General features: G+C 40.4%; 45 protein-coding genes, 3 pseudogenes and 1 riboswitch (1 of these 49 cut by a window edge). Of the genes and pseudogenes, 22 read left to right on the forward strand and 26 right to left on the reverse strand.

What is annotated here, in order from left to right; all coding sequences use genetic code 11:
- Positions 1 to 95: 95 nt before the first annotated feature.
- From ACFG4S_RS21365 to ACFG4S_RS21375, 3 genes are all read right to left on the reverse strand, one after another.
- Positions 96 to 878, reverse strand: a complete 783-nt coding sequence (locus ACFG4S_RS21365; protein ID WP_392531016.1) for a transposase — start codon at positions 876 to 878, stop codon at positions 96 to 98.
- A 340-nt stretch (positions 879 to 1218) separates the two neighbouring features.
- Positions 1219 to 4494 carry a HEAT repeat domain-containing protein gene (locus ACFG4S_RS21370; protein WP_392531017.1) on the reverse strand — a complete coding sequence of 1092 codons (3276 nt, stop codon included), beginning with the start codon at positions 4492 to 4494 and terminating at the stop codon, positions 1219 to 1221.
- A gap of 36 nt (positions 4495 to 4530) precedes the next feature.
- The gene (locus ACFG4S_RS21375; RefSeq protein ID WP_392531018.1) at positions 4531 to 5007 is read right to left on the reverse strand and encodes a hypothetical protein; all 477 of its coding nucleotides are present in this window, start codon (positions 5005 to 5007) and stop codon (positions 4531 to 4533) included.
- Positions 5008 to 5161: 154 nt separating this feature from the next.
- Here ACFG4S_RS21375 and ACFG4S_RS21380 point away from each other — a divergent pair, with 154 nt between their 5' ends.
- The 6 genes from ACFG4S_RS21380 (at position 5162) to ACFG4S_RS21405 (ending at position 12688) form a co-directional block, all read left to right on the forward strand.
- Entirely contained in the window at positions 5162 to 5422 is a 261-nt protein-coding gene (locus ACFG4S_RS21380; RefSeq protein WP_392531019.1) for a hypothetical protein, read from the forward strand.
- A 681-nt stretch (positions 5423 to 6103) separates the two neighbouring features.
- Positions 6104 to 6496: a hypothetical protein gene (locus ACFG4S_RS21385; protein ID WP_392531020.1), complete on the forward strand. Its 393-nt coding sequence runs from the start codon at positions 6104 to 6106 to the stop codon at positions 6494 to 6496.
- A gap of 257 nt (positions 6497 to 6753) precedes the next feature.
- A complete protein-coding gene (locus ACFG4S_RS21390) occupies positions 6754 to 7080 on the forward strand; it encodes a DUF3040 domain-containing protein (protein WP_392531021.1) in 327 nt (108 codons plus the stop codon).
- Positions 7081 to 7097: 17 nt separating this feature from the next.
- A complete protein-coding gene (locus ACFG4S_RS21395) occupies positions 7098 to 9179 on the forward strand; it encodes a dynamin family protein (protein WP_392531022.1) in 2082 nt (693 codons plus the stop codon).
- A gap of 478 nt (positions 9180 to 9657) precedes the next feature.
- Positions 9658 to 11904: a dynamin family protein gene (locus tag ACFG4S_RS21400; protein ID WP_392531023.1), complete on the forward strand. Its 2247-nt coding sequence runs from the start codon at positions 9658 to 9660 to the stop codon at positions 11902 to 11904.
- Positions 11905 to 11992: 88 nt separating this feature from the next.
- The gene (locus tag ACFG4S_RS21405) at positions 11993 to 12688 is read left to right on the forward strand and encodes a DUF305 domain-containing protein (protein WP_392531024.1); all 696 of its coding nucleotides are present in this window, start codon (positions 11993 to 11995) and stop codon (positions 12686 to 12688) included.
- A gap of 148 nt (positions 12689 to 12836) precedes the next feature.
- On the opposite strand, the gene ACFG4S_RS21410 is transcribed toward ACFG4S_RS21405, so the two are convergent.
- Entirely contained in the window at positions 12837 to 13097 is a 261-nt protein-coding gene (locus ACFG4S_RS21410; protein WP_392531025.1) for a type II toxin-antitoxin system ParD family antitoxin, read from the reverse strand.
- A gap of 168 nt (positions 13098 to 13265) precedes the next feature.
- Positions 13266 to 15053, reverse strand: coding sequence for an aspartate--tRNA ligase (gene aspS, locus ACFG4S_RS21415; protein WP_392531026.1), 1788 nt, complete (start codon positions 15051 to 15053; stop codon positions 13266 to 13268).
- A 191-nt stretch (positions 15054 to 15244) separates the two neighbouring features.
- On the opposite strand from aspS, the pseudogene ACFG4S_RS21420 reads away from it, so the two are divergent.
- Positions 15245 to 15517: pseudogene (locus ACFG4S_RS21420) on the forward strand (type I restriction endonuclease subunit R); the annotation flags it as partial.
- 621 nt (positions 15518 to 16138) lie between these two features.
- Positions 16139 to 18253 carry a pentapeptide repeat-containing protein gene (locus ACFG4S_RS21425; protein ID WP_392531027.1) on the forward strand — a complete coding sequence of 705 codons (2115 nt, stop codon included), beginning with the start codon at positions 16139 to 16141 and terminating at the stop codon, positions 18251 to 18253.
- Positions 18254 to 18481: 228 nt separating this feature from the next.
- Here ACFG4S_RS21425 and ACFG4S_RS21430 read toward each other — a convergent pair whose 3' ends face one another.
- Positions 18482 to 19030 (reverse strand): hypothetical protein, encoded by a 549-nt coding sequence (locus ACFG4S_RS21430; RefSeq protein ID WP_392531028.1) that lies wholly within the window; start codon positions 19028 to 19030, stop codon positions 18482 to 18484.
- Positions 19031 to 19386: 356 nt separating this feature from the next.
- On the opposite strand from ACFG4S_RS21430, the gene ACFG4S_RS21435 reads away from it, so the two are divergent.
- The 3 genes from ACFG4S_RS21435 (at position 19387) to ACFG4S_RS21445 (ending at position 25827) form a co-directional block, all read left to right on the forward strand.
- The gene (locus ACFG4S_RS21435; RefSeq protein WP_392531029.1) at positions 19387 to 20595 is read left to right on the forward strand and encodes a NupC/NupG family nucleoside CNT transporter; all 1209 of its coding nucleotides are present in this window, start codon (positions 19387 to 19389) and stop codon (positions 20593 to 20595) included.
- Between the two features lie 272 nt (positions 20596 to 20867).
- Positions 20868 to 24116: a PAS domain-containing protein gene (locus ACFG4S_RS21440; RefSeq protein WP_392531030.1), complete on the forward strand. Its 3249-nt coding sequence runs from the start codon at positions 20868 to 20870 to the stop codon at positions 24114 to 24116.
- Positions 24117 to 24588: 472 nt separating this feature from the next.
- Positions 24589 to 25827, forward strand: coding sequence for a choice-of-anchor tandem repeat GloVer-containing protein (locus tag ACFG4S_RS21445; protein ID WP_392531031.1), 1239 nt, complete (start codon positions 24589 to 24591; stop codon positions 25825 to 25827).
- A 223-nt stretch (positions 25828 to 26050) separates the two neighbouring features.
- Here ACFG4S_RS21445 and recR read toward each other — a convergent pair whose 3' ends face one another.
- The 5 genes from recR to ACFG4S_RS21470 form a co-directional block, all read right to left on the reverse strand.
- A complete protein-coding gene (recR, locus tag ACFG4S_RS21450; RefSeq protein ID WP_392536047.1) occupies positions 26051 to 26617 on the reverse strand; it encodes a recombination mediator RecR in 567 nt (188 codons plus the stop codon).
- Positions 26618 to 26777: 160 nt separating this feature from the next.
- Positions 26778 to 27860 carry a photosystem II q(b) protein gene (gene psbA / locus ACFG4S_RS21455; protein ID WP_392531032.1) on the reverse strand — a complete coding sequence of 361 codons (1083 nt, stop codon included), beginning with the start codon at positions 27858 to 27860 and terminating at the stop codon, positions 26778 to 26780.
- Positions 27861 to 28203: 343 nt separating this feature from the next.
- Positions 28204 to 28881 (reverse strand): DUF2834 domain-containing protein, encoded by a 678-nt coding sequence (locus ACFG4S_RS21460; protein ID WP_392531033.1) that lies wholly within the window; start codon positions 28879 to 28881, stop codon positions 28204 to 28206.
- Positions 28882 to 28893: 12 nt separating this feature from the next.
- On the reverse strand, positions 28894 to 30054 hold the full coding sequence (locus ACFG4S_RS21465; protein WP_392531034.1) for an HrcA family transcriptional regulator: 1161 nt from the start codon (positions 30052 to 30054) through the stop codon (positions 28894 to 28896).
- Between the two features lie 469 nt (positions 30055 to 30523).
- Entirely contained in the window at positions 30524 to 30856 is a 333-nt protein-coding gene (locus ACFG4S_RS21470) for a rhodanese-like domain-containing protein (RefSeq protein WP_392531035.1), read from the reverse strand.
- Positions 30857 to 31239: 383 nt separating this feature from the next.
- Here ACFG4S_RS21470 and ACFG4S_RS21475 point away from each other — a divergent pair, with 383 nt between their 5' ends.
- The gene (locus ACFG4S_RS21475) at positions 31240 to 32898 is read left to right on the forward strand and encodes a DUF3352 domain-containing protein (protein WP_392531036.1); all 1659 of its coding nucleotides are present in this window, start codon (positions 31240 to 31242) and stop codon (positions 32896 to 32898) included.
- Positions 32899 to 33006: 108 nt separating this feature from the next.
- On the opposite strand, the gene ACFG4S_RS21480 is transcribed toward ACFG4S_RS21475, so the two are convergent.
- Entirely contained in the window at positions 33007 to 33381 is a 375-nt protein-coding gene (locus ACFG4S_RS21480) for a hypothetical protein (RefSeq protein WP_392531037.1), read from the reverse strand.
- A gap of 82 nt (positions 33382 to 33463) precedes the next feature.
- Here ACFG4S_RS21480 and ACFG4S_RS21485 point away from each other — a divergent pair, with 82 nt between their 5' ends.
- On the forward strand, positions 33464 to 33955 hold the full coding sequence (locus ACFG4S_RS21485; protein ID WP_392531038.1) for a hypothetical protein: 492 nt from the start codon (positions 33464 to 33466) through the stop codon (positions 33953 to 33955).
- 183 nt (positions 33956 to 34138) lie between these two features.
- Positions 34139 to 34915 carry a serine O-acetyltransferase gene (cysE, locus tag ACFG4S_RS21490; RefSeq protein ID WP_392531039.1) on the forward strand — a complete coding sequence of 259 codons (777 nt, stop codon included), beginning with the start codon at positions 34139 to 34141 and terminating at the stop codon, positions 34913 to 34915.
- A 111-nt stretch (positions 34916 to 35026) separates the two neighbouring features.
- On the opposite strand, the gene ACFG4S_RS21495 is transcribed toward cysE, so the two are convergent.
- Positions 35027 to 35611, reverse strand: coding sequence for an Npun_F5749 family FMN-dependent PPOX-type flavoprotein (locus tag ACFG4S_RS21495; protein WP_392531040.1), 585 nt, complete (start codon positions 35609 to 35611; stop codon positions 35027 to 35029).
- A gap of 318 nt (positions 35612 to 35929) precedes the next feature.
- On the opposite strand from ACFG4S_RS21495, the gene crtW reads away from it, so the two are divergent.
- Complete coding sequence (crtW, locus tag ACFG4S_RS21500; RefSeq protein ID WP_392531041.1) at positions 35930 to 36694, forward strand: beta-carotene ketolase CrtW; 765 nt, start codon at positions 35930 to 35932, stop codon at positions 36692 to 36694.
- Between the two features lie 313 nt (positions 36695 to 37007).
- Here the strand turns inward: crtW and ACFG4S_RS21505 are convergent, their stop codons facing one another.
- A complete protein-coding gene (locus ACFG4S_RS21505) occupies positions 37008 to 38957 on the reverse strand; it encodes a protein kinase (RefSeq protein ID WP_392531042.1) in 1950 nt (649 codons plus the stop codon).
- Between the two features lie 163 nt (positions 38958 to 39120).
- On the opposite strand from ACFG4S_RS21505, the gene ACFG4S_RS21510 reads away from it, so the two are divergent.
- Positions 39121 to 39609, forward strand: a complete 489-nt coding sequence (locus tag ACFG4S_RS21510; RefSeq protein ID WP_392531043.1) for a hypothetical protein — start codon at positions 39121 to 39123, stop codon at positions 39607 to 39609.
- Positions 39610 to 39841: 232 nt separating this feature from the next.
- Positions 39842 to 40480: a Uma2 family endonuclease gene (locus tag ACFG4S_RS21515; protein ID WP_392531044.1), complete on the forward strand. Its 639-nt coding sequence runs from the start codon at positions 39842 to 39844 to the stop codon at positions 40478 to 40480.
- Between the two features lie 62 nt (positions 40481 to 40542).
- On the opposite strand, the gene ACFG4S_RS21520 is transcribed toward ACFG4S_RS21515, so the two are convergent.
- The 9 genes from ACFG4S_RS21520 to ACFG4S_RS21560 form a co-directional block, all read right to left on the reverse strand.
- Complete coding sequence (locus ACFG4S_RS21520) at positions 40543 to 41142, reverse strand: RloB family protein (RefSeq protein WP_392531045.1); 600 nt, start codon at positions 41140 to 41142, stop codon at positions 40543 to 40545.
- Positions 41135 to 42343, reverse strand: a complete 1209-nt coding sequence (locus ACFG4S_RS21525; protein ID WP_392531046.1) for an ATP/GTP-binding protein — start codon at positions 42341 to 42343, stop codon at positions 41135 to 41137. The genes ACFG4S_RS21520 and ACFG4S_RS21525 overlap by 8 nt, the downstream gene beginning before the upstream one ends.
- Positions 42344 to 42562: 219 nt before the next feature.
- Positions 42563 to 43891, reverse strand: a complete 1329-nt coding sequence (locus ACFG4S_RS21530) for a voltage-gated chloride channel family protein (protein WP_392531047.1) — start codon at positions 43889 to 43891, stop codon at positions 42563 to 42565.
- Between the two features lie 96 nt (positions 43892 to 43987).
- A riboswitch (Fluoride riboswitch) is annotated at positions 43988 to 44074 on the reverse strand.
- 257 nt (positions 44075 to 44331) lie between these two features.
- On the reverse strand, positions 44332 to 44940 hold the full coding sequence (gene leuD / locus ACFG4S_RS21535; protein WP_392531048.1) for a 3-isopropylmalate dehydratase small subunit: 609 nt from the start codon (positions 44938 to 44940) through the stop codon (positions 44332 to 44334).
- 253 nt (positions 44941 to 45193) lie between these two features.
- A complete protein-coding gene (leuC, locus tag ACFG4S_RS21540) occupies positions 45194 to 46597 on the reverse strand; it encodes a 3-isopropylmalate dehydratase large subunit (RefSeq protein WP_392531049.1) in 1404 nt (467 codons plus the stop codon).
- A gap of 474 nt (positions 46598 to 47071) precedes the next feature.
- Complete coding sequence (locus tag ACFG4S_RS21545) at positions 47072 to 47275, reverse strand: DUF262 domain-containing protein (protein ID WP_392531050.1); 204 nt, start codon at positions 47273 to 47275, stop codon at positions 47072 to 47074.
- 101 nt (positions 47276 to 47376) lie between these two features.
- A complete protein-coding gene (locus tag ACFG4S_RS21550) occupies positions 47377 to 51363 on the reverse strand; it encodes a magnesium chelatase subunit H (RefSeq protein WP_392531051.1) in 3987 nt (1328 codons plus the stop codon).
- A gap of 387 nt (positions 51364 to 51750) precedes the next feature.
- Positions 51751 to 53031: a hypothetical protein gene (locus ACFG4S_RS21555; RefSeq protein ID WP_392531052.1), complete on the reverse strand. Its 1281-nt coding sequence runs from the start codon at positions 53029 to 53031 to the stop codon at positions 51751 to 51753.
- Positions 53032 to 53085: 54 nt separating this feature from the next.
- Positions 53086 to 53430 carry a hypothetical protein gene (locus ACFG4S_RS21560; RefSeq protein WP_392531053.1) on the reverse strand — a complete coding sequence of 115 codons (345 nt, stop codon included), beginning with the start codon at positions 53428 to 53430 and terminating at the stop codon, positions 53086 to 53088.
- A 165-nt stretch (positions 53431 to 53595) separates the two neighbouring features.
- On the opposite strand from ACFG4S_RS21560, the gene ACFG4S_RS21565 reads away from it, so the two are divergent.
- Genes ACFG4S_RS21565 through ACFG4S_RS21575 form a run of 3 tightly spaced genes read left to right on the forward strand, consistent with a single transcriptional unit; the run spans position 53596 to position 54566 of the window.
- Positions 53596 to 54060: a helix-turn-helix transcriptional regulator gene (locus ACFG4S_RS21565; protein WP_392531054.1), complete on the forward strand. Its 465-nt coding sequence runs from the start codon at positions 53596 to 53598 to the stop codon at positions 54058 to 54060.
- A 51-nt stretch (positions 54061 to 54111) separates the two neighbouring features.
- Positions 54112 to 54372: a DUF4258 domain-containing protein gene (locus ACFG4S_RS21570; protein ID WP_392531055.1), complete on the forward strand. Its 261-nt coding sequence runs from the start codon at positions 54112 to 54114 to the stop codon at positions 54370 to 54372.
- Positions 54369 to 54566: a DUF2283 domain-containing protein gene (locus tag ACFG4S_RS21575; RefSeq protein ID WP_292724987.1), complete on the forward strand. Its 198-nt coding sequence runs from the start codon at positions 54369 to 54371 to the stop codon at positions 54564 to 54566. The genes ACFG4S_RS21570 and ACFG4S_RS21575 overlap by 4 nt, the downstream gene beginning before the upstream one ends.
- Before the next feature lie 91 nt (positions 54567 to 54657).
- Here ACFG4S_RS21575 and ACFG4S_RS21580 read toward each other — a convergent pair.
- A pseudogene (locus ACFG4S_RS21580) lies at positions 54658 to 54906 on the reverse strand (hypothetical protein); the annotation flags it as partial.
- A pseudogene (locus ACFG4S_RS21585) lies at positions 54905 to 55294 on the reverse strand (Rpn family recombination-promoting nuclease/putative transposase); the annotation flags it as partial. The pseudogenes ACFG4S_RS21580 and ACFG4S_RS21585, both read right to left, overlap by 2 nt.
- A 102-nt stretch (positions 55295 to 55396) precedes the next feature.
- Between ACFG4S_RS21585 and ACFG4S_RS21590 the strand changes: the two are divergent.
- Positions 55397 to 56677, forward strand: a complete 1281-nt coding sequence (locus tag ACFG4S_RS21590) for a lipid-A-disaccharide synthase (protein ID WP_392531056.1) — start codon at positions 55397 to 55399, stop codon at positions 56675 to 56677.
- A 55-nt stretch (positions 56678 to 56732) separates the two neighbouring features.
- On the opposite strand, the gene ACFG4S_RS21595 is transcribed toward ACFG4S_RS21590, so the two are convergent.
- Positions 56733 to 57119: a hypothetical protein gene (locus tag ACFG4S_RS21595; RefSeq protein WP_392531057.1), complete on the reverse strand. Its 387-nt coding sequence runs from the start codon at positions 57117 to 57119 to the stop codon at positions 56733 to 56735.
- A gap of 522 nt (positions 57120 to 57641) precedes the next feature.
- Here ACFG4S_RS21595 and ACFG4S_RS21600 point away from each other — a divergent pair.
- Positions 57642 to 57671 carry the beginning of a M23 family metallopeptidase gene (locus tag ACFG4S_RS21600; protein WP_392531058.1) on the forward strand. Its footprint extends 669 nt past the window's final position, so 30 of the gene's 699 nt are visible here — the first part of the coding sequence; it begins with the start codon at positions 57642 to 57644; its stop codon lies off the right edge, out of view.

Here is a 57671-nt window from a genome sequence, read left to right on the forward strand (position 1 = left end):
TGGGAAAATAAAAATAATTGGAGATGGGATGAATCAAACACGTAAAGAAGAAGACGCGATGAATCGAAAGGAAGAAGACGCGATTCATCGCGTCTCTACAAGGGGCGATGGGGTGGTTGTTCGCGATCGCTTTCCCAATTTATTGGGTTATTGATAATATATTGTCTAATTTGATAGCGGGCGAATTCATTACGAATGATGTTGTCATGAAACCTTTCTTGCCATCCAAAACCTTCATATATTTGATTAATTTCAAATGAACATCGTCCTTTGTACCACCTAACAATTTTAGAAAGAGAATTTTTAGACAACATCGGATTAAATAACCCAGTAACCCCACCCCGTTGAATATCCCCCCTTGTAGAGACGCGATTCATCGCGTCTTCTTCCTGTGTTCGTAGATTCATCGCGTCTTCTTCCTGTGTTTGTAGATTCATCGCGTCTTCTTCCTGTGTTCGTAGATTCATCGCGTCTTCTTCCTGTGTTTGTAGATTCATCGCGTCTTCTTCCTGTGTTCGTAGATTCATCGCGTCTTCTTCCTGTGTTTGTAGATTCATCGCGTCTCCTTCTCGTATTTGATTAATAATCAAAATCCCATGAATATGATTAGGCATGACGCAAAACGAATCTATCTGGCAATTACAAAAATGATTAGGAATCTCATACCACAATTTATGAGCAATTTCTCCAATTGGCGATAAGTGCATTTCACCCTGCACAATCTCACCAAAAAAACATTTTTTACCTTCGGTGCAAATAGTAATGAAATATCCAGCGTTACTAGCATAACTCCATGCCGGCAAACGGGTTGAATCAATTCGATATTTACCTTTGTATTTAGGTTTGTTGTTTTCTGGTTGAGGATCATCACGATTCATGATTACATCTTTGATTGATACAAAAATTTATGCAATTATTGCTTTGCATTGATGTAATTGCCAACACAAAAAACTCGGAATTATTTGCGCTATGTAAATGATTGGAAGGAAGAAGACGCGATGAATCGCGTCTCTACAAGGGGCGATCGCAAAAATGATCGCATTCCCATCCTGTTTACAATATCTGTTTTACTAGGGGCGACGCATTCCCTAAATTGCGGAAAGATCTGACGCGATAGATTTACCAGACGCTTACGAGATGCGATGAATCGAGTCTTTACAAGGGATTGCTGCTTCTACATTTCGCTTATGTTTTGGCTGGAGGAAGTATTTTTCTTTCCTACTCTCCATCTTTCACTTTCTCTTGTTGATGCCAAGCTTGATAAAAAGCGGGGTAGGGCATACTTTGGGCGCACTTCCAGATAACTTTGTAGCAATGAAAAAATCGCTCAAAGTTATTTTCGTAAGTTTCAGGTGATAAGTAATCCTTTAACCCGGTGACAACACTCGGCATCTGTTCCTCTAACAGAATTTTCTCTAAGCTATATGCTGGTTCCCATAAGGTATCTTCGTCTAGTAGTGGATTGGCGATTAACTCTACCAAAGCATCAATCGCTTTTTGATTGCCAGAGCCAATTTTCTTTAAGCTAGATAAAGCTTGCCTTTGGATAGAATCATCTAGTTGTAGTTTGCCAATTAACTCCACCAAAGCAGCGATAACTTCTTGGTTGCCAGGGTCAATTTCCTCTAAGCTAGATGCCACTTGCCATCGGGTATCATCATCCAGTTGTGGTTTGCCAATTAACTCCACTAAAGCATCAATTGCTTTTTGGTTGCCAGAGTCAATTTGCCCTAAGCTTTTTGCCGTTTGTAACCGAATATAATCATTCAGTTGTGGTTTGCCAATTAACTCCACTAAAGCATCAATCGCTTTTTGGTTGCCAGAGCCAATTTGCCCTAAGCTAAATGCTGCTAGCCATCGGTTATGATCATCCAGTTGTGGTTTTACAATTGACTCCACCAAAGTATCAATCGCTTTTTGGTTGCCAGAGCCAATTTGCCCTAAGCTAGATGCTGCTAGCCATCGGTTATGATCATCCAGTTGTGGTTTTACAATTGACTCCACCAAAGTATCAATCGCTTTTTGGTTGCCAGGGTCAATTTGCCCTAAGCTTTCTGCCGCTTGCCTTTGGGTAGAATTATCCAGTTGTGGATTGTCGATTAACTCCACCAAAGCATCAATCGCTTTTTGGTTGCCAGAGTCAATTTGCCCTAAGCTTTCTGCCGCTTGCAATCGGATAGAATTATTCAGTTGTGGTTTGCCGATTAACTCCACCAAAGCATCAATCGCTTTTTGGTTGCCAGAGCCAATTTTTCTTAAGCTAGATGCCGCTAGGGTTCGGTTAAAATTATGCAGTTGTGGTTTGCCGATTAACTCCACTAAAACATCAATCGCTTTTTGGTTGCCAGAGCCAATTTGCTTTAAGCTTTCTGCCACTTTTATTTGGCTAAAATAATTCAGTTGTGATCTGCCAATTAACACCACCAAAGCATCAATCGCTTTTTGGTTGCCAGGGTCAATTTGCACTAAGCTTTTTGCCGATTGCCATCGGGTAAAATCATCCAATTGTGGTTTGTCAATTAACTCGATTAAGGCACGGATCGCTTTTTGGTTGCCAGGGTCAATTTGCTCTAAGCTTTCTGCTGCTTGCCTTCTGGTACGATCATCCAGTTGTGGTTTACCGATTAACTCCACCAAGGCAGCGATCGCTTTTTGGTTGCCAGAGCCAATTTGCCCTAAGCTTTCTGCCGCTTGCCTTCTGGTACGATCATCCAGTTGTGGTTTACCGATTAACTCCACCAAGGCAGCGATCGCTTTTTGGTTGCCAGAGCCAATTTGCCCTAAGCTTTCTGCCGCTTGCCTTCTGGTACGATCATCCAGTTGTAGTTTGCCGATTAACTCCACCAAGGCAGCGATCGCTTTTGTACGATTTGTCTGAGATAGTGCTGTCCTTGCTCCCTGTTCAATTGGTTCGAGAAATTCCACCCAATCGTTTTGTTCAACCTTAAACTCGCCAAAGCCCCATTTAACGATTTCCGTCACAATAGCATCTGCGTTGACAGAATTTTTCCACTCATCAACCCCCGCAGCAGCGATAAAATAAGCGCGAAACTCGTAAAATCCCCTTCTAACTCTATCAATAGCTCTGCATTCTCCGCACCCATCATCAAATTCCACCAACGCCTGAATAAACTCTTCCTTCTTCTCCTTCTCCACATCCTCACGTCCCAACCACAGCAAAATCACCTCTTTCCACTGCGGGGCAAAAATGCGATAAACGCCTAACGCGGGGTTGTCAGGAACATGATTTAGAAATTCGTGCCAATCATCAATCGCCAACGCTGCAAAATATTCCTCAAATGTGGGATGGTAGAAAGCGTAAACTTTCTCTTTCGTTGCTAATTCCGCAGCCAGTCCAACTTCATTTAGCCATCCCAACTTTAACGCTAACCAAAATAAAGAATTTTGCTGTTTTGCATCACCTAATTCCTCACGCACAAACTTATGTCGTAGCCGAAACCATGACGTTTCTTGGTCGATTGCCCGTTTTGCCAAACGTCCCAACGCTGCGTTTAATTCCTTTTGCTGCTGTTCGGTGGTAGGGTTTTCTTTCCACTTGTAAAACTCTTCCACAAACTGCTGATAAAGTTCGGCTTTAGTTTCCGGTAAACCTTTATCGGAAAATTGCCAAGTGCTACACAACAGCGCTAACCGCAGAGGATTTTTAACTAAATCTTGGATGCGCTGACGTTCAGCTTTATCTAATTCCTGCCATAATCTTTTGCCTTTGTCTACGTCCTTGTTGTGAAACCAACGCCCAATAAAGTCTTGCACATCTTGGGGATATTCAAACTTGCGTAACTCATACGTCTCGAAATCTGCTAAAGCGCCACCGTTTGCTTCCCAAACATTCATCCGACAAGTCAGCACAACCCGCGCATCTTCGATCCATTCCTCCAACTGCTGGGAAATCTCAGTTAATGGTTGGAGTAAAGACATTTCATCTGCTGCATCCAACAACAACCACACACGATTATTCTTATTCTTGAATAATTTTTCTAAAGCGTTTTTGTGTTCTTCTTGTACATCCCTCAATTTTAAAGCCTTCTTCAGCCAATCTTGCAGCAGATAATTTTCTACACTCTTTCCTTGCAAGTCTGCCAAAGAAATCCAAATTGGTAAACCCAGATTGTTGTTTAATATCCAAAAAGCTATAGTTTGCAACTGAGTAGTTTTTCCCGCACCGGGTTCTCCAATTAAAGCGATGCGGTGTCCTTGAGTTTTACCAACACCATCACGGATAATTTGCTCTAAAAAATCTTTATGTTTAAGCTTCTTCTCTTTATCTTCATCACTCGGTTCGTAAAGCCGCGAACCTTGTTCTGCGGAAATATTCTCGCTGCACTTCTTCGGTTTAGTACGTTCCAACAATGCTAAAGGGACATGAATTGCCTCTAGCTCAAATTTCATCTCATCATCAGCAAACAGCAACTCATTTGTGGTGAGACACTTGTGCTTTTCCAGCATAGCGCGGCAGATGTCTTGCCAATCCAAGCTATTATCTGTTGTCTTTACCTGGAATGTTTCTTTTCAATTCGTTTTTTGGTGGTACTCCTTCCACTTCTGCTTAACCACCTCCAAATTCTCTTTTATCGTCGCTGTCTGATGTTTTAGCGCCAGGGTAAATTTCCAATAACCTGGATTTTTCTTAACTTGTTTGTCTCCTAGCACTTGCAACTCGTTCAACCAGTCAAGTGCAGTTTGAAGCTCGTCTAACTCATCAACATTAGATTCTGCTTTTTTTGGGGAAGGTTTTAAAGTTTTGTCAGCTTTTTTAATCTGGTTAAGTAAATATTCTTTTTTTGTACCAACTTCAGTTGTTTTGGTTATTTTTCCTCTTGTCTGTTCGCTTTTATATCCGGTAATTCGCAGCTTATCAACATTCCAGACAACGCAAAGTGGAAGTTTTGACTCACAGTCTTGCTCTTCCGACAGTTGCAGTAATGCTTCTACCAGACTGAGTACATTCTGTAAAACTGATTCATCTCCACGATTATTTCTTGACATCAGTCAAATAATTTTAAATTACCCAAACAAATAAGCTTCCCCAAGCCGCAAAAGCTGACGATACAAGCATTATAGACGTTGCGTGGGGGATGTGTCTGGGGAAATACCCAAAAAAATAATTGACCTTGTAAACCTAAAAACAAGGTTAATTCAGATGTCAGCTAAAAAACCTAGTAAAAGTGCAAGTCAAAGAGCGATGTCTACGACGGGCTACGCCTACGCTTTCTTACTAATTCTGCAAATAATATTAATTAGCGTAAATGCCGAAAACCGCATTCACCAAGGAGACTCACTAATTGAGGTTTTAATCTGGACGATTAACCAGTGTATTCCAGTCCTGAAACAAGCCAGCAATTTGCAAGAAAAACAGAAAAAGAGTCTGTTACCCACACATCGCAGTTTTAAGGAGCAATAATATCATAAGCCCCTTTTTGCTTGCAAAGAGGGGCTGTGGCTATATTGGTTCTCATACAGGAATCCGGTTTCATTGCGTGAAAAAATCTAATACCAATTCAATTAATGATTGCAACACATCGTTGGTTTAAGACGCGATGAATCGCGTCTCTACAATATGGTCTATTTGTGACACGTTTCTCGAAAGCGTGCAATTAGGTTAGCATCGGGTTTTTTGATCGAAATTAGACGCAATGAATCGCGTCTCTACAATATGGTCTATTTGTGATACGTTTCTCGATCGCGTGCAATTAGGTTAGCATCGGTTTTTTTGATAAAAATGAACGCTTTGTAGAGACGGCGATTTATCGCGTCTTTCTTATTCGTCCACAACACAAGTTCGTTGGTTCACAACATAAGTTCGTTGGTTCACAACATAAGTTCGTTGGTTCACAACATAAGTTCGTTGGTTCACAACATAAGTTTGTTGGTTCACAACACAAGTTTATTGGTTCACAACACAAGTTCATTCGTTCACAACACAAGTCTGTTCTCAACCATTTATTCTTTATTATCGTATAATTACTGACTATTTAATATATTAAGGTTAAAAAAGTATCTTATTTTTGTAAGTTTTACTGAACCGCTACATTATCCCATTGAGACACTCTAGAAAGATAAGTTTAGTAAAAAGTGTTCATTGATGTACCGCAAAAAAAGAAGTTCTAAGGTGCTAGACAAAGCCGGACAGAGAGTAATCGGATTTAAATCAATTGATGCCAATCTTGATTTTGGTGATTCTATCAGTTTAAAGTATCTAACCGAATTAAATGAGCAACTCCGCAACAAGATTGACCAGTATAATATGATGCTAACGGACATTGACACAACAAAGGGAGAAATAGAAACTCTTGAAAAGACCATTTGCGAAACGTCAGAACGCTTGGTTAATGGTGTGGCGTCGAGGTATGGCAAAAACAGTCGGGAATACGAGATGATAGGCGGAGTACGCAAAAGCGATCGCATTCGTAAAGCCACCATTACCCGGTTAAAATCGACCGCAGACTCAAAAGCGGCTTCTACACAAACCGCATGACGAGCAACAAGTAGGCATCATTCACAGTAAATGATGCCCCAAAACACTTGTAGAGACGGCGATTCATCGCGTCTTGTCTTGTATACCCGGATTTATTACCACATCTCTCAAAGCCTTTGCTTGAGCAGGGGAGCAGGGAATAAAGAGTACAATAGTAATTTTACTGCTGTTATCAAATATTTGTGTAAGTTAATATACAAACTTAGTGGCAAATAAATGCTGACATTATTTGATTGTTTTAGACAAGGTAGACACCGATGACATCTGAAAACGATCGCCATAAAGAACTAGAACAGCGAGAACGCATACTACGAGAACGAGAAGTTGAATTGCGACTTCGGGAAATGGAAGCTAAAATTCATACTACTGATGCGCCTTTTCACCAAACTGTTAAACATCAGCCAGAAAATTCCCAAAAACCTTGGATGAAAAAACTAATTCTTGGTGGGAAACTATTTGCTCTGGGTGTGGTGGCGCTAGTTGCAGTGAAGATAGCCTCAGTATTGGCTGGGTTTATTATTGTTGCAGCGCTGGGGTTGATGTCTTACAAGTTATTTTTTGAATCCAAAAAAACCAATTCTTAATTCAGGTGTAACTAACTATGAACGATCGAGTAGCAACGGACACATTCATCAAAGATTTAGAGCGTGTTGCTCAAGTGCGATCGGAGATTTCTGTGTGTTTGAGCAAACTTGCTGAAACAATTAATAAAGCCGAGTTAGCTGGCGACTCTTCATCAGGAAAACTCAGTTTAGAACGAGATATTCAAGATATTACAGTAGCTAGTAAAAACCTCCGCAAAGGTGTATTTCGCCTTTTAGTATTGGGCGATATGAAACGGGGAAAAAGTACGTTTCTCAATGCCTTAATTGGAGAAAACTTATTACCGAGTGACGTTAACCCTTGTACAGCACTTTTAACAGTTTTACGCTATGGATCAGAAAAGAAAGTTACTATTCATTTTAATGATGGGAAAAGTCCGCAAGAGTTAGATTTTCAAAATTTTAAATATAAATATACCATCGATCCATCGGAAGCAAAAAGGCTAGAGCAGGATAAAAAACAAGCCTTTCCTGATGTTGAATATGCAGTAGTTGAGTATCCCTTAACGTTACTAGAAAAAGGAATTGAAATTATTGATAGTCCAGGATTAAATGATACAGAAGCACGAAACGAATTATCTTTGGGTTATGTGAATAATTGCCATGCAATTTTGTTCGTCATGAGAGCTTCTCAACCTTGTACCTTGGGTGAACGTCGCTACTTAGAAAATTATATTAAAGGTAGAGGATTGACAGTTTTTTTCTTAGTTAATGCTTGGGACCAGGTGCGAGAATCATTGATCGATCCTGATGATATAGAGGAGTTAAAAGCATCAGAAGACAGATTGCGACAAGTATTTAAAGCTAATTTAGCAGAATATTGTTCTGTAGATGGTCAGAATATTTATGACGAACGGGTGTTTGAGCTTTCGTCCATTCAAGCACTCAGACGACGGTTAAAGAATCCTCAAGCCGATCTAGAAGGGACAGGCTTTCCGAAGTTCATGGGTTCCCTAAATACATTTCTTACCAGAGAAAGAGCGATCGCGGAACTGCGTCAAGTCAGAACCTTAGCGAGACAAGCTGTTAATCACATTCTCGAAGCTGTTGCCAGAAGAGTACCATTACTCGACCAAGATGTAAATGAATTAAAAAAACGAATTGATTCAGTAGAACCAGAGTTTAATAAACTCACAGGTATTCGCGATCAATTTCAAAAAGAAATTATCAATACTAGAGACACTCAAGCAAGAACAATTTCTGAATCTTTCCGCAGCTACGTTTTAAACTTAGGTAATACCTTTGAAAACGATTTTTTACGCTATCAACCAGAATTGAATTTGTTTGATTTTCTTAGTAGTGGTAAACGGGAAGCATTTAACGCTGCATTGCAAAAAGCCTTTGAGCAATATATTACTGACAAATCTGCTGCTTGGACGTTAAGTGCTGAAAAAGATATCAATACAGCTTTTAAAGAACTTTCTCGTAGTGCTGCACAATATGGCGCGTCTTACAGTCAAGTAACAGACCAAATTACCGAAAAACTCACCGGACAAAACATCAAAGTAAATACTACTACCACTGGTGAAGATGATAAATCTCCGGGTTGGGCAAAATGGGCAATGGGGTTGTTATCACTTTCCGAGGGAAATCTTGCTGGTGTAGCGCTAGCTGGAAGTGGATTTGATTGGAAAAATATCTTGTTAAACTACTTCACTGTAATTGGTATTGGCGGAATAATTACCGCAGTCACAGGTATTTTTCTTGGGCCGATTGGGTTTGCACTGCTAGGTTTAGGAGTAGGATTTTTGCAAGCAGATCAAGCCCGTAAAGAGTTAGTAAAAACTGCAAAAAAAGAGTTAGTTAAACATCTCCCGCAAGTAGCACATGAACAATCTCAGGTTGTATACAATGCCGTGAAAGAGTGTTTTGACTCTTATGAAAGAGAAGTGAGTAAGCGGATTAACGATGATATTATCTCTCGGAAATCTGAATTAGATAATTTGGTTAAGCAAAAAGAAACCCGCGAGATTAATCGTGAAACTGAGTTAAAAAGGTTAAAAACTCTCCAAGAAGATGTAATAGCTCAGTTGCAAAAAATTGAGGCATCATATAGTAATTTATTAGCTTATTATAGCTAAGATATAATAATCTTAAATTATTTGTGAAAACCTCTATTTCTTTTCTTCGCGTACTTTGCAAATAAAACCACAGATAAACTAATCAGTAGACTTATTGCAGAAGTCGGGAAAAGGGGAAGGTGGGGTCCCCTCTGGGGATAAGGGGCGGGGAGGGGAAAGGGGGAAAGGTTTTGTATTTTCCCCTTCCCCTTTAACCTTTTCCCCAAACCCACCTCTTGCAAAAAGCACTTTTGCAAGAGGTCTAGTGTTTATCTGTGGTTCCTAATATGCTCTAACAATCCTAAATCATTTATGAAAAAATACGGTTCAATTAAGGGCTATCGGCAAAAATTTTTGGTTTTTGAGACGCGATAAATCGCCGTCTCTACAAGTGTTTTGGTTTTATATAAATTCTTTGTTCTTTCTCTGTGTGTGTTCTCTGCACCTCTGCATTTCGATTAAAAAACTATTCCGAAATTAAACCTGGAATCAAAGTATTATGCAACAACAATATAAAAGTTATCAGGATTTAGTAGATTCTCTGAAATCTGCATCTACATTACTGAATTTAGAACGCAAATCGCAATTGCATCAAGATATAATTGCCATCTGCAATCATCTAGTTAATCCTAGCTTTCGCATTGCGGTATTTGGCCCTTTTAATCATGGTAAATCTACTTTATTAAATGCCATATTGGGAAATCGCACATTACCAATTGATTTAATTCCTACCACAGGCGCGGCAATTACTGTCAAGTATGGTTCCGATGTGCGGACTCGCATCATGTTAGTAGATGGGACAGAAATCTATCGCAGTGGCACAGAAATTTTACAGCAATTTGCTATTCTTGATGGTAATAGGCAGATGCGAAAAGATGTAGCATCTGTGGAAGTTTTTTGTCCCAATTCATTTTTAGAAACGGGTGTAGAATTGCTCGACTTACCAGGAACTAACGATCGAGAAGAACAAAATAATTTAGTCAAAGAACAACTTTTAAGTGCAGATTTAGTTGTACAATTATTAGATGCACGGAAATTAATGACTTTAGGTGAGCGGGAAAACTTGCGAGATTGGCTATTAGATCGGGGAATTAAAACAGTTATTTTTGTTGCCAATTTTATTAACTTACTCGAACCTGAAGAACAAAAACAAGTCCAAAATCGCTTGCTTTTTGTCGCCGAAAGTTTTCGAGCTGAATTACCTCCAGGTTTTAGTAATTTATATCGTGTTGATGCTTTACCTGCCTTAAGAGCTAGATTAAAAGGCGATGTCGCAGAAGCCAATAGTAGTGGTTTAGTGGCATTTGAAACAGCTTTGCAAAATATTGTGGGGATTTTACAACAAAATCGTGGTAGTGTGCGTTTGCCGAGAGTAGAAGCGATCGCCTTGCAAATTCAACAAGCATTAAAAGCGAAAATTGACCCGATCGCCATTGAAGTAAAATCATTTGTGGATAAAGAAAATGCCAAACTTGAAATCAAAGAAAAAGCTGCTAATTTAATTAAACAAGGCTTCGATACTAGTCTGGATGAATTGTCTGATTGGCTATCTTTACCCAAACTATTGACAAAATATCAAGCAGATGCAGCAGTTGCACTGGCAGAAAATAACTTTAAATCTTGGCAAACAAACACTCTCAAGAAAGACCTAACACAGTTGCAATTCGCTGTTGTCAAATGGCTGTATCAAGCTTACGAATTTTTCCAAGCAGAAAGACCAGAAGATTTATTAATTCCCTTTCCTAGCGAACCACAAATAACACTACCTCCCAAACCAAATAGTAACAATGATTTGAGTGAACCAGGTTCTATCGCAGTTGGTGGTGGTATTGGTTGGTTGTTAGGTGGGCCTGTAGGTGCTGCTGTAGTTGGAAGTATTTCTTATATGTTAAATAAGAATATTCAACAACAAGAAGAAAAATCTGCCAATGAATCTTATCATCAGCAAGTTGCCAAACTTTGTATAGCTGCAACTGAAGATTATTTGTCTAATTTTAATAGTCAAGCGTTATCAATTTTGGCTGCGTATGAGCAGAAAGCCGAAAAAGTACTTCACTTTGAAGTCCCTAAAGAACCGTTAGAAATCATTAATAAGCGTGAAGATTTACAGCGTTTACAAAATGCTTTTAATCAGTTATTACGAGAATTTGACAATGCAAACTTTACTTTAAAATATCAACCATATCAAGAAATACCAAAATTAAAAAATATAAATAATCAATATTCTCCCAGACAACAGAGAGTTAAAACTTCTTCTGAATCTGTTAAACAACAGCAGGAAAATACTGCTAAGAATACCCAGACAAAAGTAGAATCTCCTCGTCAACAAGTTTTTTCACCACCACCAAAAGCTTCTGCTTCTCCACGTCCAGAAGAAGTGGACGTAAAATTTCGTAATTGGGAACTAGATCAGGAAATAGCGCGAATGAAAGCAGAAATGCGTAGCCCTAACACTTCTCGTCAGACATCGCCTGGTTCTCAAAATACCAAACAGCAAAATACAACTCAAAACAATAAAGCACCCAATCCACCTAAAAATCAAGCACAAAAAGATAAGATTACTCGCGCCTATGATATTTTAGGATTGCAAACAAATGCCTCTTTAACTGAAGTCAAACAGGCTTATCGAACTTTAGTAAAAAAATGGCATCCAGATTTATTTGTTGGTAAGCCACAACTGCAAAAACAAGCAGAAGAGAAAATGCACTTAGTCAATGAAGCTTATACAATTTTGACTGAGAATTAAAAGGGTTTTTGAGATTTCATCCTAATTTCACTTCTAACTGCCAAGCTAAGAAGTAAATATAGAATTAGGAAACTGTTAGGATGAAATTATGCAACTGCTATCTTTGAAGAATAGTTTTTTGGTGTTCACCTTTGCGGCGATCGCCTCAGCTAGCGGATTAATCACAGGCTGTAGCAATGCTGCTTCCCAGAACCAAGTGCAAGCCCCAAACCCAACCACTACCAATGCTAGCGACAAGCAGCAGATGAATCACGGTAGCGGTATGAATCACAGCATGGGAATGGATTTAGGCCCAGCCGATGCTAACTTTGATTTACGGTTTATTGATGCAATGATACCGCACCATCAAGGGGCTGTGGAAATGGCGAATGTTGCCCAGCAAAAATCCAAACGTCCTGAAATCAAAAAACTAGCAGACAATATCATCAAATCGCAAAACCAAGAAATTAGTCAGATGAAGCAGTGGCGACAAGCTTGGTATCCCACTGCGGGAAATAAACCAATGGCTTATGACAGTCAAATGGGTCACATGATGGAGATGTCATCTGACCAAATGAAAGCCATGATGATGAATCAAGATTTAGGTGCAGCTGATGCTAACTTTGATTTGCGCTTTATCAATGCGATGATTCCTCACCATGAAGGGGCTGTCAAAATGGCACAAGATGTTTTAACTAAATCTAAACGCCCTGAAATTAAGAAATTAGCCCAAGAAATTATCAAAGCACAAAATACAGAGATTAAACAAATGCAGCAATGGCGCAAAACTTGGTACAAGCAGTAATTTCTAATTCGTAATACTTAGGCTACGCGGTTCCTGAGCATAGTCGAAGGACAGTACAAGTTCGTAATTCGTAATTCACCTTGAATTAAAGGATAGCAGTAAAATATTCCTATGATTACTGGCTATCCTTTAGGAAAAATCTGACAACTTAAGTCTCACGCGCTTTACGTAATTTCTCTTCTAGTCGCGCCATTACCACTTCACCATCTATTACGTCTCCACGTTCGATAGAAGCAAGCCCAACAGCTATTTTTTTCTGGGTTTCTTCTTCCCATTCCTGATAACCTTTCTCCCATTCTTCTAGGAGTTTTAATGCTTTAGCAATCACATCTTCAGCATTTTCATATCTACCTGTATCAATTTGGGTTTGAATAAATTGCTCGTATTCTGCTTTGAGTTGAATGTTCATAATTTTTACTATCTTCAAACCTTTGTTCTGTTGGAGTTAATAGGTTTTGAAAAGTTTGAAATTCAGTTTAGCAATCTATCAAAGGCAAAGGGAGCATAAATCTAATAAAAGTTAGAGAAAAACTAGTCCATGAAACTCTTAATCTAACTTTCTTTGCTCCCCTTGCTATTAAGATTTGGGCTTATAAGTCGAAGCAACATGCAATTCTTTCAACTGCTTGACATCTACTCCCGAAGGTGCATCTGTTAACAAACAACGGGCTTGTTGCGTTTTCGGAAAAGCTATGACATCCCGAATGGATTCTTCTCCAGCTAGCAACATTACCAAACGATCTAAACCGTAGGCGATGCCACCATGAGGGGGTGTACCATATTCAAATGCTTCTAAAAGAAAACCAAATTTACTTTGTGCTTCTTCAGGAGACAAACCGATCGCTTCAAACACCTGTTGTTGAATTTCTCGCTGATAAATCCGCAGACTTCCACCGCCAACTTCCACGCCGTTGAGTATTAAGTCGTAAGCTTGGGCGCGTGCAGTCTTTAAGTCGCTCAAATCATCAGGATGCGGTGCTGTAAATGGGTGGTGCAGTGCTTCTAGGCGCTTTTCGCCAGCATTCCACTCGAACATCGGAAAATCTGTAATCCAGAGCAAGTTAATTTTTTCTGGATCGATTAAGCCGAATTCTTTAGCGATCGCTTGCCGTAATCTATCTAAAGTTTTATTCACTGTAGCAGCATCACCAGCCCCAAACAACAGCAAATGTCCAGCTTTTGCACCTGTGCGCCGGAGAATTTCTTGTTTTTGTTCTTCGCTGAGGTTATCTTTAATTGCGCCAATGGTGTCAATTTCGCCATCGTCTCTGACGCGGATATAAGCTAAACCTCTAGCACCGGCTTCGCTGGCTTCTTTAAATAAATCACCACCTGGTTTAATACGCACATTTGAAATTACATCGTTCCCGTTGGGAATTGGCAGAATTTTGACGATACCACCATTAATCACAGTGTCTCGAAAAACTTTGAAACTAGAGTCTTTGACAATATCCGAAACGTTGACTAATTCCAAAGCATAGCGGGTATCTGGTTTATCACAACCGTAGCGTTCCATTCCCTCAGCATAAGTGAGACGCGGGAAAGGTCGGTGTAACTCAATACCTTTAACTGTTTTGAAGATATGACAAATTAACTTTTCGTTCAGTTCGATAATTTCTTCTTGGGACATGAAACTCATTTCCATGTCTAACTGAGTGAATTCTGGTTGTCTGTCGGCGCGTAAATCTTCATCGCGGAAGCAACGGGCAATTTGATAATATCTGTCTAAGCCCGATACCATCAACAATTGTTTGAATAGCTGAGGTGATTGGGGTAGAGCAAACCATTCACCAGGATTGACGCGACTGGGGAGAATGTAATCCCTAGCACCTTCGGGAGTAGAACGCGTAAGTATTGGGGTTTCGACTTCGATAAAACCTTCCAAATCTTCCAGGTAACGGCGCATAGATTTGACAATTTGATGACGCAGTTGCAAATTTTGCGCCATACGTTCGCGTCGCAAATCTAAATAGCGATATTTCAGCCGCAAGTCTTCGCGCACTGTTTCGCTGTCAGCTACGGAAACTTGGAAAGGTAACTGTTTACGGACAGCATTGAGTAGTACAATCTTATCAGCGTAGATTTCGATCTCGCCTGTGGGTAGGCGGGGATTTAGCGATTCTTCGGGGCGTTGTGTCACCCTACCAGTGATGGCGACAACATATTCGTTTCGTAGAGTGTTCGCCTGTTCGTAGGAATCGGGGGTGCGTTGCGGATCGCTGACGATTTGGACAATGCCAGAGCGATCGCGTAAATCTAAAAATATCACGCCCCCATGATCGCGGCGACGGTCTATCCATCCGTAAAAGGTAACAGTTTCTCCAATATGTTCTTTTCGGACTTCGCCGCAATAGTGAGTTCGCATAAGTGTTAGTTCTGTTTTCCGGGGCTAGATTGGGAAAAAAATGTCAAAGCTTTCCCATTATCTAGCATCAATAGTAATTGTAGTAGTTCTGGTGAAAGAAAAAATCAAATAATCTCACATTATATATAAAGGTAAAGGAAGCCATAACACCCGAAAGTTGGGTTTTGCATACACAGGAAGGTAGAAAAGCCATGACACAGACAGCAGCGATCGCGGAAGCGATTACCAGCTTAAGCGATGCCCATACTCGCTTCGGTTTAATCCGAATTGAAGACGAGCAATTTTTCCCAGAGTGGTCTGAAGGCTTACCTAAAATTACTGAAGCTGAAAAAATATCCCTAGATGTACTTCGGCGCAGATATCTATATCACCGTGCTGAAGGTGATTTGTTAGAGGGAACAGTGATGTTGTTAGTGCTGTCTCCCTTGCTTGCACTAGCAGGATTTTACGATCCTCCTTTTAAGAGGATGTTTTAACAGTCCTCTTCTCGGTAGCAAAACGTTTTAGATCCCCCTTAAAAAGGGGGACTTTAATTCCAGTTCCCCCCCTTTTTAAGCGGGGCTAGGGGGGATCAACAAGTGCCTAAAATCACAACCAATTACTTTTCAAACATCCTCTAATAATAAATATGGCGACAAAAACTTCAGCATCACTTACAAAAGCTTGAGCGTTGATAACCAATGTTGTAATGTTAATTTACAATGTTGTAATATTCAGGACAAAAATTGTAATGTTGATGACCAACGTTGTAATCTTAAGGAAAAACATTGTAATGTTAATTTACAATGTTGTAACATTAAGGACAAACATTGTAATGTTAATGACCAACATTACAATCTTAAGAAGAAACATTGTAATGTTGATGACCAATGTTGTAATTTTGACAAGCAAACTTAAATTAGACTAGTGAGAACATTAATATTACTAATATTTGCTTGAATATTCAAAGATGAGGGCGCACACTTATGCGTCTTTATCACGTATTGCATTCAAAATTTTTATATATTGTTTATTTTGCCAAAATCTGGAATATTGCACAGCAAAGTTGTATAAAATCTCAGTGAAAACCTCTTGCTGACGCAATTATGCCGCCAGACTACTCCGGTCAAAATCTCCGAGGTCGCTCTTTTAAAAGTCAAAACCTTACAGGAGCAAACTTTAGCAAAGCAGATATTAGAGGTGCAGATTTTACCAATGCTATTCTCAAAGATGCTAATTTCACAAATGCTAAAGCGGGACTACAGCAAGATTCAGTAATTATATTGTTTTTAATTTTACTTCTGTTCTCAGCATTATCAGGATTTGCATCGGAGTATGTGATATACGCATTGTATCGCTTGACTGAAAAAAGCCATAATTATACAGCAATAATAGCTGGTGTGGGAACCTTAGTCGTGCTTTTCTTATTCTCTTTTATTACTATTAAGAAAGGTTTAGACACATCTCTGAGCATATCAATCTTTGTTAGTGCGATCGCAAGTTCTGTTGTCACCGCCTCTATTAGCGACATTGCAATTTCCACCGGTACCAATTTTAGTGGTGTTCCATTTGCTGGTATTGTTGCTGCTATTATTGTTGATGCTGGCATTCTTGATAGCGCCATTATTATTGTTGGTCTTAATCAACTTAATGTTTTTAATTTTGTTGAATTTAGTATTATTGTCGGTTTTGCTGCTTTTTATAGTTCCATTCGCATTAGTGAAAAAAGACATGATATTAATAAATTTGATGATATTAGAGTTGTAACTTGCATAGTTATTATCTTTATGATGTTCGTGAGTATTGACATAGCGCAGAAAGCGCTCAAAGGAGATGAAAGATATAGCTTAATTCGGAAAATAGCGATCGCCTTTGGAGCTACAGGTGGAACCAGCTTTTTTAATGCCGATTTAACAAACGCTGACTTTACTGGTGCAACTCTCAAAAATACAGATTTCAGAAAAGCAAAATTGAGGCAGACTTGTTTTTATGAGGCAAAAAAACTTGACTTTGCTAGGCTTGACAACACTATATTAACTAATCCAGATGTTCTCAGCTTGATCGTTACTGGCAATGGTAGAGATAAATCTTATGCTGGTGCTAACTTAAAAGGCGCAAATCTGAATGGCGCAAATTTAAAAAAGGCAAATTTAAAAAATGCTGATATTACAGAAGCTACTTTCCAAGGCGCTTGTTTAGAGGGGGCAAATCTGACTTTAGCTCAAGCTGTAGGTACTAACTTCAGCAACGCTCAAATGACTGGTGCTTGTGTGGAAGCGTGGAATATTGAAAATACAACTAAGTTAGATAATGTAGATTGTCGCTTTATCTATCTTCTTGAACATCCAAAGCCTAAAACAGATGACCGCGAACGCCGTCCCAGTAGTGGCAACTTTCAACCAGGAGAATTTACTAAGCTGTTTGAAGAGGTTTTAAATACTGTCGATTTAATTTTCCGCAACGGCATCGATTGGAAAGCTTTTGTTAATGCCTTCCAAACAGTGCAAGACCAAAATGCAGACACAGAATTAGCTCTACAGAGTATTGAAAATAAAGGTGATGGCGTAGTAGTCGTTAAGGTTGGTGTACCTGTTGATGCTGATAAAGAAAAGATTCATAGCGACTTTACGCAGAATTATCAACTGGCACTGCAAGCTGTAGAAGAAAAATATAAAGCACTATTACAAGCTAAAGATGAGCAAATAGTTATCTATCGCCAACAAAGTGGAGAAATGGCAGAGATTGTAAAATTATTAGCCAATAAGCCGATTAATGTTCAAGTTGACAATAAAGTTGAGAATAAAAATATGACTAACAGCAATGATTCGAGCCGTAATATTAATGTTGGCAGAGATTTTAATGCTAGCGGACAAGCTTTTAGTTTGGGTGACATCAGCGGTGCGGTAACAAATACTATCAACGAGTTACCAAAATCTCCAGAACCTGAGAAACCGGGAATTAAGGAATTGTTGACCCAATTACAAGCAGCTATTGAAGCTGATACAAATTTAAATAAAGAAGATAAAGCTGACGCATTAGAACAGGTGAAAGCCTTAGCAGAAGCCGGGAAAAATCCTCAAGAAGGGGCAATGCAAAAGGGGGCGAAAACGGCCATTAAGATTTTAAAAGGGACGATCGCTAGTTTACCCAGTGCCGCAAAGTTAGTTGAACAGTGCAGCAATCTATTGCCGTTGATTTCAAATCTTTTGGGTTTAGGGTAATCCGCCTGTGATTCAAATCGCGGTAGAAGGCGTACATCTATACTGCGATTGCAAAGGGTGATTGTAGAGACAGCGATTTATCGCGTCTCAACTCAACCTGGGGGGAATGATATAGCGATCGTTACATGAAACATGATTTTTTACTAAATCATGTTTCACGTCAATAAAAAAACGGATAAAGAGCTTTTTTACCCTAGCTGGGAGGGCATAGAGAAAAATCAAATTAGTTTAAAGAGGAAGAAAAACGCTTTCTCCTACACCCTTAAGTGGCAACACAAGATAAGTGAGTTCCGCTCCCGCTCGGTTGATGACACGCCCTAAGCCCCTGGTTTTAATCGCCACGGTATCAAAGTTTTGTTTTTGACCATTTTGAAGGTTTACAGGTGGTAGAACCAACGTTAGCTCCAATTGACCTTGATCGAAGTTTGGCTCTAAGGTCACAGTAATCAGTAAACCTAAAGCGCTTTTTTGTTTTTTGATTTCCTTACCTCGAAAAGTAAATTGACCTTCTGGACCTTGATAAGTCAATTGTGAAGCTCCTGGTGGATCGTCTACTCGAATTGGACCTGGCGCTTGCGGAAAAAAGACAATCTGCGTAGTCCTGATTGGGTCAGAGAAAGTATACTGGTTGGCTTGATTAAGTTGAGTGGTATCTGCTAATTTTTGAGCTGGTTTCAAATCAACTGCGATCGCCTCAACAGAGTTTACTGCTCCAATTATTGCGAACAAGAGAGTTGATGTAGTAATTGCAACGATCCGAGAAATTTTAGTTTTCATCGTGGTGTAATTGATTATGTGGTAAACGCAGACATCTTTTGCACTACCCTTGTCAATGCTGAGAGTTGACAACATCGAAATAGGTGTTTAAGTGTACTTTACAGTACTAAGGTTAAGAAACAATACTTTACGTATATAGAAAAATCCATCAGAAATAGTTGACTTTGTTTTCAGAATCGTGAAAGAGCATTTTGATCGAAACTAGTTCGGTGGTAGAGTTCATAGGGAAACATCCGGTTTTGACAAAAATACTTAAATAGCAAGCAAACCATTGATATCAGCACAACCAAGAGAAGGTATTTGGTTGAGACTTTCTTAGGGATACGTTCATTTTTGGGAATAGACTAGGAGCATACATGGAACGCGCTATTTCTGCGTTGGGGATTTTAGTTTTTATCGGCATATCCTACGCTTTATCTGTCAACCGTCAGGCGGTTCGTTGGCGAATAGTCGCATGGGGTTTAGGATTAGAGTTTATATTTGCCCTAGTGATTCTTAAAACTCCTTGGGGCTTGAATGTATTTAAATCTTTAGGAGATATTGTCACCCAATTTTTAGGATTTTCTGATATTGGTGCCAAATTTGTCTTTGGAGAAAATTTTAAGGATCATTTCTTTGCTTTCCAAGTGCTACCAACAATTATCTTTTTCTCTGCTTTCATCAGCATCTTGTATTACTACGGAATTTTACAGCGAGTGGTAAACCTGATGGCATGGATGATGGTGAAGACCATGAAAACATCTGGTTCTGAATCTTTATCCTGTGCAGGTAACATCTTTTTGGGACCAACAGAGTCGGCGCTGATGGTTAAACCTTATATTGCAAATATGACGCAATCAGAACTCCATGCAGTGATGACGGGTGGCTTTGCCACAATTGCAGGTGGAGTACTAGGTGCATATCTTTCCTTTGGCATACCAGCAGAACATCTGATTGCTGCTTTTTTTATGACTGCTCCGACATCGTTGGTGGTATCCAAATTAATGTATCCAGAAACAGAAGTATCAGAAACAGTTGGTAAGGTAAAAGTAAATGTAGAAAGCAATTATATAAATGTAATTGATGCCGCCACTACCGGAGCAATTGACGGCGTAAAGTTAGCAGTTAATGTCGGCGTGGTGATTATCGCGTTTTTAGGATTATTAGCTGCTCTAAATGCGCTACTGGGATGGTTAGGGGGATTTGTCGGTTTACAGCAACTTTCATTACAGGGGATTTTATCTTATTTTATGGCTCCTGTAGCATTCTTGATGGGTATACCTTGGGCTGATTGTCGGCAAGTAGGAGCTTTATTAGGTACAAAAACAGTTTTGAATGAGTTTATTGCTTTTTTGGATTTGAAGGCACTAATTGAAAGTGGTAGAATTTCCCAGCGTGCAGTAATTATTGCCACTTATGCATTATGTAACTTTGCTAATATCGGTTCCATTGGCATTACGATTGGCGGTATTAGTGGAATAGCACCTAATCGCCAGCATGATTTAGCTCGTATGGGGGTCAGAACAATGATTGGCGGATTGTTAGCAAGTTTTATCACTGCTTGTATTGCTGGAATGCTTATTTGAACAAGAATTCAGGATTATGAAAGTGAGAATATTTCTAATCTGGACTTGATGCTTTCATCACAAAGCTCAAAGGAATGAAAATAGCTGTTTAATTTTGAGAATTGGGTGGAGAAAGCCCACCCTAAACTAAAATTAAAATTTATGTAGGACTGAACTGCCAACTACATACTATGGGGGCAATCGATCAATTGCTTCTACCTAAAAATCTGGGTTTCGGTTATTGTTTGCATAAGTCCTGATTTATTCACTTTAAATTTATTGAATTTCATAAAATGCCAGACACGGAAAAGTCCGAAAATCAGCTGGCGAATGAGAAATTGCTCTGCCAGCAAGTTACTAAACAATCTAACTATTCGCTGGTAGCCAGTGGAGAAGAAGGAATGATCCTTCAGTTAGCTGATGGCAAGATTCAAGCTTGTAATGCTGCTGGTGAGAAAATTCTCGGGCTGACAACAGAGGAACTTGTCGGGCAAAATTTGCTCGATCGCAAATGGCAATTTATTGATGAAGATGGCTTGCTTTTACTTAGTGAGACTCATCCTGCAAACATTGCCCTGAAGACAGGTAAGCCTTGTTTAAATGTAGTGTGTGGCTTCTACAAGCCAAATGACGAGCTAGTTTGGCTGTTATTATCTTCACAACCATTATTTCAGTCTACAGGAACTACTCCCTACGCGATCGCCACAACTTTTTCTGATATCACTAAATCTAAGCAGCCTCCGGTTGAGCAAAATTGTAGCTGTCCTGAAGATACTCAAGAAATTGAGCTAGATGACTTTCAGCCCCGATGGGATAGTCAACGTCTGTTTCAACAAATTGCTAGCACTCTTCCGGGTATTCTGTACATCTATAACGTAATTGAGCAGCGAAATTCTTACGTTAATTACGAAATTACTGAAGTTTGGGGCTACACACCAGAACAAATCCAAGCTATGGGAACAGAATTATCTACCCAACTTCTACATCCTGACGATCTGGCTCGACTCCCTAGCTATTTGGAAAAATTTAATTCTGCTTCTAAGGGCGAAGTTCTCAGCTTTGAATACCAAATTAGACACGCCAATGGAGAGTGGCGCTGGTTTTGTAGCTATGACACACTGTACAGTAGAACTGCTGATGGATTGGCACAACATATTTTGGGAATCGCTTTCGATGTTACCGAGCGACGACGTACAGAAATTGCCCTACGGGAAAGTAACGAAAGGTTTGAGCTAGCAGCTGCGGCCGTTAATTGTCTAATTTATGACTGGGATATTTATAAAAATACTGTAGAAAGAACTCAGGGTCTAACCCAACTTTTTGGCTACATGCAAGAAGAAGCTGAACCTACTTTTAAGTGGTGGCAAGAACTCATCCATCCCGATGACCAACAAATGGTTAACGATCGGTTCATCGCTAGTATGGCCAATGGTAATCGTTACAGTATTGAGTATCGGGTACTACATAAAAATGGGTTTTATGTTTGGGTGCAAGATCAGGGGTTTGCAGTGCGGGATGGGAATGATTTGATAGTTAGGGTAGTTGGTGCTTGTACTGATATTAGCGAACGGCAAGCTGCACTGTGCGAACGCGAGCAAGCTGAAACAAAACTGCGGGAAAGTGAAGAGCGAATTCGGTTGGCAACTACCGCTGCTGAAGTTGGAATGTGGTTTTGGAATCTCACCACCAACGAGTTAATTTGGACAGAGAAATGTAAGCAGCTGTTTGGACTGTCTCCAGAAGCCGAAATTAGCTATGAGGTTTTCTTCAACTGTATACATCCAGAAGACCGCCAAGCAATTGAGAAAGCGATCGCCCGTTCTCTAGAACAAAAAGTTGATTGTGACGTTGAATACCGCAGCATTTGGCCTGATGGTAGCATTCATTGGATTGATGCCAAAGGTCGTGTCTTTTTTGATGCTGATGATAAACCAGTACGGTTGATGGGTACTGCTCAGGATATTACCCAGCGCAAAGAGGCAGAAAATGCTTTGCGCCAGCGAGAAACTCAATTAAGGCGGTTAGTTGATTCCAATATTATTGGGATTATGTTTGCTAGTCCTGAATACATCACCGAAGGGAACGAAGCTTTTCTCGAAATGGTGGGTTATACGCGGGAGGAATTATTGACAGGTAAGGTAAGCCGAAAACACATCACTCCACCGGAATATCACGCTCTCGATCGGCAGGGGCTAGAGCAACTTTTTCAGGTTGGGGTATGTACTCCCTATGAAAAAGAATATATTCGCAAGGATGGTTCCCGCATTCCCATACTAATCGGTGGTGCTTTAGTGGAGCGAGATCCGATGTCTTGGATCTGTTTTATTCTTGACCTCACTCCGAGGAAGCAATTAGAAAAAGCACTTAGGCAACAAGCAGAGGAACTCAAACAAGCAAACCAAAATAAAGATGAGTTTCTAGCTATTCTCTCCCACGAATTGCGATCGCCCCTCAACCCGATTTTAGGTTGGTCATCTTTACTCAGAAGTCGCAAATTCGATCAACCTACTACAAATCGTGCCTTGGAAACCATCGAAAGAAATACTCAATTACAGATTCAATTAATTGATGAGTTGCTGGATGTGTCCCGAATCATTCGCGGTAAGTTGAACTTGACTTTTGCCCCTGTTAACCTAGCAGCCGTAATTAATGCTGCATTAGAAACAGTCCGCTTAATTGCAGAAACTAAATCTATCGAAACAAAAATTCAGATCGATCCGAATGTGGGTAAAGTGTCAGGTGATTTTTATCGCTTACAGCAAGTTGTAGGGAATTTACTCTCAAACGCCGTCAAGTTCACTCCCCCCAAGGGAACAGTAGAAGTCACCTTATCATTGAGTCACGATTTGATTTCCCACTCAGCACTGATTAAAGTCAAAGATACAGGTCAAGGTATCTCCCCCGAATTCCTACCCCACGTATTTGAATATTTTCGTCAAGCCGATAGCAGCACAACCAGGAAATTTGGTGGATTGGGACTAGGATTAGCCATAGTTCGCCATTTGGTAGAGTTGCATGGTGGTAGTGCGATCGCTGATAGTCCAGGAATTGGACAAGGAGCAACTTTTACCGTCAGACTGCCCCTAATGAAGGAGAGTGGAGGGGCAGGGGGAGCAGGGGAGGCAGGGGGAACAGAGGAGAGATTTAATTCTTCACTGTTCAACGGATTACGGGTATTGATTGTTGATGATGATTCTGATACCAGGGAGTTTGTGCGCTTCTTGCTGCAAGAGAATGGGGCGCTGATTGCTACAGCTGCATCAGCAACCGAGGCCTTAGCGGCGATCGCACAGATTATACCTGATTTATTAATTAGTGATTTAGGAATGCCTGAGATGGATGGCTATAGCTTGATAAGGCTGATCAGAGCCATGCCAAAGGAGGAAGGTGGAGAAATTCCAGCGATCGCTCTTACGGCTTATGTTGGAGAAAGCCATCGCGATCGAGTTTTGGCAGCTGGCTTTGGAAAACACCTTGCCAAACCAGTACAACCAACTGAACTACTAACCTCGATTGCAGATTTGCTTGAGGAAAGAGTGTAATATTATCCGAACTTTGCATTGACAGGAATTCGACTATGTGTATTCAAACCTACCTGTTATTTAATTAAAGTTTTTTGTGTTGCTCACGACATCTAAAAAATAACAAGTCTTTTATGCTACTAAACGAGTTCAGAAATGCTCTCGTTTTCAGCAATTAATTAAAGTGTGAACGCAACCATTGTAGTGTAGGCAGCCAGAAGATTTATGAATTCTTTCTGACTAAGGCCATACCATAATTTCTGGCGAATTCTCACTAAAAGCTAGTTTAAATAACGAATTTATAGTATCTCATCTCACAAATTAATTGTGAAAATAAGTTACGACAAAATTCGTTTCTTCTAGCTATTAGAACTATTTTCAATTGTATGGAATACATATCTGTTGAGGAGTGCAAAGTCTTGCATCCCGGAAGCTTATTGCATCCATACAAGAATATCTATACCTAGTCTCAGTACATTTTTGTAGGAGTGAAATGAACAAGATGAATCTGTGCAAACAACGTCAGACCAAAAAGAGGGCATTGATTTTAACTTCCCTAACTGTTTTGGCTTTGCCATTAGTATTACCCTTGCAAAAAGCTGCTGCCTTCTCATTTTCTCCGGTCATAAATTTTAACGGCACTAACGGAGCCGAGCCAAAAGCCGGAGTACTTAAAGGCAGCGATAACAATCTTTATGGAACTACTTCTCAAGGAGGCTCTTCTTCCAACAATGGGACTGCATTCAAGTTAAGTGGTCCGACACTGACGACACTCACAACACTGATCAATTTTAACGGAACAGCCTCGCCCAACAAAGGGACTAATCCAGTAGCGAGATTATTTCAGGCAGCCGATGGCACTTTATATGGAGTAACCGCTACAGGTGGTACAAGTAACCTCGGTACTTTATTTAAGCTAGCATCACCTTCTTTTACAACCCTGACAACTCTTGTAGATTTCAGTGGCATCCTTGGGACTAAGGTAGGAGGTAATCCAGCTGGTAGGCTTATTTCGGGTAGCGATGGCAATTTTTGGGGGACAACCTCTACAGGAGGAGTCAATAATTTAGGAACTATATTCAAGATTTCGCCTAGTGGTACGCTCACGACTGTCGCCATCTTTAACGGTACTAATGGAGCAATTCCATTGGCGAGATTGCAACAAGCAACTGATGGAAAATACTACGGCACGGCCTCTGAAGGTGGAGCTACTGATAGGGGAGTTGTGTTCGAGTATGATTCTGCGACTGCAACACTGACTGTCTCTAGCTTTAATGGGGCGAATGGGGAAGCTCCGCAGTCTGGATTAATTGAATCTGGTGGATTCTTGTATGGCACTACGAAGCGAGGTGGAGGTAGCAGCAATAAAGGTGTTATTTTCAAGATTCCGCTCGGTTTTACTTCGAGTACAGCCCCGACTTTAGTTGTCAGTTTTAATGGCACTAATGGGGCTAAACCAACAGCGGCGCTCACACCAGGAGCAAGTGGTATTTTCTACGGTACAACTTCTGCTGGTGGGGTAAATGGCACAGGAGTTATCTATAAACTGACGACTACAGGGACTCCAACTATCACCACATTATATAGTTTTAATGCCCTTGGCACTGGTGGTACTAATGTAGGTGGAGCAAGGCCAGAGTCTACGTTAATTCCCGTTGGAACTGATTATTACGGTACTGCCTCTGGTGGTGGCACTTCTGGTAGAGGAACCGTGTTTAAATTTACACCATAGGTTCAAATACAATTTACGTGCCGAATAAATAGTACAACGTAGATTAGAAAAATGTAGATTTTTCCATTTTCAGATAGTCAGTAGGCGTGACTATCTGAAAATGGGAAAGAGAGGTCAATTATTGAGTAGTACATATGTGCTATCCTACTGCGTACCTATTTAAATGAAAATCGCTATTAAACTATTATTTGAGAAACGCTGTAATCCAAAGTTTAACAAAAACTTAATCCAACTCTCGGCGTCCTTCTAAGGCTCTTGCCAGGGTCAGTTCATCGGCGTACTCCAAATCACCACCCACAGGTAAGCCAAAGGCAATTCGTGTCACCTTAGTAAATGGCTTCAGCAACTGACCGAGATACAGTGTTGTTGTCTCCCCTTCCACACTCGGACTAATTGCCAAAATTACTTCTTGAGGTTGTTGCTTACTTACCCGACGCACCAAAGCTTGAATAGTCAACTGTTCGGGGCCAATTCCATCGATGGGGGAAATCACCCCACCCAAAACGTGATACTTACCCTTGAACTCGCGGGTTTTTTCCAGCGCAATCACATCACGAGGATCTGATACAACGCATATAGTATTGTTGTCACGGTTGGTATTGCGGCAGATTTCACAAACTGGCTCAGCAGATAAGTGAAAGCAGACAGAACATAAGCCTATCTGTTTTTTTGCCTCTATTAAGGCTTGTGCCAAAGCCTCTACTTCTGCTTCTGGTCGCTTCAAAATATGCAAAGCTAGTCGCTGGGCAGTTTTGGGACCAACTCCCGGCAAGCGTTGTAATTGCTCAATTAACCGTGCTAAAGGACGTGCGTAAACCGTTGTCTTGTCTCCAGTATGTTTTTACCTTAACTATGATGACATTCTTATTAATTTTTTACCAAATACTTCCCAAACAAAAAAGCGCCCCCCTTTTGAGGAGAGCGCTTTTTGATTTAACTAAGTTTGAGAATTAACCGTTGATAGCAGGAGCAGTCAGAGCTACAGGAGCAGCTTGTGCAGACGCTAAATCTAGGGGGAAGTTGTGAGCATTACGCTCGTGCATTACTTCCATACCCAAGTTAGCCCGGTTGATGATATCAGCCCAAGTGTTGATGACGCGACCTTGAGAATCAATCACTGATTGGTTGAAGTTGAAACCGTTCAAGTTGAACGCCATTGTGCTGACACCCAAGGCGGTGAACCAGATGCCGATTACAGGCCATGCTGCGAGGAAGAAGTGCAGTGAACGGCTGTTGTTGAAGGAAGCGTATTGGAAAATCAAGCGACCGAAGTAGCCGTGTGCCGCAACGATGTTGTAGGTTTCTTCTTCTTGACCGAATTTGTATCCGTAGTTCTGTGATTCGTTTTCGGTGGTTTCACGAACCAAAGAAGATGTTACCAAAGAACCGTGCATTGCGGAGAACAAAGAACCGCCGAATACACCAGCCACACCCAACATGTGGAAGGGGTGCATCAAGATGTTGTGTTCTGCTTGGAACACAATCATGAAGTTGAAGGTTCCGGAGATACCCAAAGGCATACCGTCGCTAAATGATCCTTGTCCGATGGGGTAGATCAAGAAGACTGCGGTTGCAGCAGCTACTGGTGCTGAGAATGCTAGGCAGATCCAAGGACGCATACCCAAGCGGTAAGATAATTCCCATTCCCGACCTAAGTAGCAGAATACGCCGATTAGGAAGTGGAATATTACCAATTGGTAAGGACCACCGTTGTAAAGCCACTCATCTAAGGATGCTGCTTCCCAAATTGGGTAGAAGTGTAAACCAATGGCGTTAGAGGAAGGAACAACTGCACCGGAGATGATGTTGTTTCCGTACATCAAGGAACCTGCTACTGGTTCGCGGATACCATCGATGTCTACTGGAGGTGCTGCGATGAAGGCGATTACGAAGCAAGCTGTTGCGGCTAGCAGGGTTGGAATCATCAATACTCCGAACCAGCCAATATATAAGCGGTTGTTGGTGCTGGTGATCCAGCTACAAAACCGCTCCCATACGTTGGCGCTTTCGCGGCGTTGAATGGTTGCTGTCATTGTTTTATAAGTGCGGTTATTTATGAATGAATTAAGTAGGTTTGACTACTTGTTACACATCTTAAAGTAAATATTGCGTTTTGTAAAGTACTTAAAGAAAAATTTTTTCTTAGGATTGACGTAGTACTCTGTCAAATTCATTTTGACGGTTAGAGAGACGCGATAAATCGCCGTCTTTACAAGGAATTTATCCATCAATTATTTATTGACAGACTAGTAGCCGTCCCAGCCGAGTGAAAAACCTTGTAATTTCTCTACTCATCATCTATGAAGATCCTGTGCATTGAATTCCCTTAGGGGAAACAACCTGGATAATCAATCGCCTATTTTGACTATGAATTGTTTAATTTGCCGCTGGTTGCTCAGTGGGTATTACTTCTGCACAAGCTTCTGATAGCGGCGGACGTATACATAAGTAAATCAATGGTCCAAATAGCGGTATCAAGGCTATTAACCAGAACAACTGAGGACTTTCCCAACTCCGACGCGCCATATCATCGCTTATTAATGTGGGAAATAACAGGCAAAGCAGACAGAAATCTAAGCTCATTACATGGATGAAGCGGTTAGTTTGCCACTGTTGCACAAAATTCCCCCAATCTCCTGATGTAAAACCATAGGTAACTAGAATAACTGTAGCCACAGTTAGGACAAAACCAGTCACACGAGAATCTAGGAGCTTCAGTAAGGCATTCTTTTTACCAACAAACTTTTTATTTGATTGCCTAAGGGCTAGGTAGGGTAATAGGGCAAAGGCACCAACTGCAAAAGAGGCGATCGCAAATAACCAAGCAGGTATTTTTTGCCCTCTACCATCAATGAAAACTACTGCGCTGTAGATCAGCGGCCAGATACCCATGAGGTTGAATAGTGCTATGACTAACGGGTTAATACCTTGCCACTGAGCAATCGAAAGGTTTTTAATTAACTCAAATGTACCAGGTTGCTCAGGAGGAGCGAGGAAAAAAGCGTAAACAATGAATCCTAGCCACAGTAACCCAAAAACAATTTTTCTCACCATAATTTAAGCAAGCTAACTGAAAGCTTCTGAGAGGTAATCAGCAGCCGCAGCCACCACAGCGATCGCATTTTCATAATCTAGACGTGTTGGACCCAAAACTCCGACACTTCCTACTGGTATTGAGCCTCGGCGATAGGTAGAAGAAATCAAAGTGCAAGTGCGTATGGGTTCTAGCGGGTTTTCTGCACCAATGCGAACTGTTACCTTTGACTTGCCACCATCTTCCGGCTCTGGTTCCTCAAATATTAATCGCCACAGTTGGTCTTGTTCTTCTTCCAACAGGTGGATAATTGTTTGCACTTGCTGTAGTTGGGAAAATTCCGGCTGGCGCAACACTTCTGCTACACCTCGAACCATGATTTGTGTTGCAGTTGGTGCAAGAGTGCGACGAGTTAATTCAGCCACTGAATTTTTCAAAAATTCCCCGTAGCGTTGGAATTCTTGATCTAGTTGACTCCAGTCGAGGTGGGCTAATTCCAATAGGCTTTGCCCCCGCAAGTGAGTATTCAAAAAGTTAGAGACAATTTGCAATTCGTGATCGATTACTTCTGAATCGCGTTGTGTTTCTTCTGGTACTAGGGACAAATCCATTAACTTGGAATGTGTTTCATAACCATCAGTTACCACAATTAACATGATGCGTCCTGCTTCAATTTGCACTAATTGTAGATGTCGCACTAGTGCTGTAGTAGTTTGGGGCATAGTAATCAAGCTAATGCAACCACTCAAGGTAGCTAAAAGTTGTGCAGCTCCTTGGAGTAAGGTTTCTAAACTTCGATCTTCCCATTGAAGACGTTTTTGAAGTTCTAATTCTACTTCTCGGCCTAAAGTTTCTGTACCACTTCCCTGCGGGACGCTGCGCGAACGTGGCAGCAAGCTACGGGTAGCGTCTGTCTGCGACACGCTGCGGGAAAGCAGAGAAGGTGTAATTAGCTGGTCAACATAAATGCGATAGCCTGAGTCTGAAGGTACTCGTCCAGCAGAGGCGTGTGGTTGATAAAGCAACCCAGACTTTTCTAAAACGCCCATCACATTGCGAATTGTGGCTGAGCTTACACCCAAATCGTACTCCTCGACCAAAGCCTTTGAACCAACAGGCTCTGCTGTAGCAATGTAGTGACGTACCGTTGCCCAAAGTATATGCTGTTGTCGATTTGTCAACTGGACTTCCATAGGATATGTTGAGTGCAAATTTTAATCAAACTCTAAAAAATTTGTGGATTTGATTCTAAACAGAGATTATTAATAATTAATTAAGATAATAGATTATACAATTAAATTGTGATAATTAATTTTAAGGTTTACGTACCTATGTTTAAAACTGTGCTTAGAATATAGTCATCAGTTATTATATTGCTCCGAAGACTGACAATCTTAATCTACGAATTTGTAGTTATATAACCGTATTTTTGCACATATATATTTTTTAAACAGTAGTATTGAATACGTATTTTTGTGGCGATATCTACGACGGGCTAGGCCTACGCAGTTATATTGGGGCTGAAAAATTCCATAAATCTTTATCTGATATCAAATCGTAAACTTTCCCACAAAGTTCCTAAACTAATAAACTGCTGTTTTCACAATAGTAAAAGCCAGATGGAAGAGTAAGTCCCATCTGAGTAATGTATAAGATAGGAAGCTAATACTGGGGAATTGAATGGTCTACTAATACAGAATAGGCATCAATACCACCAGAAATATTTTGTACATTAGTAAAACCTTGAGCAATTAACCATTGGCACATCTGGGCAGAGCGCATACCGTGGTGACACAACACAAGGGTTTCTGCTTGGGGATTGAAGATAGTAGGTACTTCATCTCCCCATTCGGCAAATTGACTTAGGGGTAAATTGACAAAGCCTTCAATGCTAGCGATCGCCAATTCTTGTGGTTCACGCACATCTACTAGCTGAATACTTTTATCGCCAGAAGAAAGACGTTGCGCTAGTTCCTGTACACTAATCTGGTTCATAGATTGACAAAAAGAGTTCCCTGTTATGAGGTCTTGTAAACAGTCCTAATACTCCTTATGGTGACAGAAAATCTCTGCCTTGGCATGAGCATCAATTCTTAACCCAAATTTGTCACTAATAGGGTGGGGAGATCTGGGGAGTGTGGGAGGTACTGTGTTGCACAAAGCGATCGACATGAAGCGCCTATTCTCAATTCCTCCTCATTCTTCCCACACTCCCCACGCCCCTCAATTTCTCGCTTGTGACAAATCCAGGTTAAGAGGATGGCTGGACAGGAGGAAATGAAGAGAATTCTTATTCTTAACGTCTCCGTGTCCTCTTCGTCAATGGAGTAGGCTTTCTGCTTAAATGGCTGTAAACCGTCTTTTTTAATAGGTTTAATGTGAATAGTCAACGTTCATTTATTGGTTTTATCATAGCTGCTGCGATCGCCCTGCTAGTAATTGCGATCGCTGCCTTTTCCTGGTTTTTCTCTAAAAGTCCGGCTAACCTCATTGCACCTAACTCCCAACCTGGTGCAACGATATTTGTGTCCAAACTTGCCCCAGTAATGGTGTCATTACTAGCAAATCCTGACCGTTTACAATCGTTGGAGCGTGAAGACGAATTATCTAAACTTAAAACTAGTTTATTGGCTAAGAGTGATATTGATTACCAACAAGATATTCAACCCTGGTTAGGCAAGGAAATTACACTAGCTATTACCACCTTAGATATCGATCGCGATCCGGAAAATGGAAAGCAACCAGGGTATCTTTTGGCACTGGCGACCCAGCAACCGGAAAAAAGCCGCGAGTTTGTCGAGTTGTTCTTTTCCAAACGGGCGCTAGCTGGGGCAAACTTAGCTGTTGAAGAATACAAAGGCGTAAAGCTGATTTATGATAATTCTCAGTCAGAACAGGGTTTGCTTGCAGGTGGTGTTGTTGGCGAGGGTTTTGTGTTATTTGCTAACGATCCTAAAGTTCTAAAAGAGGCGATCAATAACGTCCAAGCTCCCGATTTGAATTTGACTAGCTCCCCGGAATATTTAAGAGCGATCGAAGAATTACCCAAAGGGAGTTTAGCTGTAGCTTTCTTGAATCTTCCCGTCGTGGCAAAATGGCAAGGTTTAGAACTACCAGAACAACTTTATGAGAGCGAAATCATTTCTTTCACGTTGAACTCCAAAGGATTGTTAGCAGAAACCACCTTTCTAACTTCATCAGAAATTGTTTCTCCATCCCCGCCACTAACTAAACCTGTAGGAGCATTGCAGTATATTCCAGCATCAGTAGGTTTGGCAATTTCCGGTTCGAATTTGAATAATTTGGGTAACAGTGATGTAGCCAAAATCTGGCGACAAGCAACAGCAACCGTATACGGTTCTGAGGAAGATGTAGTTTCTCGATTGATAAAACCCTTAGTAGATGTTCAAAAAGGCTGGGGCATAAATCTGTCAGAGGATATTTTTAGCTGGGTAAAGGGAGAATATGCTATTGCATTGTTACCTGAAGAGCGAACAACCCCCCATTGGATTTTTGTGGTAGAAAAATCTGAGAGTGTAGAACAAGCTGTGACGCGTTTAGATGCCATCGCCTCTGCTAACGGACTCACTATCAGTCCCATTAGCATAGATCAACAAAAAATATTTGCTTGGACAGAGTTAAGTACTGCTACAAAAAAAACCGACGTTAAAGAGCGATCGTCTTTCAGCATTGAGGCAAAAGTGCGAGGAGCGCATACAACCTTAGGAAATTACGAAATTTTCACCTCTGACCTGGAGACGATAGATCAAATCCTCACAGCCAAGGACAATTCTATAATGAACAATCCCAAGTTCCAAGATAGTATTGCTGTGATTCCTCGACCAAACCAAGGCTACATTTATCTTGACTGGACAAAGAGCCAGGATTTGTTAGAGCGTCAAATACCGGTTCTCAAGCTAGTAGCAGTCTTAGGGAAACCATTTTTTAACAATCTGCGATCGCTCACAGTTAGTAGTTATGGAACTGACACGCGATCGCTCAAAGGTGGCGTCTTTTTCCAACTAAATAATTCGTGAGATTTTCTTTCATAGAGGCTAAAAAGAATTGTAGAGACCTAGCACTGCTACGTCTCTAAAAGGATTAATGATTTTGTCATTTGGCTTGGTGATGCCAATACGGTTCGGTTAAGACAAGAGACTCGATAAATCGCCGTTTTTACGATAATCAGTCCTTTGTAGAGACGGCGATTTATCGCGTCTTTGCGACCTAGAATTTTCATCAAAAAACCTTATATAAGCTAATGCCATTCGGGAGTTTTTACAAGTTCGTTTAGTGAGCAAATCAATGTGAATCAGTTGGCAAACTTCTACTAGCTTTGATTCGTGCGCTTGAAAGTAAATAAATCCCCACACCCCACACCCTACACCAGCCCGTAACCAGAGATCCCGTGAAAAGTCAGTTGGGCTAACCACCTCACAAGCTGAAGTTTTACGAGTTCTCTGAGGCGAGATGCCTAAAATGATAGATATGCTTAATTGTGGCACATTTGATTGTGGCACACGAGAATCTAATCAGGCTGTAATTTTTTTACTACAATATGTATATATAATTACTCTTTTAAAAGCCTGTTGGAGGGCTACTATGAAATACTGTCGCCCCCGACTTCAGTTTCGTGGCGGTTGGCTGTTGGCTATACTTACAGCCTTAATAGCTACCCCTGTAATCGCAGAGACTGGAAATTTTGCTACTTTGACGCTATCAACAAACTTTAAACCAGCACAAGGAACAGTGGAGGGGTTTACGGGTGGTTCTTACTCGTTGTCTGCCATCAGTAACCGCGATCGCGATCAAAAAGCTTGTATTGGCTTTGCCGATCCCAATCCAGATCATATTATGGTTTTGGAAAATGACTTTTCCCACTTGAAAATACTAGTCGATAGCAACAACAACGACACCACTTTACTCATCCAAGGCCCAGAAAAAACGACGATTCGCTGTGGCGATGACACTGGCAAAAGTAAAGATGCTAGCGTTGACGATAAGAACTGGAAACGTGGTACATATCGGATCTGGGTAGGTACATTTAATCCTGGAATCAAGCGTGATTATACTCTCACAGTAGAGCAGCCTTGATTGGGAGTAGGAGAGACAAGAGGACAAGGGAACCAAAAAAACTTCTCACTCCTAACTCAGCACGGGATAAACGCCCCGCTATCCATATACAGCACTCCTAACGCCCCATACCCACTTTTTGTATAACACCGGAGAGGATAATATGGGAGAGTAGCTTGTTGTGCTTTCCGAGGGTGCTATCTCGTGTTATCTACACTGCGTGCTGACTTTCGTATCATATTTGAACGTGACCCGGCTGCTCGTAACTGGTTAGAAGTTTTATTTTGTTATCCTGGCTTGCAAGCCTTAATATTCCATCGACTGTCTAACTGGTTGCATAGTATTGGTCTTCCCTTTATTCCGCGTCTGATTTCTCAGTTGGCTCGGTTTTTGACTGGAATTGAAATCCACCCAGGTGCAACAATTGGCCATGGTGTGTTCATTGACCACGGTATGGGCGTAGTAATTGGTGAAACGGCGATCGTGGGAGACTATGCCCTCATTTATCAAGGTGTCACCCTTGGGGGTACTGGTAAACAATGTGGTAAGCGCCATCCTACTTTAGGTGAAAATGTTGTAGTCGGAGCTGGAGCGAAGGTACTGGGTAATATCCAAATTGGCAATAATGTCCGTATTGGTGCTGGGTCAGTTGTTCTCAGGGATGTCCCATCTGACTGCACTGTAGTAGGAGTTCCTGGTCGTATTGTTTATCGTTCTGGAGTGAGAGTTGCCCCATTAGAACACAATAACCTACCAGATTCGGAAGCCGAAGTGATTCGTGCTTTAGTAAATCGGATTGAGTTGTTAGAAGAACAAATACAAAATCTTCAGCGTACTCATTCTTCAAATGATACAAATGAAAAAATTCCTGTATTAGCCGGTTCTATGGTTTCTAAGGAAACTGATTTATCACAACATGCTCCTGTGTGTAACCTCAGAGATAAAGCAATACAGCAGTTTCTAGATGGTGCAGGTATTTAATAAAGGCATCTGTACACAAAGTTATGGTTGTTGAAATTCTTCGTTAATTTATAAGAATTTTCAACTAATTAAATCATATGGTAGGGGCGCACAGCTATGCGCCCTTACTTTTTAAGGATTAATTTCTTCACTAAACCATTCTTGATTTTCATCGCGGCGATAAAACCTTCTATTTTGTGGTTCGCCCCGCAATTCTAAATGATCCACCTGTACGGGGTCGAGTAGCAGTAGGCAAAAATTAGGCATTGGTTCTAGAGAATCAGGTGCTACTGGGTTAAAAGCTTCTGGTTCTTTGACTCTAGATTTACCAGGGTGAGGCCAAGCAAATTGCAAACGTGCCGCATCACTCAATTCTTGCCAAATAGATATGCGTGCTGGCTGTAAATGCTGGTGAAAATCATCATTGCCTACCAGAGTCAAACAGCCAGTGATGCGGAACTGTTCTCGTGTATTCGGAAAGTACCAGGAAACTTCTGCCCAAGGTTGTTGCTGTATCTGGTCAGCTTTGGCGCTACGACTATCGGTGATAAATTTTAGCTGGTTGGTTTCTTCTAGAAAGCCGCGAAAAACTAAAGTCCGATTAGCAGGGCGACCATTTGCCTGTACTGTTGCTAGTTGCAGGTAACGGGCATAAACAAGACTGCGGTTGCGATGTAGGGCATGGGCGATCGCACCTCGCCAAGGCGCAAGAGACATTCTAAAATTTCATAGCAGTGAATACAGACTAGTTATACCATTTCGGATTTTGGAAAAGTTTTCAGCCTTCCGCATACTACCATCACCATCGTTTTTCAATTTGTCTATTGTTTTCACTTATGACACTCAGCCTTTCGACCAAAAACAGTTTTTGTATAGCGGTTATATGTGTAATAATAATTCAAGTAACTTAATATTTCTAAATAATTGTAGAATATTGGCACTGACCACTAATGGAATTTTCTGGTTAGCAGTTAGTGCTTTTTGTTATGACTATATTTTAGGAATTTTTACCTGAATGCGAGGCGAAGTAAAAGCATGATCCAATTAGAACAAGCACTCAATCATCCAACAAAACTGACCCCATTACTAAAAAATAAATTTGCTTTTACGGGACTTTTCATCGCTATTTTCATTATTACTCTATGGGCTATTAGTCAGGTTTTTTTACTTTCCCTTGATATATACAAGATAAAATTTTGGCTGTTATTCATTGTTATCCTTTGGCAAACATTTTTATATACTGGATTATTTATTACATCTCATGATGCTATGCATGGAGTAGTTTTTCCTAAAAACTCTAAGATTAATCATCTAATTGGGATGTTTAGCTTATCTCTTTATGGTCTTCTACCATATCAAAAACTCTTAACAAAACATTGGCTGCATCATTATAATGCAGCGACTGAAATAGACCCGGATTTTCATGATGGAAAACACAAAAGTTTCTTAGCTTGGTATTTTCATTTTATGAAGGGTTATTGGAGTTGGGGACAAATAATTTCCTTAACTTTTCTCTATCACTTTGCTAATCACATTCTTTATATACCCCATGAAAACCTAATTTTATTTTGGGTATTTCCCTCACTTTTAAGTTCATTACAATTATTTTATTTTGGTACTTTTTTACCTCATAGTGAACCAATTGGGGGTTATATTCAACCACATTGTGCCCAAACTATTAACCGTCCAATTTGGTGGTCATTTGTTACTTGCTATCATTTTGGCTACCACAAAGAACATCATGAATATCCCTATGTTTCCTGGTGGCAATTACCAGAAATCTATCAAAAGTTTCAATAATGAGGGAGTAAGGAATAAGTGAGGTAATTGTTATCAATTACATTTAAGTAAGGTGTACTACGCCGAAGACTAATAATTATATTTCCCACAAGTTTAGGGCTAAAATCGTACTCATTTGACAGTCTTTTTGGATAATATATCCGAATTAGGCTAGGTTCAATCACCATAATTTACTTTTGTATCTTTGAGGTTCCAGTTCTGAACTCAAAGTGTGGTTCAGCAACCTTAATATTAGGAACTTCCAAATAAAAAATATCTCACTGTTGACTGTCAACTGTCAATATTCAACAGTCGCAAATTGAAGCAGGATAATTTATTTCTTAGAGTTCCCTGACAAAGCATCTTTAGAAGTTTCTGTGGCATTAGGACTATCTTTAGTAGCAGGTTGCTTAGCATTAGTAAGTTCTTGTTCAGGCTTTTTCTGATTACTTTGATTATCTAATTTAGTTAATGCTTGTTTTGCCAGATTTTCAGCAGCTTGTTTAAATAAGGGTTCTATTTTATTTCGCCAATATTGAGTATTGGGCAATTTTTCGGGATGGTTTTTATAATCTAAAACTTTATCCCATTTACCATCATCTATTGCTTTATTAATCTCATTAGATAATGCCTCAGCCTTAGCCCAATCACTCTGCCACTGGGCAATGACTTTGCCTGTCTCTTGGATACTAGAAGCAGCATTTGCCGGAATCGATCTTAAAAGTGCGATCGCTCCAACTATATCTCCTGAGTCATATTTCTTTTGGGCTTGCTCTAAAATCTTAGCGCTGTTCTCACTAGGTTGCGATCGCTCCAATTTCTTCGTGTCGGAAGTTGACGCTTTTGATTTTTCTGTCAACGGTGTTACTACATCCTTAGATTTAGATTTTGGCTGGGGAATTGGTCGAGCAGAAATCAGCGTACTATCATCTATTATTTTAGTTGCAATGCCCTTTTCTCGTAAGCAAGAAACCGATTCTGTCTTGTTGGCTATTACATCCGGGTGCGCCCAAGCCAAACGTCCAGATTTAAGTTTAATTTGTATCCAACCTTGTTTGGTTTGCTTGCCAGTCACTTCAAAGTTAGTGTTATTAGCAACAGTTTGCAAAATATTATCAGAATTGATCGAACTTGGCTCAGAACGAACATTAGAATTTCCCACAACCAAAGCCGAGCATTTGTTTGCTAAAGTAGTATCATTACCTGTGATATTAGCAGCTAAATTTTTTATATTTGGATATACATTTGCTACCAAAGCAGCAGCACCACCTGCTAATAATATGCCAATCAAAATTGGCCAGGGGTCGGATTTACTAGAGTTATGATTGACATATTTAGGGGGGACAGGATTTGCTGGTGCAAGTGCGATGGTTTGCTGGTGAGATACTGGTTGAGGATGAGATTTAGTTGCTTGGTAACTGGAATTTTTAACGGATTCTTGAGGTGCGGAAAGTGCAGCTACAGGATTAATCGTGTCTTTACATGCTTGCAGTGCTTCTGTGGCAGTTTGGTAGCGGTCTTTGAAGTGATAACGTACCATCTTCGTCAACACTGCGGCTAGGCGATGGTTCACGGTTACTGAATGCCGCCAGATAATTTCCCCCGTTTCTGGATCTTCTTGAAATTCTGTTGCTGGTAATCCAGTTAATGCTTGAATGGCGATAATACCCAGGGAATAGATATCACTATTGGGGCGGGGTTTACCTTGCCCTTGTTCTGTGGGCATATAGCCAGGAGTGCCAATAATGACTGTGGCAGGGGCTTGTCCGCCAACTGTCACCATTTGGGTACGCAGTTGCTTCACTGCCCCAAAATCTACTAAAACTAACTTATTATCTGAGGCGCGACGAATGATATTATCTGGTTTGATATCGCGGTGAATCACACCTTGTTGGTGGACAAATTCGAGAATGCCCAGAACTTCCTGCAATAATTGAATTACTTGGCTTTCACTCCAGCGGTTACCAGGTAAAAGTTCCTCAGCTAAGGTATGTCCTTCAATATATTCTTGTACTAAATAAAATTCTTGATTTTCGTCAAAGTAAGCTAATAGCCTGGGTATCTGGTCATGGTTGCCCAGTTTTTCTAGGGTTTCAGCTTCGCTGTTGAACAGACGCTTAGCAGTAGCAAAAACTCTGGGGTCAGTTCCCGGTTTGAGGTGCTTGACAACACAGATAGGGTTACCTGGCCGCCTAGTATCTTCAGCAATATAGGTTTGACCAAATCCTCCCACCGCGAGGACTCGAATTACTTGGTAACGATGGTCTAGTAGCTTGCCGATCATATTCCCTCCCCAGAGTTATTACCTAATTTTCCAGCTGGTAATAAATATCTCCAAATTTTCTTCAATGAAATCCGCTATCTTGAGAAAAGATTTAGATTAAAAACGCAGCTTTTTAATAAACGCAGACTGTTTATTTTTCTTTTAGTGCCCCTGTTTATTACCGATGCCACCTAAAATAACAAACTCAGTTGCATGGCAGCAGGCTGAAATCCTCATGCAACCTGCTTTCATTCGGGTTATCGACAATATCCGCAAGTCCCTTGATGAATCTTCTTGGACTGGAACTTACCACGATGTCCTGATTTGGCCGCCTAACACCACTGATGAAATCAAAGCATTGGTGACTGAGCTATTGCAAGCAATGGAAACTGCAACACCCCAAGAAGCAGATAAAATCAGAGAGACTCTGAGTCGTTTGCCGATGCCCCATCCAGGATATCATTTACGTTTGCAGCGTCAACAGCAAGAAGCAAGTATCGATTTGTGGGAACTGTGTTATCAAGTGTGTTTTATTGAATACAGCTTAGTGAAGGAAGCCGCTGATATTGATACTAGTTTACTTGATGAAGTGGGTGAAGTCGATTGGTTGCGTTTGGATGCTAAGGCGAAAGAGTTAGTTGAGCAGACGTTCGCCAGGTTAGCAGAAAGTTGAAGCCTTCCTTTATAGAATTATGGGACTAGATGAATAAAGCCTACTTAGGCTAGGGCTTCTACACAGTAGTCAGTAGTCTAAGTCTATCCGTTTAGTGTTGATTATTTGTAGAGCGATCGCTTTTAGCCGCTTTTGTTAAACTCAATCTATCAGTTTACAGGTTACGGTGGGCTTTATTATCCACCGCAACCTGATAAATAATTATTGAGGTTCAGTTTATTTATATTTTTTTATGACTGCTGCTATCCCCGTTTTTAAACCTGTTAGCCAGATGCAATTAGCACCTGGTAGCACAGTAACTATTCCTGATGTTAGCTGGGAAGAATTTGAATCTATTTTACAAGAATTGGGAGAAAAAAGAACTACACGAATCGCCTATAGCCAAGGTACTTTAGAAATTATGGCTCCTTTACCAGAACATGAAATACCCAAAGATTTAATTTCTGATATTGTCAAAATATTGCTCAAGGCTAAAGATATCAGATACCAACCTTTTGGTTCCACCACCTTTAAACGACAAGGCGTAGCAGGAGTTGAACCTGATGCTTGCTTTTATATTCAAAATTATCAGCGGATGATTGGTCATCGCCGCTTACAACCTGATGACCCGCCACCAGATTTAGCGATTGAAACTGATGTCACATCAAAAACTACTCTCGATGCTTATGAAGCCATTGGAGTCCCAGAATTATGGGTTTACGATAGCGGGAGCCTTTCTATTTATTTGCTGAAAGAAGGGAAATACATAAAATCTAACACCAGTCCTAATTTTGAAGATATAGCGATTACTCAAATTATTCCTGCTGCTGTGGAACGCAGTTGGCAAGTGGGAAGTTTTCAAGCTTTAGAAGAATTGGAAGCAATGATTTAGTAAATGATAAAGTAGCCACTGGATGGTGTAAACAATAATTGATGTAATCTAAAAGATAAGTATTATCGAATAAATTTGTTTAGTTCTTCAACTAAAAGATGTACTGTTGTTGAAGGATTATCACTTACTGGATTAGAAGGGTTATATTGCTTGAGAAGACTTTTAGCATGTTTGATAGCAGTAGATTGCCTATTTTCTATTTCCTCATAGATTGTTGCACTATTTTTTTTATATTTGTGTCCAAGCAATTTCTCTTTCTCTAACTTATCGATGTAATCTTTGCGAGGAAGTCCAGTATTTAAAAATTCAAAATGCAATACATACCATAATTCAAAAGCTTCATTAGAATAAGCAACTTTAAATCCTTCTCTTTCAGCGTTTGCAATAGCGTTATTAAAATCTTGCTTAGGCCAATCATCCCTATCAAATACACACCAAATTTGATCGTAATCTCCTTGAGCTTTTAATTCTTTAGCCTCTTGTACTAGTTTACTTGGATTGTAGCCAAACCCTCTAACATCAATTTTCTTGACAGTCGTGGAAACGCGAAAGCTCATGAAGTAATTTGGCTCAGTTTTTTCACCTTCACATATAATTAAAAATATTTGCCTAAGCTCTCTGGTTTCAACTTTTCTATCAGCATAGCCACGATTTCTAGGCATTAGGCTCACCAATAAGTTGACTTAAGTCACCAATAAATGGAATAGCACCATATCTGCCTTTGATATAATCACTTTCAAAAGAAGCATCATTTAGTATTTTATATTCAACTAATGAATATAAATCTGTAGCACCATATTTGTTTTTCTCAGTAAACCAAATCTGATCTCTGCGAAAAATTTTGTCACTAAGCAAATTAGTGTCATGAGTCATAAATATTAGTTGTGCATTATTAGAGTTTGTTTTTTTGGAGTTAAATAATTCAACAATTGCTTTCCCTATTAGTGGGTGAAGTCTCGCATCAAATTCATCAAATATCAAAACTTTGCCATATTTAAGAGTATCTACCAAAAGTCCAGCAATAGAAATTATTTTTTTAGTTCCTTCTGATTCTTGATTATCTAAATCAAAAAATTTAATAGAAATATTACCTTTATTACCAAACTTTTCATGCCCCGTTCTAATTGAATTGTCGGTTTTAAAATGATAAGAACTTTGTTCTACAGGGATATTTTCTGCTTCCTTTATTCTTATTTGTTTAATACCTAAATCTAGTTTTTTAATTAATTGAATAATTTCTGATTTATTGTCATTTTTTTTTGTTAAAGAGCTTATTGTATAACTCAAGTGATCTCGATCGTCTAAACCTGAAACTATATTTACTTTTTTTGTGAGCCAATCTAGTATTCTCTTAGCTATTTCAACGTTAAATTGAGCAGCTACTGATAGAAAAAGTGCATTGCTCCTGGTTTTTGAATAAATACCCTCAGCTTTAAATATTTTAGATAGATGTTTGATATTACGTGAATTTCCATCGTAAACTCGCTCAAAAAGACGAGCTTCCCTGGTTTTAGGAACGTAAAATAACCACTCAGAAATAACTCTTTTTTGATTAGCTTCAAACCCATATCGATACTTTGTAGTATCTAATAGAAACACAATTTCAAAAAAAGATGGTTGTGCTTCAGTTTCTGTACTTAGCTCAAACGGCTCAACTCCTATTTTTTCTGTACTTTGAGTCTCTTTAGAAGAATTAATCATAAACCACTTCATAAAGCCCAAAGCTTTGGCAAGATTACTTTTGCCACTGGCATTAGCACCATAAATTGCAGCACTTTTGAGTAATTTTAGGTCATCATCTACCGCAAAAACGTTGTTATCATCAAGTTCTTTTTCTTTGGCAACAATATTTGCAGCCACCATACTAAAAGTGACTTTATCTTTAAACGATCGGTAATTACCAATACTAAACTCTATGAGCATAGTAAATTTTTATCCTAAACAGCATATTTATGATCATTTCACAAATATATCAATTAAACATAGCGGTTATGACACATAAAATATGATTACTCTAACTATGCGATGTCTACGGTGGTAAACTAGGCACTTTCACAATCATCCATTAATTACATCAAAAAATTATTCCTGAGAATTACTTCCTCGTTTTTCACTATCATCGGGTAAATCAATTTTTGGTTGCCGATAATTAGCCAAAGTCACCCCTTCTTCTAAATATACAGCAGAGTATTTACTCAACCCAATACGCTGTGCAGAGTAAATTCCCGAATGACCTGAAAATAAATAGCTCACTACACAGCCAATAGCAATAAATACTCCTGATTCCAGACCAAATAATTCAATTCCCATTAAGGTTGATGCTATAGGTGTATTTGCTGCACCTGCAAATACACCCACAAATCCCATCCCTGCTAATAGTGGTGTAGGTAATGCCAAAAGGAACGACAAAGCATTACCTAAAGTTGCACCAATAAAAAACAAAGGTGTCACTTCTCCTCCTTTAAAACCTGCTCCTAAAGTTAAAGCAGTCAGACCCAATTTGGCAGCAAAATCCCAAGGAGGTAGCTGAGTAGAAAAAGCATCAACTATGGTTGGAATACCAAGCCCAATGTACTTGGTAGTGCCACTCAATCCAACAATTATTACTATCAGTACACCGCCTATTAAAGGACGCATTGGAGGATAAGATATCTTTGCTTTAAAGAAGTGACTGATTTTGTGAGTTACTTGAGCAAAAAATCTTGCAACTATTCCAAAGAATACACCTGCAATAATCGCAGAAATCAGCCCCAAAATTGTGAGGGTTGGTATAGAGGTTGCGTGTCGGTATGCGGTATGATGCAAACCTAATAGTAATGTGACTTGATTTCCAACGATCGCAGCAATCAAAGAAGGAAAAAGAGCGTCGTAATGAATTTTACCAATGGCTAAAACTTCTAGACCAAATACGGTTCCAGCTAAGGGAGTCCCGAAAACTGAAGCGAATCCTCCACTGATACCTGCTGTTAATAGAATTCGCCGATTAGCCCCTTTAAAATGGAATATTTTAGTTAACTGATCTGCCAAAGAAGCACCCATTTGTAATGCTGTACCTTCACGACCGGCTGAACCACCAAATAAATGAGTGAGGTCTGTTCCTATTAAAACAAGAGGAGCCATACGAAAGGGAATAATATTTTTGGGATTATGGATTTCTTCCAGTAAAAGATTATTTCCTGCTTCTACATTCCGACCAAATTGATGATAAATCCAACCACTCAAGAAGCCACCAAAAGGAAGCAAGGCAATAATCCAGCGATGTGATTCACGCCAATTAGTTGCCCATTCTAATGATGCTAAAAGAGCCGCCGAAGCCGTTCCAGCAAGAATGCCAACTAGAAAGGAAATGGGTAACCATTTGATTAAGTGAGGTAAAGCAATAAATGGTTCAGACTGACGAAAGTGCTTCATAACCCTGACTCCTTGAAGTGCAATTTGTAGACAGATACTTTCTACAGGGGAGTCAGGTAATGCATTTAGCCAAGCCCCACTCTCCCGCAGTTAGCAAGGAAAGTAGGAGCCATCAGCCTTCCAGTTATAAATTTAGCCTGTACTGGAAAGGCGGTTTTGGCGAGCTCCATCGCCATTGATAGTTTTTAATTAACTTAAATCAAGGATACCATTTTTGCTTTTGGTCGAGCTTAAAGTTTGTTTCTTTGAGTAACTAACAACAATATAGCTGCGATACCTGCGGCGGACTACGCCAATGCAAAAAAGTTATAAATTAACATTCCCCAGCAGAGCCAGGGAACGAAAGTATATAAACACTCTTGATGGTCGTTGACTGTTGACTGTTGACGGTTAACAGTCATCAGTCATCAGATAAATGTATAAATTAAATGCGTAACAGTTTAACTAACTGCTAAATTGCCCCAACCCACATAAGGTAATTTTGCAGCCGTTGTCCGAACTTGGTCTGCGTTAGCTACTAACTGACCGCAAGCGTCCCAAGTTCCAGAAATAAATGTGCTTCTGGTGCCTTCACCAATGAAAACTGGGGCGATGTAATCACCAATTTGCACTTGCAAAGTTTCCAGATTCACTGTCACAATGGCTTGAGGATTGGCGGCGACTAACTCTTGTAGTTGTTTAACACTAACAGCATCGGCTGTCACACAAGGTATACCCATTGCCACGCAGTTACCAAAAAAGATTTCCGCGAAGCTTTCACCGATTAACGCTTGGATTCCCCATTTAGCGATCGCTTGGGGTGCGTGTTCCCGTGATGAACCACAGCCAAAATTCCTATTGACGATTAAAACTTTCGCCCCTTGGTATTGGGGTTGGTCAAAGGGATGTTCGCCTTTAAGTGCTGTTCGGTCATCGATAAAGGCGCCTTCGCCTAACCCATCAAAGGTTATGGCTTTCAGATATCGGGCAGGAATGATGCGATCGGTATCTATATCATTACCTACTAAAGGTATACCGCGCCCTGAAACTGTTTTAACTTCACTCACCATAAACTTTATTTACCTATCATTTCAATGACATTCTGTTGAAAAAGGGATTTGGGACTGGGAACTAGGGACTAGGGAAGATAAGGGAGTGAGGAATTGGGAATAAACTTTCAATACCTAGTGGTCTGTCAAATTCATTTTGACGGTTAGAGAGACGCGATAAATCGCCGTCTCTACAGGCATATTTATCCATCAATGTATTTATTGACAGACTACTAGTCCCTAATCAGCAATCCTCAGTCTCCAATTACCAAAATTACAACAACTCACGCACATCAGAGACTTCACCTTTAATGGCAGCAGTAGCCACCATCGCCGGACTCATTAACAATGTGCGACCGGAGGATGAACCCTGTCTTCCTTTAAAGTTTCGATTAGAAGAGGAAGCACTGATTTGTCTTCCCTGTAATTTGTCAGGATTCATTGCTAAACACATGGAACATCCAGGTTCACGCCACTCAAATCCGGCTTCCTGAAAAATTTTGTCCAATCCTTCTGTTTCAGCTTCTTGCTTCACCCGTTCAGAACCAGGGACAACAAAGGCTTTAATTCCCTCTGCGACGTGGCGACCTTTGGCGATTTTCGCAGCTTCCCGCAAATCGCTAATTCTGCCGTTGGTGCAGCTACCAATGAAGCAGACATCGATTTTGGTGCCTTTGATGGGTTGACCAGGATATAAATCCATATAGCGGTAAGCTTCTTCGGCAATAAATCGGTCTTCTTCGAGCAGTTCTTCTGGCTGGGGTACTAATTGGTTGACACCGATACCTTGACCGGGAGTAATTCCCCAGGTAATGGTAGGAGAAATTTCCACAGCGTCGAAAACCACCACATCGTCGTACTGGGCATCAGCATCACTTTTGATCGATTCCCACCAAGTTACTGCTTTGTCCCAATCTGCGTCTTTGGGGGCAAAATCTCTGTTTTTGAGGTAATCGTAGGTGACTCCATCGGGATTGACATAGCCACACCTAGCACCACCTTCGATCGCCATATTGCAGACTGTCATCCGCTCTTCCATGTTCATCTGTTCAAAGGTGGTACCTGCAAATTCGTAGGCGTAGCCCACACCACCTTTAACGCCCAGAGTCCGAATGATATGTAAAATGACATCTTTGGCGTAGACGCCTGAATTTAGAGTGCCGTTAACTTCAATTTTCCGGACTTTTAGTTTCGAGAGGGCAAGGGTTTGGGAAGCGAGAACATCCCGAACTTGGCTAGTACCGATACCAAATGCGATCGCCCCAAATGCGCCATGACTTGATGTATGGCTATCTCCACAAGCGATCGTCATTCCTGGCTGAGTCAGTCCAAGTTCTGGAGCGATGACATGAACTATACCCTGACTGCCAGAACCAATATTGTAAAAAGTTATGTTATTTTCTTGACAATTATTTTCGAGGGCTTGGATCATTTCCTCTGCCAAATTATCAGCAAAGGGACGTGCTTGATTTTCCGTGGGCACAATATGATCGACTGTGGCGACAGTGCGCTTGGGAAACAGTACCTTTAAACCGCGCTCCCTTAACATCGCAAATGCCTGGGGACTAGTGACTTCATGAATTAGGTGAAGTCCGATAAATAGTTGTGTCAGCCCTGAGGGAAGTGTACCAACGGTGTGTAAGTCCCAAACTTTATCAAACAGGGTACCTTTGCTCATACGTCACTCAATATTTAAGGAGTCGGATCTCTGATGATATCAAAAAAAGTACAGTAGTTTACGTGTAGTTAATTCTCTAGGAGTATGGCAAATTGCACATTCTACTCAAATTATTGCTGAAATTTAACTCAATAGACGAAAAACAGACTTGATTTTTCTTAATAGTGGCTTAAGTTGAGAATATGTCCGAAAAGGTTTGATTGTAGGGATGCCAAAGGGTATATCAAACGCGATCGCGAAGCTGCATTTCAGCCAGAATTGATTAGAAGACTTAAAATACTGGATTGACAAACACTCAAAGACGGCGCTATGTATACTCAAAACCGTCAAGGAAAAGCTGGGTTATCAACGTCAGGGAAAGGGAGTAGACATAATTGCTATCTAAGCTGGGAGCAAGAAAAAGAAATGATAGATTCTTTTACAGCATTTACGGCTGTTATGAGGTAAAGTGGCAACAACTGGCAAACCAGTTTCTTACATATCTTTTCCATCTTTTTTTAATTTGCCAAATAAAATTAGTGGAATAGGATATTTTAAAAGGATGCTTTCTATTAAAGATGCTTTTTCTATTTTTACCCATACAAGTTTACGTTGGTATCTACGATTTACAATAAGATTATTTTCTCTATAAAGACGATATAATTCCAATATGCTTATTCCTTTAGGCGTAATACTCATACTGTTTTCTTAATTATTTTTTATTAGTGTGCAATCGATTTAAACTTAAGGGTGGGCTATTTGCCCACCCTAATGATTTACGCTGATTCGACTGCTTCCAACTAGTCTATCCCTTCAATCCGGTCTTCAACTTCTTGGTACAACTCGCGTAGACGATCTAAATTATCCTCGCTAGTGTCCCAATAACCGCGTCCATTTACTTCCAACAAAGTTGATACAATCTTGCGGAAAGAATGGGGATTAAGGTTTAACAACCGTTTCTGCATTTCTTCATCTTTGATGAAGGTTTCGTTAGTATCCTCATAAATCCAGTTATCCACAGCGCCAGCTGTCGCACTCCAACCTGTTGTATTCACCAACCGCTTGGAGAGTTCGCGCACACCTTCGTAACCGTGAGATAACATCCCCTCGTACCACTTGGGATTTAACAATTTGGTACGCGCATCCAAACGCACAGTTTCTGATAATGTCCGCACTTGGGCGTTAGCTGTGGTTGTATCTGCAATATAGGATGCTGGTTTTTTACCATCACCCCGCAGACTTGCCACCAGCTTAGTCGGATCGGAATCGAAGTAGTGGGAAACGTCCGTTAGGCTAATCTCAGAAGAATCCAAATTTTGGAAAGTTGCATCAGCAGTTTTCAATGTACTTTCAAAAATCTGCCGGGATTCGTCCATAATTCCGGGATTATCGGAATTGAAGGAGAAGGATTTCCGGTTGAGATACATTTCCTGCAACTCGGCTTCGCTGTCCCAAGTGCTGTTTTCTACCGCCAAGTTGATATTTGACGAGTAGGAACCAGAAGCGTTGGAGAAAACACGCGTCGCTGCTTGACGCAGATTAATACCCATATCTTGGGCTTGCTGCAAAGCGTGTTTGCGAACAAAGTTCATTTCTAAGGGTTCATCTGCCTCAGCCGCCATCTTCACGCCTTGGTCTAGCAGGTTCATTTGGTTGATGAACAAGTCGCGGAATACACCAGAACAATTGATGACTACATCTATTCTGGGTCGTCCCAACTCTTCTAAAGATATCAATTCCAACTTGTTCACCCGTCCCAAAGCATCGGGAACTGGACGCACGCCCACCATCCACATAATTTGCGCTAGGGATTCGCCGTAAGTTTTGATGTTATCGGTTCCCCAAAGGACACAGGCGATGGTTTCTGGCCATTTTCCTTCATTTTCGGCTTTATTACGTGCTAAAAGCCTGTCTACAACGATTTTGGCTGACTGGACTGCTGCTGTTGTTGGGATGGATTGGGGGTCAAGTGCATGGATATTCTTACCTGTGGGTAACACATCCGGGTTGCGGATGGGATCGCCACCTGGGCCTGGTAGGACATAATCACCTTCTAAGCCTTGAAGTAATGCTCCCAATTCGTTGTCGGCGCAAACTTGCTGGAGGCAGAATTCCAAATATTCAAACAGAGGTTTGAGAAGCGTGGTGTCAACTTTGGGATAACCTGCTTTATGCAATGCTTCGACCCAAGGTTCTTTTTTGCCCATGTTGAAGAAATTCAACCGGGAAACTAGAGAAACTCGTCCTTCGGCGTCGATTTGCTCTTGGACAAGGGCGGTAACTGCTGCACGGGTGGCTAAGGTGATATCTTGCAATAACTGGACATCTTCTAAAATACCTTTGTCGTTATTGTGGTAGATATCATCAATTTTACGCCCAATGCTGTTGGCGATAATTCCCGGTAAGCCTTGAAGTCCTTCTTCTTGACGATCTAGACTAGCAATGTTGACGAGAGTTGCGATCGCCTCTTCTGCACTTGGTGGTTTACCAATGACGTGCAACCCACAAGGCAACAACCGCGACTCAATTTCCATCAACCTGCGGTAGACGTTGCCAACAATATTATCCCGCTCATCGGCACTCATGTCTCTGGCGTCGGTTTCTGGCAAGTCAATATCCTTATCCAGGTTGACGATCCGACATTTATCCATGATGGAGTTGACGATGGAAACACCGCGTCCAGTATCTTTCAAGGTTTGATACGAAGCAATTAATTCGCTCAGTTCCTTCAAACCTTTGTATAAACCAGCATTTTCTGCCGGCGGTGTCAAGTAAGAAATTGTTTCGGCATAACCCCGACGTTTGGCGATTGTCGCTTCACTAGGATTATTGGCTGCGTAATAATACAGATTGGGAATTGAGCCAATTAAGTTATCTGGATAACATTCACCAGACATCCCCATCTGTTTACCTGGCATAAATTCCAAGGAACCGTGGGTACCAAAGTGCAGCACGGCGTCAGCTTTCCAAACTTGCTCTAGGTAAGTGTAATAAGCAGCAAAACCGTGGTGGGGACTAGCGGAACGGGAGAACAACAACCGCATTGGGTCGCCTTCATAACCAAAAGTGGGTTGTACACCGATGAAGACGTTACCGAATTGCTTACCATAAATTAGCAGATTTTGCCCATCGCTGTTGAGATGTCCAGGAGGTGGTCCCCAGTTTTCTTCCAGGCGTTGAGAGTAGGGGGTGAGTGCCTCATACTCAGGAACCGACATTTTGTAGGCAACGTTCAGTTCCGGGCTGGCGTACTGCGCTTGGGCGTCGTGGATGACTTCCTGCATCAGCGCTTCGGCTGATTCTGGCAATTCGGGTAAGTCGTAGCCATTATTTTTCATGGCTTTCATCACCTCGTAGATGGAACCGAATACATCTAAGTAAGCGGCGGTGCCAACGTTGCCTTTATCTGGCGGGAAACTGAAAACGGTGATGGCGACTTTTTTATCTAGCTTCGGTTTGCGGCGGAGGTTAGCCCATTTTAAAGCGCGTTGGGCTACAGCTTCCATGCGGTCTTGGAGAGCGATCGCCTTCCCAGTTGTCCCATCTCTACCCGATAATATAATCGGCTCAATTGCCCCATCCAATTCGGGAATCGCAATTTGCAAAGCTACCTGTATGGGATGTAACCCCAAATCGCTATCCATCCACTCTTCTGTGGTTTGGAACACTAAGGGTAACGCCACCATGTAAGGACGGTTTAAGCGTTTGAGTGACTCAATTGCTTTGGGATGATCTTGTCTAGCTGGCCCACCCACCAAAGCAAAACCAGTTAGCGAAATCACTGCATCTATTAACTGGGTGTTGGTATTTGGTTCGTAGAAGTAAGCATCCACAGGCTTGGAGAAATCCAAACCACCAGCAAACACAGGTAATACCCGTGCGCCTAGTGCTTCCAACTCCTGCACCATTGCTACATAATGAGCATCATCCCCGGTAACTAAGTGAGTGCGTTGTAATACCAACCCAATACAAGGAGCTAAGGGATCTTTGAGATCCTTAGAGATATCCTTACGGGCTGTGTACCAATTGAGGTACTCTCTTACATCCTCAAACATACTGGGAGCCAATGGATGCCAAATCCCCATATCGGGATAAACCACCGGCTGTTCGTATGTAGAAGGTGCAAAATTTTGTTTGTCTAAAGCTTTAAATACGTATTTATCAGCTAGCATCAGCAAGAAGTTTTCCAGATTTTCTGGAGAACCACCTAGCCAATACTGAAAACTGAGCATGAAATTTCGCGCGTCCTGTGCCTTATCCATTGGTAGGAATTTCAGCACTTGCGGTAGGGTTCGCAAAAGCTTCAGCATTCCATCTTGGAATCCCGCACCGGATTTTTCTTTGCGTTTCCGCATGAATTGGGCGATCGCACTTTTTGACTGACCCAACTGCGCCAAGGAAAAGCTGCCCATTTTACTCAGGCGCATAACTTCTGGCATGGATGGAAAGACAACGGAAACATCCAGGCGATCGCGGTGTGGTTCTACTGCCGCTACTACTTTCTGTGCTAAGTCTTCGATGAAAATAAGGGAAGCGATGAAGATATTCGCACCCTCAATTTCTCGTTTGAACTCTTCGTAATTCTCTGGGTCGCGGAGTTCCTCAATCAAGTACCCGCTGATTTCAATCGCCAAGTTGGGATTGTTCGCGTTAATCGTGCGAACCGCTTGCGACAAAGCACTCTGGTACTGGGACTCTAGCACGACATAGACCACCTTGATTAAACTACGTCCGCGTAAGTTATCAGGCGCAATGTGTCTAATGGTGGACTTGACGTGTGTGAACATGCTTCTTCGGCTCCTTTGATGCGTGTTCTCTACTAGAAGTTACTAGGGGCATCATCAGCCACTCTTAACTTCCGATCTTTAAGGCAATATGTGTTTTTTATCAGAAAACGCTTGCCCAGTGGGCATTTTATCGTGTATCTGACACAATTCGATATAAAAAACGAAATATTTATTTGTAATTGTTGACTGTTTTTAAAAGTATTCGCTCACATTAATGTAAATATTTTGTTACATTAAACAATATGTATCGTTAAATAGCTATTTAACTATTTTAATAAATTTACAAAAATTGCCTATACTGACTAAATATTTTTTAGTCAGTATAGGCAAACTTAAATTATGTAGTTGCTAATTCTACCAAGAAACAGAAAGACAGGGTTTCAACTTTTATTTAGCTAATATTGGCTTGCTATTTAAACTATCCAAAATTCCATCATGGAATTTATTCACTGAAGACAAAACTCCATTTTCCTTATCATTCAGTAATGAGTCTTTTACCTCATTCAAATAATTATTGAGGTTTTCTCTTAGAATTGGTCTTTCTACTTTAACTGTATGATAATGATCCCAGATATCCCATGCTAAAACTCCTAAACCAGCAATAGGATTAAGTAGTTCTAAACCTAAAAGTCCAGCAGCAACTTCACCTGTTCCTTCTGTTGCTACCTTTGTTGCAGTTTTAGTTGCTATCTTAGCAACTACTTTAGAAGTTGCTTTACTCACAGTTGCTGTAGCAATTTTCTTAGTACCAATAACACTAACAGCTTTCATCATTGCACTGGCAGCTACATAACCTGTACCACGCGAAAGGGCACGAATAGACAGATTTTGCTCTTTGCTACCTGTATTATATGTTGTACTTCCTAAACCTTCTAAAAATTCTTCCCAAACAGGTCGGGGAATCTGGTACTGACTTTGGATTCCTGCTAATTTTTGATTAGCTTCAGATACATATTTATCAATTGCTTCTCTTGTAAAACGTTCCATCTCAAGTTGCATTAATGATGGTTGCAAAACCTTTTTAGTAAATTCATTTTGGAAATTACCAATTAATTTTTCAGCTTTTTCTTCTTCTGAACTAGCACTAATATTTACCCAAATAGCTTCTACACCAACACCCCACTGAGTAAAATAATTGTAGTACCAATCGAGAAACGGATGGTCTACACGTCGCATTACCTCATCATGCCATTGTTCCAGATTATTTGATGCAGATGCTCTGGCACTAACTAATGCCTTGCCAAGAGCATTTGCAACATCATCAGACATTTGAGATAGCTTTTGTTCAGGAATAGTAATGGTGACAGTATTTGATTTGCGTTTAGATGCATCGCTGATGTGATTGAGCGAAAAATTACCCCATAGTTGAATAATGATTATGAAAACAACACCAATCCAAATGAATTTAGATGTAGATTTAATAAACTCACTATAGGCGTGAATACGCTCTGTCTTCTGAGAAAAAGTTCCTTCATCAACAGGCTTGGATGGGGAATTAGGTTTAAATAAGGCTGCAAACAGCTTGTTTAAGCTTGATGGTATAGTTTGTAAAAATGAAATTATCTTTTTATACAAGTCTCCTTTTTGTCCTTCTTCAATCGTTTGATTATCTTCAGCTGATTCAGATACAGGATTTTGAGTTAATTCTTGTTCTTGATTAGTGTTCATAGTCAATTTTGTTGTTTGAAGTATTGATTAATAAAATATGAAACAGTATCTCAGCTATGCAAGTTTTCTCAAATAATCCTTTATTTTCAACTTCAAATCGCTTGAAATAGGGTAAGATTCAATCTCGCGTTCTATATCTGATTTAGATTTCCCTTTTGTTCTAAGTTGATCTACCGTAGACTTAAAAATTGCTTCAAATCCATACTCAGCTAATCCTTGTGACATTAGAGCAAGCAAGCCAAGTACAGCAATTCCTCCAAGCATTCCGAATGGTCCACCAAGCACTGCTAAAGCTGTAGTTATTGCAGCCGCTCCAGCCCATCCTGTGACAGCCATAGCAACCAAAAGTACAAGACCAGGCACACCTAATGCTGCGATTTTGTCAACTAGCTTATCCATAATAGATCGCTAAATTTAATGTAAATTTTGTTGCTTTCATCTCAGTATCCTGCTATTAAAAGCTAATCATCCCCTAGCTGCCATCAGGGATAATGGTAAAATTACATCAGGAAATTTTAAGACAATCTTCAAAATTGGACTATGGCATCCAGGAATGAACCCTTTATGCAAGCAGAAAACCACTGGGACTTGGAAACCCTTTACTCTGATTTGTCATCAGTGAAAGGAAAGCGTTTGACACCAGTTGAAAAGCGACATTTGCGGGGTTTGCTTTGTGGCTTCAGTCCGGCTGAAATAGCTGACAAACTTGGTAAAAATGGGAAGGGTGTAGAAACTGACCTCTGTGCAACCGTGTACAGGTATGTAAAAAGTCTGTTGGATAAGTCTGATGAAAAGCTAGAAAATTGGCGAAATATTTCTGAATGGCTTGATGATGCAGGGTATAAAAATCAGTCGATAAAGGTTCCAGGGTTAGATTTATCGCCTGATAAAGCAGTAGTTAATGTAACTAATATAAATATTGAAAATAATCAAATAGTATTTTTGATTAGTATGAAAATTCCAACTTCTCAAGATTTAGATTCTTTGGAAGATGAATTAAATAATTTAGATAATTATAAAAGCAATTAGTATTTATCTTCTGCCTAAATCAGACTATGCTTGATAAGCAAACAGGTAAAAATGAAGTATATAATTTCTCGTCATGCACAGACAGAGATGGAGCGAAGAAATATATCAAAAGCTGTAGTTGAATCCGTTCTGAATTCTCCTGGACAATTACTGTCAGAAAAAGAAGGTAGAAAAGTCTACCAGTCAAAAATTGACTTTGGTAGTGTGAAAACATTCTTGCTACGCGTTATCGTAGTAGATGATGTTGATCCCGCAGTTGTAATAACCGTATATAAAACTAGTAAAATCGAAAAATACTGGAGAGAACTATGAAAATTACCTATGACCCAGAAGTAGATATATTAAGAATTATATTGAGTGATGTACCCATAGAAGATAGTGACGAAGAAAAGCCAGGGGTAATTTTAGATTATGACGAAGATGGAAATATTATCGCTCTAGAAATATTAGACGCTTCCAAAAGAATCGATAATCCACGTTCCCTAGAGTATTCGATTTCTACATAATAGAGATTTGAGAGGGTTAGCGTAAAGTTTTTCGTATTTTTGAAGCGATCCTGTTTTAAGCACAGACACTAAGACACAAAGATCAAAATATCTAACCTTCCCGCACCATCCAAACCAACATTCCCAATAGTATTTCAACTGGGGGAACGGTATAATCATTCAAATCAATATTCAGTGTTTGTCCTTCTAATTTCAAAAATCGCCAAGCCGTACCGCTGCTGACGCTCCCATAGATTGTTTTAATCGGTATATTATTGGTTTCATTGAATTTTTGTGCGGCAATCATTTCTGCTGCACATTGCCCTAAACGAGGTTTTAAATCACCTTTTTTCGCTTCAATATAGTTCGGTTGGCTGTTCCCAAAGTCGAATTACTTCAAATCTGTGGAAACTATTCTCTAAAACAAACTCTGTTTGGTAAACTAGCTCAGAATCGCTTGGTTGTAAATAAATTACCACCTGACGCATTCGTTTATGGGGAAATTTTCGATATCCCCGTAACCGATAATCAGTCATCCGAAAGGGAATATTAGCTTTTGGTTGGGTTTGGAATTCGATATGCAGTATAATTTCGTCTGACTGCAACAAAATTAGTGCATCGGCGCGGATGGGTTCGAGGGATAATTCAGAAGGACTCAGTTTGGTAAGTGTAATTGGTTCACCGAGTAGCCATGTTGCAAAATCACTGGAAAATCATTCTGCGAGAAATTTACAGACGTTATCGAACATAGTCTGTAATTATATCAGTAGTGTCGTAACTCTGTAACTTAGGAACGAATTAGGTAATATTTACCTCTTAACTAATGACTCCTAACTCTTAACCATTAACTAATGACTCAAGTAGATATTCTCATCCTATCAAATGGCCCGGGAGAGGTAACAACCTGGGTGCGTCCAGTAGTCAAGGCATTGCGGCAACAACTAGGCGATGACCGTTCTGTAGTCAGAATTTCTGTGGTATTATCACCTTGCCCAAATGCTAGTGGGAAAGAAAGTGCGATCGCTCTTTCTTTCCCAGAAGTAGACAGAGTTCAGTCAGCAGAGCATTTTTGGCAATTTTTGCTTTGGGGCAAAACATTTGAAAATTGGGACTGGAGAAGTCGCGGGGTAGTTGTCTTCCTGGGTGGAGATCAAATTTTCCCTGTAGTTATTGGCAGAAAACTAAGATATCGCACAGTCGTTTACGCCGAATGGCAAGCCAGGTGGCACAACTTAATTGACCGCTTTGGAGTTATGAAAGCTCAAGTTGCTGCCCATGTTTCACCAAAATATGCCCACAAATTCACTGTTGTGGGAGATTTGATGTTAGAAGCTAGTAGTGTAGTCATTGATCATACACCTACGTCCTTGGCACACGACAAAGGACAAATAGGTGACTTGATTGGTATCTTACCGGGTTCAAAAGCGGCAAAATTAACCCAAGGGTTACCTTTAATGTTAGGCATTGCTGAATACATTCACACTAAGAGATCGCAAACCAAATTTGTGATTCCTGTCGCTCCAACTGTGGATTTACAATACTTAGCCAGTTTTGCTGATTCCCAAAAAAACCCTTTTGTAGAAATTTTTGATTTTAGGGGTGCTTCCTTAATTATTTCAGAGGACGCTAAAACCAAGGCATCACTAAAAACACAGACAGGCTTAACTGTAGAATTATCAGAAGAAAACCCTGCTTATGACTTATTATCACAGTGCCGCATCTGCATAACTACAGTGGGGGCAAACACTGCTGAACTCGGTGCTTTAGGAGTGCCAATGATTGTTTTGCTACCTACACAACAATTAGATGCTATGCGTTCTTGGGATGGTTTACCAGGCTTACTGGCTAATTTGCCAGGTGTCGGTTCTACCTTTGCCAAGGTCATTAACTGGATGTTCCTCAGACGTAAAGGTTTATTAGCATGGCCAAATATCTGGGCACAGGAAGAGATTGTGCCAGAACTCGTAGGCAAACTCCAGACATCAGAAGTTGGAGAAATGGTATTAGATTTTTTAGATCGTCCAGAAAAATTGGACGATATACGAGCCAAGCTACGTCAGGTTCGTGGCGAAAGTGGAGCTGCCCAGAAGATAGCACAGATTGTTGGCGAGGAGATTGGGGAGTTGGGGTAAATGGGGAATTGGGCATTAGTTATTAATGCTTCTTCATCTCCCTGCTTCTTTCTAGTTAATCCGAAGACTCCCCATTCCGTCGTCCTAGTTCAAAAATGCCACAACTAATACAAGCAAGTATACCTAAGCTGATTCCCCAACTAGGCCCCAAACTGAGTTCTACGCCCCAGTTAAATAAAGTGCCAACTATCAAGAAGGGGAAAATACTAAACAGTGATGCGTAGAATGCGTTTTGGGATTCTCTGGCTTTACGAGTCTTTTCAAATTCTGACTGGCTGGTGTAAAGCGATCGCTCTGCAAAGTTAAACCAGCGGTTGAGTTGCTCGATTACCCATTCACTGGCTTTGGAAAAACCTAGATATAACGCCAATGACCACAAACTCGCTCCGGCGATCGCGATCGTGTCTAATTCAAAGCGGAAAGGTAAAATTTCAGTCAGCATGTCTTGGGGGAGTCCTGCAAAGGGTCAACTTTAGCTTTTAGTAGATGCTAATTAAACCTCTTGTGCAATTTTAAGCATAAACGTTAACAAGATTTCAACTGCTTGGCAAGTCTCTTGCTGTTAAGCTTACTCCAGCCTATTTAGGAGTTTAGTACAAAGTTCTATCGGTTAAAATTTTTTTGATGAGCTACTATCTATTATTTTTCCTAACTTTGATTCAAGATAAATTTTATACTTAATATCTGTATCAAATTACATATTTACAAGTGTGATTTTTTACTTTCTATTTTCCACAGATGAGAATTCAGATTTAACAGACTATAACTTGATATTATTATTTAGTTTGCGTGAAATTTGCTGGATATTAAAGGAAAATACTAGACAATTAACAAAACAAATAATATGCTATCTTTTGTCATCAATTATCATCCATAATGAGGATTTGAATTCAATTTATAGCAGAAATAGAAACTAATATACATATAAATAAATTTACTAACTATTAAATTAAGGAATTAAAAAATGAGTAAGCAACAACAAAGAGTAGTGCTT

The sequence above is a fragment of the Nostoc sp. C117 genome (genome assembly GCF_043099735.1).
Taxonomy (GTDB): Bacteria; Cyanobacteriota; Cyanobacteriia; order Cyanobacteriales; family Nostocaceae; genus Nostoc.

Bases quoted from the DNA above. Each gene is read 5' to 3' on its own strand.
- ACFG4S_RS21365 (WP_392531016.1), bottom strand. From the start codon at position 878: ATGAATCGTGATGATCCTCAACCAGAAAACAACAAACCTAAATACAAA.
- ACFG4S_RS21375 (WP_392531018.1), bottom strand. From the start codon at position 5,007: ATGTCAAGAAATAATCGTGGAGATGAATCAGTTTTACAGAATGTACTC.
- ACFG4S_RS21380 (WP_392531019.1), top strand. From the start codon at position 5,162: ATGTCAGCTAAAAAACCTAGTAAAAGTGCAAGTCAAAGAGCGATGTCT.
- ACFG4S_RS21385 (WP_392531020.1), top strand. From the start codon at position 6,104: ATGTACCGCAAAAAAAGAAGTTCTAAGGTGCTAGACAAAGCCGGACAG.
- ACFG4S_RS21390 (WP_392531021.1), top strand. From the start codon at position 6,754: ATGACATCTGAAAACGATCGCCATAAAGAACTAGAACAGCGAGAACGC.
- ACFG4S_RS21395 (WP_392531022.1), top strand. From the start codon at position 7,098: ATGAACGATCGAGTAGCAACGGACACATTCATCAAAGATTTAGAGCGT.
- ACFG4S_RS21400 (WP_392531023.1), top strand. From the start codon at position 9,658: ATGCAACAACAATATAAAAGTTATCAGGATTTAGTAGATTCTCTGAAA.
- ACFG4S_RS21405 (WP_392531024.1), top strand. From the start codon at position 11,993: ATGCAACTGCTATCTTTGAAGAATAGTTTTTTGGTGTTCACCTTTGCG.
- ACFG4S_RS21410 (WP_392531025.1), bottom strand. From the start codon at position 13,097: ATGAACATTCAACTCAAAGCAGAATACGAGCAATTTATTCAAACCCAA.
- aspS (WP_392531026.1), bottom strand. From the start codon at position 15,053: ATGCGAACTCACTATTGCGGCGAAGTCCGAAAAGAACATATTGGAGAA.
- ACFG4S_RS21425 (WP_392531027.1), top strand. From the start codon at position 16,139: ATGCCGCCAGACTACTCCGGTCAAAATCTCCGAGGTCGCTCTTTTAAA.
- ACFG4S_RS21430 (WP_392531028.1), bottom strand. From the start codon at position 19,030: ATGAAAACTAAAATTTCTCGGATCGTTGCAATTACTACATCAACTCTC.
- ACFG4S_RS21435 (WP_392531029.1), top strand. From the start codon at position 19,387: ATGGAACGCGCTATTTCTGCGTTGGGGATTTTAGTTTTTATCGGCATA.
- ACFG4S_RS21440 (WP_392531030.1), top strand. From the start codon at position 20,868: ATGCCAGACACGGAAAAGTCCGAAAATCAGCTGGCGAATGAGAAATTG.
- ACFG4S_RS21445 (WP_392531031.1), top strand. From the start codon at position 24,589: ATGAACAAGATGAATCTGTGCAAACAACGTCAGACCAAAAAGAGGGCA.
- psbA (WP_392531032.1), bottom strand. From the start codon at position 27,860: ATGACAGCAACCATTCAACGCCGCGAAAGCGCCAACGTATGGGAGCGG.
- ACFG4S_RS21460 (WP_392531033.1), bottom strand. From the start codon at position 28,881: ATGGTGAGAAAAATTGTTTTTGGGTTACTGTGGCTAGGATTCATTGTT.
- ACFG4S_RS21465 (WP_392531034.1), bottom strand. From the start codon at position 30,054: ATGGAAGTCCAGTTGACAAATCGACAACAGCATATACTTTGGGCAACG.
- ACFG4S_RS21470 (WP_392531035.1), bottom strand. From the start codon at position 30,856: ATGAACCAGATTAGTGTACAGGAACTAGCGCAACGTCTTTCTTCTGGC.
- ACFG4S_RS21485 (WP_392531038.1), top strand. From the start codon at position 33,464: ATGAAATACTGTCGCCCCCGACTTCAGTTTCGTGGCGGTTGGCTGTTG.
- ACFG4S_RS21495 (WP_392531040.1), bottom strand. From the start codon at position 35,611: ATGTCTCTTGCGCCTTGGCGAGGTGCGATCGCCCATGCCCTACATCGC.
- crtW (WP_392531041.1), top strand. From the start codon at position 35,930: ATGATCCAATTAGAACAAGCACTCAATCATCCAACAAAACTGACCCCA.
- ACFG4S_RS21505 (WP_392531042.1), bottom strand. From the start codon at position 38,957: ATGATCGGCAAGCTACTAGACCATCGTTACCAAGTAATTCGAGTCCTC.
- ACFG4S_RS21510 (WP_392531043.1), top strand. From the start codon at position 39,121: ATGCCACCTAAAATAACAAACTCAGTTGCATGGCAGCAGGCTGAAATC.
- ACFG4S_RS21515 (WP_392531044.1), top strand. From the start codon at position 39,842: ATGACTGCTGCTATCCCCGTTTTTAAACCTGTTAGCCAGATGCAATTA.
- ACFG4S_RS21520 (WP_392531045.1), bottom strand. From the start codon at position 41,142: ATGCCTAGAAATCGTGGCTATGCTGATAGAAAAGTTGAAACCAGAGAG.
- ACFG4S_RS21525 (WP_392531046.1), bottom strand. From the start codon at position 42,343: ATGGTGGCTGCAAATATTGTTGCCAAAGAAAAAGAACTTGATGATAAC.
- ACFG4S_RS21530 (WP_392531047.1), bottom strand. From the start codon at position 43,891: ATGAAGCACTTTCGTCAGTCTGAACCATTTATTGCTTTACCTCACTTA.
- leuD (WP_392531048.1), bottom strand. From the start codon at position 44,940: ATGGTGAGTGAAGTTAAAACAGTTTCAGGGCGCGGTATACCTTTAGTA.
- leuC (WP_392531049.1), bottom strand. From the start codon at position 46,597: ATGAGCAAAGGTACCCTGTTTGATAAAGTTTGGGACTTACACACCGTT.
- ACFG4S_RS21545 (WP_392531050.1), bottom strand. From the start codon at position 47,275: ATGAGTATTACGCCTAAAGGAATAAGCATATTGGAATTATATCGTCTT.
- ACFG4S_RS21550 (WP_392531051.1), bottom strand. From the start codon at position 51,363: ATGTTCACACACGTCAAGTCCACCATTAGACACATTGCGCCTGATAAC.
- ACFG4S_RS21555 (WP_392531052.1), bottom strand. From the start codon at position 53,031: ATGAACACTAATCAAGAACAAGAATTAACTCAAAATCCTGTATCTGAA.
- ACFG4S_RS21560 (WP_392531053.1), bottom strand. From the start codon at position 53,430: ATGGATAAGCTAGTTGACAAAATCGCAGCATTAGGTGTGCCTGGTCTT.
- ACFG4S_RS21565 (WP_392531054.1), top strand. From the start codon at position 53,596: ATGCAAGCAGAAAACCACTGGGACTTGGAAACCCTTTACTCTGATTTG.
- ACFG4S_RS21570 (WP_392531055.1), top strand. From the start codon at position 54,112: ATGAAGTATATAATTTCTCGTCATGCACAGACAGAGATGGAGCGAAGA.
- ACFG4S_RS21575 (WP_292724987.1), top strand. From the start codon at position 54,369: ATGAAAATTACCTATGACCCAGAAGTAGATATATTAAGAATTATATTG.
- ACFG4S_RS21590 (WP_392531056.1), top strand. From the start codon at position 55,397: ATGACTCAAGTAGATATTCTCATCCTATCAAATGGCCCGGGAGAGGTA.
- ACFG4S_RS21595 (WP_392531057.1), bottom strand. From the start codon at position 57,119: ATGCTGACTGAAATTTTACCTTTCCGCTTTGAATTAGACACGATCGCG.